The 57,671-nt window shown below is 50.0% G+C and carries 39 protein-coding genes and 1 tRNA gene (1 of these 40 running past the window's edge); 13 read left to right on the top strand and 27 right to left on the bottom strand.

All coding sequences use genetic code 11. From position 1 onward, the window contains the following. Positions 1-4,194 (bottom strand): SHIRT domain-containing protein (locus LRP57_RS05650; protein ID WP_231205567.1); only part of this gene is annotated, 4,194 nt, incomplete at its 3' end. Between the two features lie 622 nt (positions 4,195-4,816). Between LRP57_RS05650 and LRP57_RS05655 the strand changes: the two genes are divergently transcribed. Further along, positions 4,817-5,323, top strand: a complete 507-nt coding sequence (locus LRP57_RS05655; protein WP_231205568.1) for a DUF1440 domain-containing protein — start codon at positions 4,817-4,819, stop codon at positions 5,321-5,323. A gap of 112 nt (positions 5,324-5,435) precedes the next feature. Here the strand turns inward: LRP57_RS05655 and LRP57_RS05660 are convergent, their stop codons facing one another. After that, positions 5,436-6,512: a hypothetical protein gene (locus tag LRP57_RS05660; protein ID WP_231205569.1), complete on the bottom strand. Its 1,077-nt coding sequence runs from the start codon at positions 6,510-6,512 to the stop codon at positions 5,436-5,438. A gap of 366 nt (positions 6,513-6,878) precedes the next feature. On the opposite strand from LRP57_RS05660, the gene LRP57_RS05665 reads away from it, so the two are divergent. Next, positions 6,879-12,794 carry a S8 family serine peptidase gene (locus LRP57_RS05665; RefSeq protein ID WP_231205570.1) on the top strand — a complete coding sequence of 1,972 codons (5,916 nt, stop codon included), beginning with the start codon at positions 6,879-6,881 and terminating at the stop codon, positions 12,792-12,794. A 327-nt stretch (positions 12,795-13,121) separates the two neighbouring features. Here the strand turns inward: LRP57_RS05665 and LRP57_RS05670 are convergent, their stop codons facing one another. Continuing rightward, positions 13,122-14,117: an NADP-dependent oxidoreductase gene (locus LRP57_RS05670; RefSeq protein WP_231205571.1), complete on the bottom strand. Its 996-nt coding sequence runs from the start codon at positions 14,115-14,117 to the stop codon at positions 13,122-13,124. A gap of 65 nt (positions 14,118-14,182) precedes the next feature. Between LRP57_RS05670 and LRP57_RS05675 the strand changes: the two genes are divergently transcribed. Next, the gene (locus LRP57_RS05675; protein WP_231205572.1) at positions 14,183-14,671 is read left to right on the top strand and encodes a winged helix-turn-helix transcriptional regulator; all 489 of its coding nucleotides are present in this window, start codon (positions 14,183-14,185) and stop codon (positions 14,669-14,671) included. A 139-nt stretch (positions 14,672-14,810) separates the two neighbouring features. Here the strand turns inward: LRP57_RS05675 and LRP57_RS05680 are convergent, their stop codons facing one another. The 7 genes from LRP57_RS05680 to LRP57_RS05710 all read right to left on the bottom strand — a co-directional run bounded on the left by LRP57_RS05680 (position 14,811) and on the right by LRP57_RS05710 (position 22,523). Continuing rightward, positions 14,811-15,647 carry a DUF4190 domain-containing protein gene (locus LRP57_RS05680; RefSeq protein ID WP_231205573.1) on the bottom strand — a complete coding sequence of 279 codons (837 nt, stop codon included), beginning with the start codon at positions 15,645-15,647 and terminating at the stop codon, positions 14,811-14,813. Positions 15,648-15,939: 292 nt separating this feature from the next. Then, positions 15,940-17,526, bottom strand: a complete 1,587-nt coding sequence (locus LRP57_RS05685) for a lysine--tRNA ligase (protein WP_231205783.1) — start codon at positions 17,524-17,526, stop codon at positions 15,940-15,942. Positions 17,527-17,685: 159 nt separating this feature from the next. Next, positions 17,686-18,126, bottom strand: a complete 441-nt coding sequence (gene panD, locus LRP57_RS05690) for an aspartate 1-decarboxylase (protein ID WP_231205574.1) — start codon at positions 18,124-18,126, stop codon at positions 17,686-17,688. A 25-nt stretch (positions 18,127-18,151) separates the two neighbouring features. Next, entirely contained in the window at positions 18,152-19,093 is a 942-nt protein-coding gene (gene panC, locus LRP57_RS05695; RefSeq protein WP_231205575.1) for a pantoate--beta-alanine ligase, read from the bottom strand. A 214-nt stretch (positions 19,094-19,307) separates the two neighbouring features. Then, a complete protein-coding gene (locus LRP57_RS05700) occupies positions 19,308-20,258 on the bottom strand; it encodes a Rossmann-like and DUF2520 domain-containing protein (protein ID WP_231205576.1) in 951 nt (316 codons plus the stop codon). Between the two features lie 19 nt (positions 20,259-20,277). Beyond that, positions 20,278-21,975, bottom strand: coding sequence for a PH domain-containing protein (locus LRP57_RS05705; RefSeq protein ID WP_231205577.1), 1,698 nt, complete (start codon positions 21,973-21,975; stop codon positions 20,278-20,280). Positions 21,976-22,040: 65 nt separating this feature from the next. Beyond that, positions 22,041-22,523 carry a PH domain-containing protein gene (locus tag LRP57_RS05710; protein WP_231205578.1) on the bottom strand — a complete coding sequence of 161 codons (483 nt, stop codon included), beginning with the start codon at positions 22,521-22,523 and terminating at the stop codon, positions 22,041-22,043. A gap of 160 nt (positions 22,524-22,683) precedes the next feature. On the opposite strand from LRP57_RS05710, the gene LRP57_RS05715 reads away from it, so the two are divergent. The 5 genes from LRP57_RS05715 to LRP57_RS08285 all read left to right on the top strand — a co-directional run bounded on the left by LRP57_RS05715 (position 22,684) and on the right by LRP57_RS08285 (position 26,761). Further along, entirely contained in the window at positions 22,684-23,400 is a 717-nt protein-coding gene (locus tag LRP57_RS05715; RefSeq protein WP_231205579.1) for a response regulator transcription factor, read from the top strand. Between the two features lie 3 nt (positions 23,401-23,403). Continuing rightward, positions 23,404-24,981: a sensor histidine kinase gene (locus LRP57_RS05720; RefSeq protein ID WP_231205580.1), complete on the top strand. Its 1,578-nt coding sequence runs from the start codon at positions 23,404-23,406 to the stop codon at positions 24,979-24,981. An 83-nt stretch (positions 24,982-25,064) separates the two neighbouring features. Next, positions 25,065-26,042 (top strand): HD domain-containing protein, encoded by a 978-nt coding sequence (locus LRP57_RS05725; RefSeq protein WP_231205581.1) that lies wholly within the window; start codon positions 25,065-25,067, stop codon positions 26,040-26,042. A gap of 213 nt (positions 26,043-26,255) precedes the next feature. Then, positions 26,256-26,543: a WXG100 family type VII secretion target gene (locus LRP57_RS05730; RefSeq protein WP_231205582.1), complete on the top strand. Its 288-nt coding sequence runs from the start codon at positions 26,256-26,258 to the stop codon at positions 26,541-26,543. 95 nt (positions 26,544-26,638) lie between these two features. Next, complete coding sequence (locus tag LRP57_RS08285) at positions 26,639-26,761, top strand: hypothetical protein (protein WP_269213864.1); 123 nt, start codon at positions 26,639-26,641, stop codon at positions 26,759-26,761. 138 nt (positions 26,762-26,899) lie between these two features. On the opposite strand, the gene groL is transcribed toward LRP57_RS08285, so the two are convergent. Both groL and LRP57_RS05740 read right to left on the bottom strand, forming a co-directional pair. Then, positions 26,900-28,522, bottom strand: a complete 1,623-nt coding sequence (groL, locus tag LRP57_RS05735) for a chaperonin GroEL (RefSeq protein ID WP_231205583.1) — start codon at positions 28,520-28,522, stop codon at positions 26,900-26,902. A gap of 237 nt (positions 28,523-28,759) precedes the next feature. Continuing rightward, a complete protein-coding gene (locus LRP57_RS05740; RefSeq protein WP_231205584.1) occupies positions 28,760-29,398 on the bottom strand; it encodes a LytR C-terminal domain-containing protein in 639 nt (212 codons plus the stop codon). Positions 29,399-29,530: 132 nt separating this feature from the next. On the opposite strand from LRP57_RS05740, the gene LRP57_RS05745 reads away from it, so the two are divergent. Continuing rightward, positions 29,531-30,229 carry a uracil-DNA glycosylase gene (locus LRP57_RS05745; RefSeq protein WP_231205585.1) on the top strand — a complete coding sequence of 233 codons (699 nt, stop codon included), beginning with the start codon at positions 29,531-29,533 and terminating at the stop codon, positions 30,227-30,229. A 288-nt stretch (positions 30,230-30,517) separates the two neighbouring features. Here the strand turns inward: LRP57_RS05745 and LRP57_RS05750 are convergent, their stop codons facing one another. The 11 genes from LRP57_RS05750 to LRP57_RS05800 form a co-directional block, all read right to left on the bottom strand. Beyond that, entirely contained in the window at positions 30,518-30,673 is a 156-nt protein-coding gene (locus tag LRP57_RS05750; RefSeq protein ID WP_231205586.1) for a hypothetical protein, read from the bottom strand. After that, positions 30,673-31,455 (bottom strand): ABC transporter ATP-binding protein, encoded by a 783-nt coding sequence (locus LRP57_RS05755; protein ID WP_231205587.1) that lies wholly within the window; start codon positions 31,453-31,455, stop codon positions 30,673-30,675. Before LRP57_RS05755 ends, LRP57_RS05750 begins: the two co-directional genes overlap by 1 nt. Next, a complete protein-coding gene (locus LRP57_RS05760; RefSeq protein WP_231205588.1) occupies positions 31,452-32,567 on the bottom strand; it encodes a hypothetical protein in 1,116 nt (371 codons plus the stop codon). The genes LRP57_RS05755 and LRP57_RS05760 overlap by 4 nt, the downstream gene beginning before the upstream one ends. A gap of 1,168 nt (positions 32,568-33,735) precedes the next feature. Beyond that, entirely contained in the window at positions 33,736-34,941 is a 1,206-nt protein-coding gene (locus tag LRP57_RS05765; RefSeq protein WP_231205589.1) for a GIY-YIG nuclease family protein, read from the bottom strand. Between the two features lie 5 nt (positions 34,942-34,946). Further along, positions 34,947-36,932: a DEAD/DEAH box helicase gene (locus tag LRP57_RS05770; protein ID WP_231205590.1), complete on the bottom strand. Its 1,986-nt coding sequence runs from the start codon at positions 36,930-36,932 to the stop codon at positions 34,947-34,949. Next, the gene (locus LRP57_RS05775) at positions 36,929-39,679 is read right to left on the bottom strand and encodes a DNA methyltransferase (protein WP_231205591.1); all 2,751 of its coding nucleotides are present in this window, start codon (positions 39,677-39,679) and stop codon (positions 36,929-36,931) included. Before LRP57_RS05775 ends, LRP57_RS05770 begins: the two co-directional genes overlap by 4 nt. 44 nt (positions 39,680-39,723) lie before the next feature. Further along, positions 39,724-40,011 carry a helix-turn-helix domain-containing protein gene (locus LRP57_RS05780; RefSeq protein ID WP_231205592.1) on the bottom strand — a complete coding sequence of 96 codons (288 nt, stop codon included), beginning with the start codon at positions 40,009-40,011 and terminating at the stop codon, positions 39,724-39,726. Then, positions 40,008-40,586, bottom strand: a complete 579-nt coding sequence (locus LRP57_RS05785; RefSeq protein ID WP_231205593.1) for a hypothetical protein — start codon at positions 40,584-40,586, stop codon at positions 40,008-40,010. Before LRP57_RS05785 ends, LRP57_RS05780 begins: the two co-directional genes overlap by 4 nt. 455 nt (positions 40,587-41,041) lie before the next feature. Next, a tRNA-Thr gene (locus LRP57_RS05790) sits at positions 41,042-41,114 on the bottom strand. 68 nt (positions 41,115-41,182) lie between these two features. After that, entirely contained in the window at positions 41,183-42,004 is an 822-nt protein-coding gene (locus LRP57_RS05795) for a DsbA family protein (protein ID WP_231205594.1), read from the bottom strand. A gap of 74 nt (positions 42,005-42,078) precedes the next feature. Continuing rightward, positions 42,079-44,019 carry a serine/threonine-protein kinase gene (locus tag LRP57_RS05800; protein WP_231205595.1) on the bottom strand — a complete coding sequence of 647 codons (1,941 nt, stop codon included), beginning with the start codon at positions 44,017-44,019 and terminating at the stop codon, positions 42,079-42,081. Between the two features lie 449 nt (positions 44,020-44,468). Between LRP57_RS05800 and LRP57_RS05805 the strand changes: the two genes are divergently transcribed. The 3 genes from LRP57_RS05805 (at position 44,469) to LRP57_RS05815 (ending at position 47,986) form a co-directional block, all read left to right on the top strand. Then, positions 44,469-45,593 (top strand): ABC transporter ATP-binding protein, encoded by a 1,125-nt coding sequence (locus LRP57_RS05805; protein WP_231205784.1) that lies wholly within the window; start codon positions 44,469-44,471, stop codon positions 45,591-45,593. A 165-nt stretch (positions 45,594-45,758) separates the two neighbouring features. After that, positions 45,759-47,162 carry a DUF4032 domain-containing protein gene (locus tag LRP57_RS05810; protein ID WP_231205596.1) on the top strand — a complete coding sequence of 468 codons (1,404 nt, stop codon included), beginning with the start codon at positions 45,759-45,761 and terminating at the stop codon, positions 47,160-47,162. 74 nt (positions 47,163-47,236) lie between these two features. After that, positions 47,237-47,986 carry a glycerophosphodiester phosphodiesterase family protein gene (locus LRP57_RS05815; protein ID WP_231205597.1) on the top strand — a complete coding sequence of 250 codons (750 nt, stop codon included), beginning with the start codon at positions 47,237-47,239 and terminating at the stop codon, positions 47,984-47,986. 276 nt (positions 47,987-48,262) lie between these two features. Here LRP57_RS05815 and LRP57_RS05820 read toward each other — a convergent pair whose 3' ends face one another. The 4 genes from LRP57_RS05820 to LRP57_RS05835 all read right to left on the bottom strand — a co-directional run bounded on the left by LRP57_RS05820 (position 48,263) and on the right by LRP57_RS05835 (position 57,357). Continuing rightward, positions 48,263-53,785, bottom strand: a complete 5,523-nt coding sequence (locus tag LRP57_RS05820; RefSeq protein WP_231205598.1) for a MucBP domain-containing protein — start codon at positions 53,783-53,785, stop codon at positions 48,263-48,265. A 330-nt stretch (positions 53,786-54,115) separates the two neighbouring features. After that, on the bottom strand, positions 54,116-55,309 hold the full coding sequence (locus LRP57_RS05825) for a hypothetical protein (RefSeq protein ID WP_231205599.1): 1,194 nt from the start codon (positions 55,307-55,309) through the stop codon (positions 54,116-54,118). Between the two features lie 173 nt (positions 55,310-55,482). Continuing rightward, entirely contained in the window at positions 55,483-56,508 is a 1,026-nt protein-coding gene (gene fbaA, locus LRP57_RS05830; protein ID WP_231205600.1) for a class II fructose-bisphosphate aldolase, read from the bottom strand. A 180-nt stretch (positions 56,509-56,688) separates the two neighbouring features. Beyond that, positions 56,689-57,357: a TrmH family RNA methyltransferase gene (locus LRP57_RS05835; protein WP_442984710.1), complete on the bottom strand. Its 669-nt coding sequence runs from the start codon at positions 57,355-57,357 to the stop codon at positions 56,689-56,691. A gap of 118 nt (positions 57,358-57,475) precedes the next feature. Here LRP57_RS05835 and LRP57_RS05840 point away from each other — a divergent pair, with 118 nt between their 5' ends. Then, positions 57,476-57,671, top strand: the start of a protein-coding gene (locus LRP57_RS05840; protein ID WP_231205601.1) for an HAD-IIA family hydrolase. 626 nt of this gene lie beyond the right edge of the window; 196 of the gene's 822 nt are visible here — the first part of the coding sequence; its start codon is at positions 57,476-57,478; its stop codon lies off the right edge, out of view.

The following is a 57,671-nucleotide window of genomic DNA, read 5'->3' on the forward strand; positions in this document are numbered from 1 at the left end:
AACCACACGACCATCCATCCTGTACACAACACCCTCAGTCAACGGAATCGTCACAAAAGGCGCAACCACACACGAAGAAGGATCCGACGCAAAAGGAGCAACCGGAGCAACACCCACCACTGGCTCAGACGCGCCACCCGACTGCGGCACATCGCCAGACTGCGGAGAATCGCCAGACTGCGGTAAGTCGCCAGACTCAGGCATATCACCAGACTGCGGCATATCGCCGGACTGTGGCATATCACCCGGCTGCGGCTGAGGCTGCGGCTGAGGTTGAGGGGTTGGGGTTGGTTTCGCAGTGAAAACCCACGTACCAACAAAAGCCACATCCTCAACCCCAATAGTGCGAGCATTCTCATCCCAACCCTGGAAAGACCACACACCGTCAGCCACAGCAACCACGGCCTCAGCAGGAGCCGGAGCAGTCACCTGATCGCCCTTCACACCACTCACAGGCGCAGGCGCAGCAAGTGAAGCAGGCAAATCCATCCCCGCAGTAGCACTACGATACGTGAAGGTCGCGGCGTGCTGATTACTCGCGAAAGTCCACGTACCAACAAAAGCCACATCCTCGGTATCAATAGTCTGGCTCTCGTGATCCCAGCCGGTAAAGGTCCATACACCATCATTATCAGCATCAGCCACAGTAGCCGACTCAGGGGCCGGAGCATTCACCACGGTTCCTTGAGAACCACTCTGATTATGCTGTATGACCAAAGAAGCAGGAAGATCCTTGCCTTCTGTTCCTGAGCGGTAGGTGAAGGTAGCAACGTGAGCATTCAACAAGTACGTCCACGTGCCAACAAACGCTAGGTCCTCGCCAGCGAAAGTCTGACTCTCGTGATCCCATCCAGTAAAGGTCCATACACCGTCATCTTCAGCAATCTTGTTCTGCTCAGGCATCGGCGCGGTCACGACTTTACCCTTCGCGCCTGTCACAGGTGCAGGGGCGGTAAGTGAAGCAGGAAGATCTTTACCTTGCGTCCCACTACGGTAGGTGAAGGTCGCGGTGTGCTCATTGCTCACAAAAGTCCACGTGCCAACAAACGCTAGATCCTCGCTAGCGAAAGTCTGGGAATCGTGATCCCACCCGGTAAAAGACCACGTGCCATCAGCCACAGCCAGCACGGCCTCAGCAGGAGCAGGAGCAGCCACCTGATCGCCCTTCACACCACTCACAGGCGCAGGAGCAGTAAGTGAAGCAGGCAAATCCTTACCCTGCGTACCCGACCGGTAGGTGAAGGTCGCGGTGTGCTGATTACTCGTGAAAGTCCACGTGCCAACAAACGCTAGGTCCTCGCTAGCGAAAGTCTGGGAATCATGATCCCACCCGGTAAAAGACCACACACCGTCATTATCAGCATCAGCCACAGTGGAGTGTTCAGGGGCCGGGGCGTTCACCACGCTTCCTTGAGCACCAGTTTGATTTTGTGGATGAACCAAAGACGCAGGAAGATCCCTACCCTGTGTTCCTGACTGGTAAGTGAAGGTCGCGGTGTGCTGGTTTTCCGCATACGTCCACGTACCCGTGAATGTCAGGTCCCCGTCAGTGAAAGTCTGGGAATCGTGATCCCACCCAGTGAAAGACCACACGCCATCACCCTCAGCCACAGTATTTGGCACAGGAACAGGCGCACTCACCACGCTACCCTTCACACCAGTCACAGACACAGGCGCAGTAAGTGAAGCAGGAAGATCCTTACCCTGCGTCCCCGACCGGTAAGCGAAAGTCGCAGTATGCTGATTGCTCGCGAAAGTCCACGTACCAGCAAAAGCAAGATCCTCAACACCGAAAGTACGAGTGTTCTCATCCCACCCGGTAAAGGTCCACACACCATCAGCCTCAGCATCAGCAACCACGGTTTCAGCAGGAGCAGGAGCGCTCACCACGCCGCCCTTCACACCCATCACAGACACAGGCGCAACAAGTGAAGCAGGCAAAACCCTACCCTGCGTACCCGACCGGTAAGCAAAAGTCGCAGTATGCTCATTGCTCGCGAAAGTCCACGTACCAACAAAGGCTATATCCTCAGTACCAATAGTCTGGCTCTCGTGATCCCAGCCGGTAAAGGTCCATACACCATCATTATCAGCATCAGCCACAGTAGCCGACTCAGGGGCCGGAGCATTCACCACGGTTCCTTGAGAACCACTCTGATTATGCTGTATGACCAAAGAAGCAGGAAGATCCTTGCCTTCTGTTCCTGAGCGGTAGGTGAAGGTAGCAACGTGAGCATTCAACAAGTACGTCCACGTGCCAACAAACGCTAGGTCCTCGCCAGCGAAAGTCTGACTCTCGTGATCCCATCCAGTAAAGGTCCATACACCGTCATCTTCAGCAATCTTGTTCTGCTCAGGTGTCGGCGCGGTCACGACTTTACCCTTCTCGCCTGTCACAGACGCAGGGGCGGTAATTGAAGCAGGCAAGTCCCTACCTTGCGTCCCCGACCGGTAGGTGAAGGTCGCCTGATGAGTGGCTGGAGCAAAAACCCACGTACCTGTGAAAGTAACGTTGCTTTCCTCCACAGTCTTGGTGTTCTCATCCCATCCTCGGAAAGTCCACGTACCATCAGCCACAGCATCCTGTACGGACGTTGTCGAGAGTGCGGGAGCGTTGATTTCGTCGCCCGTGCGCTTACCGTTTTCGGTTTCCGGAAGAAGCTGAGTGATTTCCGCAGGAAGGGTGCGTCCTGCTGTCTGAGAAGCTGTGTCTGCTTCAAAAGCGTAGGAAACCGCGTAGGACGGACGAGCGTAACGCAGGGTAAGGGTGACAGGGTTTTCCCAATCGTAGGTTCCTGTCAGTTCCTTATTATCTTGAACGTTAACGAAGGAGTACCCTTCCTTTGCAGGTGGGGTGACCGTCCATGTAGCGGCGCGGTTTTGTTCACTTTCCGCTTGGGCCTTATTCAGGGCACGGCCGTACATGACGACGCTGCTCTCGCCGTTAATTTCCAAAGGCTGTGAAGTGTCAGCGTCCACGTAGTTCACCGTTACCTTACCGGTGGGGTGCAGGTGAGCGTACTGCGCAGGAGCTTCCTTATCCGTGGTACTCAGCCGAGTCAAATTTCCCACGATGCTAGCGAGCTTCGGGTTGTACCCCATACGAGCGACGCTAACTGAGGCATCAAAACGAATACCACCGGCAAAAGTGACAACAGGGTCAGATCCTGTGGCAATTTCGTTGTATTTATCGAGGCTGAGGTAGGAGTTCAGACCATTTCCACCCTCAGGCGTGTTCAGGGTCATTTCCGACATGAAATCGTCGTAGTTCATGGGAGCAATGACGGAAGCAGGCTGAAGAAGCAGAGGAAGGTTAAGTTCCTTGTAGGTTTTACCGCCGGCCTGAACATCAGTTAATCCTTCAGTATTAATAGTGAAGGTCCACTCACCGGGTTTGTTTTCCACTGGTGTTTCGGCAAAAAGGGGCGGGTTTGTCTGTGTGAGATCAGGTTTGAGCCAGCGAGACTTAAAGACAAGAGTGACTTGAGGTTCCAGTGTGAGACGCGAGTCGATGCGCGCTTTAACGTAACCGGAAGAACCATCAACCAGTCCAATACGTCCCCACAGAAGCGCAAGAGTATTGCGCAGCTTCTCGTAGTCGTAGCTCATTTTAAAAGCTGCTGGCTGCCCTTTATCAAGATTCAGAGGCTGCGATTCAGTGTAATCGTGAGAGTTGTTGAGCCACACCTTTGGCTCAACGGTTGCCAAAGCGGTGGCGGTAGAAGCGACAGAAGTCGGAGAAATCCACTGCTGGTACAGATCGAGTGTGGTGTTTCCTTCGGGAATATCGGTTTCACGTAGAACCTGGGTACCGCGATACCACTTACCACCGCCGGTGACGTAATTCTTCTGTGTGTACCAGGCGATGGCTTCTTTAGCACTCAGAACGTCAAGGGCTGCCATCCAACCGCCGTACCCGTAGGATCCTTGGTGTTTCCAAGCATTTCCTCCGGGAAGGCCAGAAGTAACCTGGTCATTCGCGTCGATACCTTCAAGGGAATCTCCGACGTGATACACCTTGGTGACAACAGTCGTGTCAGAAGCATTGTAGTTACGGTGGTAGTTCACCGTAAGAGTTCTTTCTTCATCCGCGAGGGCCGCAGCGACGGGAGGAAGGAATCCTGCGATGACGAGAGCCGCCACAGTAATAAGCGCAGAGCCACGCTTCAAAAGGGATTTTCCAGGTTTCTGCATGAATCTTTCCTTAGGAACACCTGCTTCAATACAGCGGGCGCAATGATACAAACACTCCTAAGTTACCCCCCCCCCAACCGATCCTACAAAAACAGGGAAAATACGCCGTTTTCCGGGAGCATCCAGGTCAGGCATAAAGAAATATCTCCGCAAAACAGCAGGTCACAGGCCATTAAGCCCCAAATCTGCTCAAGCGAGAAAAATACGCCCCCCCCCCGCTACAGAGCGTGATATTAGCTACAATTCCATAATTCCTGCGCGCCTAACCAATGGGATGCCCCACTTGGACCCTTGTGCCATGACTGGCGGGCTTGTACTTGCCGGGCGATAGCGGGCCGGGGCAAGTGATTAGCGCTTTGCTCGTTGCCCTTCCTCTGACATGTACCCACGCAAGCTAGGAACACAATTTTTCGGCATAATTTAGCCGGTCGGTGAAAATGTGTGCTCCACGCAAGCTAGGCACACAAAGTGGAGTGTCGTACCAGAGCAGTCAAACGCTTCACAATCCCCCGTAAGCCACGCATGTGGAGCGCTACTAAAATAAGGATTCTCCGAATGGTGCAGCACGGAATATTCTGCATATTCTCCGCGCGGCTCCAACAGTTCAGGAAAGAGGGGCGCAGTGTCATATTCACAGGGTAAGAAGGTGCGTGCAAAAACTTCAGGGACTTTTCGAAAGCTCGGGGTTGGCATTGTGGCGGGACTTGTCGGCGGGATGGTGAAAATTGGTTGGGAAGCCGCGCTGCCACCACGTACTCCCGCGCGCGATAACCCTAATCCGCCGATGCATCTGCTTGAACAAGTGGGGCTGTCGGAAAATCTGCGTCAGGCAACCCTTACCTATAACGAGAATAAGGTTCCCGTTACCGCACTCGCTATTCATCATGCGTTTTCTGTGGGCGCCGCTATTCCCTATTGCTTTGCCGCGCATCGTTACCCGTGGATAACAAAGTACGGTGGAGCTATTTTAGGTACAGGTGTTTGGGTAGGTTTTCACCTGTTCCTCCTCCCGGCGATAAAGACGATTCCAGCCGCTTACGACCAGCCAGCACAGGAGCATTTCTCTGAAGCACTCGGGCATCTTGTCTGGTCAGGGACTATTGAGGCCGTGCGACATTCGCTCAGCTAAAACACAAGTGCGCCCCCACATTCCACGCGTGGCGCGGATGTGAGGGCGACCTTAAGGTTAATGCCGGGAAGTGAACCCGGGCTTATTGTGCTGACATTTGTTCAGCGACTGCCTATTTTTGAATACGGCGACGAGTCAGAGTCAGTGCAGCTCCAGCTACAAGAGCCGTCATAACAGCACAGGCAGTTGCTCCGGTGGCAAAGCCAGTGTGAGCAAGTAAGTGACTTCCCTTGGGGTTGTGAGCTTTACCTGTTTCTTGATTATTCCCGCTCTGAGCTTTGTCGGAGCCAGCACCGGAATTGCCAGAAGCGCCACCAGTATTATCAGCAGCGTTCGTAGTAGCAGCATCATTATTCACAGCAGTCCCGCTGCCCGCATTACTAGCAGCACCGGTATTCGCAGCACCGGCATTGTTCGTACCTGCACCGGCATTGTTCGTACCTGCACCGGCATTGTTCGTACCTGCACCGGCATTGTTCGTGCCTGCACCTGCATCATTCACGCCCGCACCGGTATTGTTCGTGCCTGCACCAGCAGTATTATTAGCCGAACCTGCGGAATCCGAGGCAGTGCCATTATCAGTACTATCCGAAGCATTACCGTTATCCGCGCTACCCGACGCAGTGTCGTTATCAGTAGCACCTGAGGCGTTCTCCTCATCATGAGTATCTGCTGGTTCTGGATCTTTCAGAAGCAAGATATAGAAAGACCGGATAACGCGGGGATTACCCTCCGCTAAGTCAATAGTTTCACCGGGCTGACGATAAGGGTATCCTGAACCCGTAGCACCTTGCCCCACGTGATAACCCGCGATAGGCGCAAATTCTACCGTGTAGCTGCCAGCCGGTATTTCACTAAACTTTGGCCTAAAACCCTCCATAATTTCTGTTGGGCGATAAACCTTACCGGCTTTATTTTTCAGCACAAGGCCCATTGAAGCCGTTTGTTCCTCGGTAGGATACTCTTGCCGCGCATCACTGGACTCTTTGAGGTGCACATTAAACAGAGCAGTCACCTTAACGGTTGATTCAGGAGGATCTGCTTCTATGCTCTCTGCGGGCAAAGGTGCAGCAACCGTTTCAGCAGGAGCATCTGACTCATTGGATGCTGCCAGAGTAGGATAAGCAGCAATTGGCGCAGCGCATAAAGTAATTGTTGCTGCCAACGTGAATATTTTTAGCGATTTCAATGTTTCTCCTCACTGCGCGATGCGCAGACTGGGGGACTGAGGACTTTTACACGCTAGCAAATATTTTAATTTTTATATACAAGTATCTGCATACTGACATGAAGTAACGAGGCCGGAACGTATTTCAGCGATTCACACCTTCCACTTAAGAGTTCCCCCATTCCGGTGACACGCAAAGAAAAGGGGCATTAGGTCCCCCATTGGAATAGCGAATTGAAATAAATCCACATCTTATGCGCCATACGCACTCATGGGCCTTATAGAAGAAGGCAAAGGCCATTGATTTATAAGGTTAGGCAAAGCTAAGATAAAACTGCTCATGCTATTAACATGACGTATGTCAACGATACTACGGAGAAATCCCTAATGCATCAAACACATGCACGCGGCCCAGAAAAGCCGCTTCCCCCACCCCTACCCGACCAACAGCACAGGCGCGGTAACTCGGGTTCACGATACTCTCGCCCTCGCGCGAACACAATCATCATTTCATCACTCCTCACTGTTGGACTCGCATTACCAGCTCTGAGCGGACTCAATGGGCTGGTCAGCGCCACCCAGCACGCCCCACATACAGCAGACGCGCAAGCCGTTCCCGCTTCTATCCAACAAGAACCAGGTACAAGCCGCGTAATCGCACGTTTTGCACCAGAAGACCGCGAAAGCATAAAAACCGCAATCGAAGCTCTCGATGGCGCTCGTATCATCTACGAATACGACCTCGTATTCACTGGCCTGTCCCTAGACATTCCCACAGACAAAATCGAAGCACTCACACAGATCCCCCAGATCACAGCAGTTGAAGACGCTCCGATTTCACGAGCCCAAAGCGTATCCGCCTCACAACTACGCGCAGCTTTACCTGCCAGCAATAACTTCAGCGCTGACGGACGCGGAATGGTGATCGCAACAATCGACTCCGGCGTGGATATACGACACCACGACCTACGACTCGATGAAGGCTTCACACCGAAAATCACCGAAATCACCGCCACACAACCCAGCGATGACCAATTCACACTTAAAGTACCCCACGGCTACAACTACATTGACAATAACCATGTCCTCAAAGACGATGTTCCCGGCGAACAACACGGTATGCACATCGCGGGCATTTTAGCGGCCAATGCAACAGATGAAGCAATAGCTAAAGGCGAAGGAATCGACGGTGTAGCTCCAAACGCACAGCTACTTGCCTACAAAGTTTTTAGTGGGACCTCCCGTGCGGTACGCGAAGACGCGGCATACATGGCTATGGAAGATGCCATCAAACACGGGGCCGACGTTATCAGCCTCAGTATCGGCTCCAATGGAACCGGACGCCCCGGCGACACCTATCACACAGCTGTTGAAAACGCTAAAGCTCACGGCGTCATTGTCGTAGCAGCTATGGGCAACGGTGCCGCGTCCTCATCTTCAACAACATTCGACAACATCGCCGATAACGCTTTCGGACAAACAGACACCGCAACAACAGTGTCAGTTGCCGCAACAGATAACGCAATCGGCGTAGGCGCAGCCCAAACACCCACCCTCCGCAATAAGTCGCTTTCCATTGGCGGCAAGGAATACCGTTACCTGCGCTTCGGCGACAAACGCGACCTGCCCACCGAAGCCACCGAATACGAATTCGTTAACGTGGGATTTGGTTTTGAGGCAGACCTGCAAGACAAAGACCTCACCGGCAAAGTTGCCGTGGTCAAACGTGGCGGTGAAAACATCGTCAAAAAGATCACGCGCGTTTCAGAAAAGAAACCAGCCGGCATGGTGTTCATCAACAATATTTCACAGTCATCACGCGACACCTACCACGTGAAAATCCCCACCGAACTTGAACCATACGACAAACTCACGCACGGCTGGTCAGTAGCATTAGCCCACGACGAAGGCGACGAACTTCTGACACGCATTGCGCAAAACCCACGTATGACCATCAAGAAAAACACTAATAAACACATTGACCTGGATATTCGTCCAGCTCAAGAAATCGGCCCCGCCGGTTTCTCAAGCTGGGGGCCTACTGTCGATCTTGAACTCAAACCCGACCTCATTGCCCCGGGCGAAGAAATCTACTCCCTAGCAAATAATGACGATTACTCCGTCATGACTGGAACATCAATGGCTGCACCATACATCGCAGGCGCATCAACATTGCTGCTCCAAAAACTTGCCGGCACAGCACTTCCTCAAGACATTAATCGCGTTGATCTTGCACGTATTCTCCTCATGAACACGGCACTGCCCCTGCGCGACATCCACGCTGATGGAAGCAACCCAGAATATTCACCACGCCAGCAAGGGGCCGGTCTGGTTCAAGTCGAGCACGCACTAGCAAACCGTGTACTGCTCACACATAACGACAAGGGAGCCGCCGCCCTCAAAGAAATCAACGAACAACAGCGGACATTCACACTGACCGTCCGTAACTTCGGTACTCAGCCCGCATCCTACGACGTGACCACTTCTCGCGTACTGACCTCAACAACGAAACGAGTTGAAAAAGAGGACGGGACAGACACCAAACCCGTCGTCAACGAGATTCACTCAACTGCCGTCCCCGGCGCATCTGCGACAGCATCAACAACACGACTCACAGTTGCTCCCGGACAAACTGAAACTTTCGAGGTCACGTTAGATAAAGGTGAAGCCCACGAACAGTTTGTTGAAGGCTACGTTTACCTCACATCAGCTAACGACACGAATGCATCCCTATCCTTGCCTTTCTTTGGCTTCGCCGGAGACTGGGGGAAAGAAGCACTCGTTGATGCTCCTATGTGGGAAAAAAACTCAAAACTCAAGCTCACCACGCTTCTGGGTAACCGTAATCTTTCAACCCCTCAGTTCAAAGAATTAGGTCGCACAGACTTTGAGGAAGGCGTTAACCCTGACAAGATTGCTTTCACTCACCAGCGTGACCGTGAAGGTATTCTCGAAGTCGCACCTCGTTTAGCAGTGCTACGCGACATCCTCGATTACCGCATTGATATTGTCAACAAACGCGACGATAACGTTGAACCCATTAAGGGCTTAACAAATGCGAAGTACATGAAACGCCTCCTGTACGGCGAATACTCCTACTTTGACTGGGCGAAAGAAGAAGCCGGATACCCGCTCGAACAGTACAAGTGGGATGGGAAAGCCTTTAACCCACAAACCGGCGAATATGATTTCGTTGCCGACGGTCAGTATTACTACCGTATGAAATTCCGTAATAAAGCGGAAGGCCCCTGGCAAATCATCTACTTGCCAGTCAAGTTCGATAATCAGAAGCCCACTGCAACGGCAAAACTTGAAGAAACCCCTGATGGTAAACACCGTGTCGTGATTTCATCAAAGGATAATTTCTCGCTCAAGTCCGTCAAGGCAACCCTAGATGGTGAGCCTCTGAAGGTTTCTAAAGTGAGTGAGCGGGTCGAAGCAGATGGCACAGCCGAAGAATTTGTCATCGACGACATCACATTCAACCCATTAACAAATAATGAGTTGCGCGTACATGTCATCGACATTGCAGGCAATGACAATGAGGACATCAACGGTAAGCCTCTGGTGCAGTCACTCCATAACCCTGACGTGTCCATTTCTGGCATATCTGAGCTAACAAAGAAGAATGTCACCGAACTTCGTGGCACTGTCTCTGAGCAGGTTCAAGCACTCACCTTCCAGATCAATGGGCAGGACGTAAATGCCGCAATTGACCCGCAAGACCGCACTTTCCTTGCAGATCTGTCAAATGACCTGATCGAAGGTGATAACACGCTCGTTGTGAAAGTTTCATTCACTGATGGCCGTTCGCAAGAATTTACTCATGAATTTGTCCGTGACTTTACTGCGCCCTCGGTTGATTGGGATGTCACATGGGCTGATGAAGATGAGGAATATGTCAAGGTTGAAAATGACGGAACTGCACAAATCTCGGGCACAAATGTTCACGATAACGTGTCAGCGGCTTCGGATATCACTGTGCGTTACTGCACCTCGGACGAATATCCAAGGAAAGTCAGTGATTGCCCGATAGCTTCACTGGTTGATGGGGCTTTCCATGTCAGTGTTCGCGCCAAAGATTATCCTGATGGTATCTACTTTGTGGTAAGTGACGAGGCAGAACGTCAAACAGTGCGTTACTACGAGTTTGAGGAACGCGACGACACTGCTGAGGAAGATACTTCCTCACAGCCATCTGTTCCGTCTGCGCCTTCTGCCCCCTCTGTTCCTTTGTCTGTGCAACTTTTCGATTATCAGGTTTTCAACTCTGAATCAGCTGCACATGCGAGCCAGTCTCGGGCTTTCCTGCCGAATTACTTTGGCCCAGGAAAGCACGCTATCCAGTTCGAGGTGGTCGCGCCTGGAACCGGCTGGAAGATTTCACTCAACGACGGAAAACTTGAACCGTTGGCTCAGCGTGGAAGTAATTTCCCTATTGCGCCAATCAGTGAAGGCTACTCAGGTTTTAACGTCAAAATTTACAACAGTGAAGGCACGCTTGTTTTCAACCGCGGATATTCTGCCTATGTTGATATGAAAGAACCAACAACGGATGTCTTTGATTCACTTGACACCACAAATGAAGGGGCAGATGATTCTCGTGACATTGTTGGAACGATCTACGCAAATAAAGCAGGGAAAATCCGTTTGCGAGGCAAAGTCAGTGATGCCGGTACCGGTTGGAGTTTCTACGTTAATGGGAATGCCGTACTGTCACGTTCACTTGACGGTGAGATAGGAAAGAACGAAAGTTCTGTCGATCACACGGTAACTTTGTCTGAAGGAAGCTACCTCAACGTCAAGGTTGCGGATATTTCCGGTAACTCTAACGAGGAGCACGGCGAAAACTACATCGTTGCCTACGACAAGGAAGACCCTCAGGTTGCCGTTGAGAATCTTGACGAAAACCAGGCGTACCCGGCAGGGCACATCCCCGCTTTCCGTGTCACTGATAATCGTGAGGTAGGGCTTGTTGAAGCGTATCTGGACGGTAAGCCATTACCGTTGTCGCGCGCTGATGATGATGCGGCCCTTTTCCGCCCTGAGCAGCCTCTGAACGAAATTGGACATCATGCCCTGATGTTGCGCGCCCTAGATAAGGCGGGCAATGAGGTTATGGTCCGTCGTTCTTTCACAATCGGTGATCTCCCAGTTGCGCAAAACCTTGACGAAGCGATTGCGCAGCACCTCAAGATCGAAAGCGAAGTCACGAAAGCTGAAAATGATATTGCTGAGGCACGTGCGCTCGTAGAGGATCTTGAAGCGCAGATCGCTGCCGACGAGATGGACCACGATCATCGTCTTAAGGCCCTCAATGATCGTGATGAAGCTGTACGCGCTCTTGCAGCATTGGAGAACGCGCACGCTAAATTGCTGAAGGATCAAGAAAACGCGGCAGCTCGTGTAGAGGAATTGCGTGCAGCGAAGGCGCGTGCAGGGTACTTGTACACGCTTATTGACGGGAAGGTAGCGGATGTTACGTTCCAGTCAGATATGACAGGTTACGTTTTCCATGCTGTTCCTCATGAGGATTCTGAGATTGTGCAGGCTTTACGGGATCGTCATGGGGATGTCATCGTGGCCCTGTATGACCTGTACTTAACAAGGGATGGTCAGCGTGTATCAGCGGAAGGAACACGTACTGTCACTCTTCCCGTTCAGGGCTTGACTAATCCGCGTATTTTCAGCGTTGGTCAGGATAAAAAGGCGTATCCAGTGGAGGTGACGGTGGCTGATGGTCGAATCAGTTTCGACACGGATCACTTCTCTATCTGGGCGCTTGTGTCGGATCCTGAAAATCCGGATCCCTTGGTGAATGCGAAAGCTCAGGCTCTGACTGAGCTGGCGAATGTGGCTGAGGGAGCAAAAACACAGCTCGGGATGAATAGCGATTTAACGGAAAGCGAAAAGGCTGCTGCTATTGCAGCAGTTGAGGAAGCCGCACGTGTCGCAGCTGCGAAGATTTCTGCCGCTCCCAGTATTGAGGATGTCACGGCTGAGCTGAATGCAGGTAAAGCAGCGATTGAGCAGATTCTTGCTCATCCGCATACGCCTAGCGGTGACGTTTCCGTGCCGGAGGGAAGCCCTCAGCAGCCCCCCGCTGGGCAGGATCCTTCCGACGAGCAAGGTGCTCCGTTGTCTCAACAGAGCGGGCTTGAGCAGCCTATGAATCCGCAGACTTATGTGGGTAAGGGGCGTCAGCTTGCGACAACAGGTGCTCAGGTGTTGCCTTTGGCTTTGGCAAGTGTGCTTGTCATGGGAATTGGAGGTGTGTTGGCGCTACGTCGCCGCGAACAGTAGGCATGTGACGACGGTTTCATGCTGTTTACTTCCTGAGCGTCGCAGAGGGCATACTTCCGCGCGTCGCCTGTGAAGATCATTCAGGCGAGGGCTGGTGGAATTCCATCAGTCCTCGCCTGTTTTGTAAAGCAAAAAGCCTGAGCACACGTAGAGGACGGGCACTCGCCTAACACGACCTCATTTACCACACTAAAATCCTGACCGCGCATAGACACCTACCCTAGCGCGGCCAAGCCTAGGGCCTTCACTTATTGCCGGGTCAAGGCGTTTTGTCAATTGTGCTATTCCATATCGGTTTCAGCACGCATCATAGGGAAACCGCAACGGTTACACGAAAGTAGCGACTGTTTTCCCTGGGCCAGTTTTCTTCTTGCCAAGTTGAGGTAGTTCTTCAGTAAGTTTTTCGGCCGGGAAGCTCTGGGCTATAAGGGGGCGAATGGCTCCGCTTTCAATAGCGGGTGTGATGTCTGCGAGTTGTTGGCCGTTGGCGCGCATAAAAAGGAATTTGTATGTTATCCCCTGTTGGCGCGCGGCCTTTCGTTCTTTACGTCCAGCCCACCACATTAATGGTTTCATGATGGGTTTACCTAGTTGGTCAGCAAAATCAGTATCTGGCGACCCGATCACACTGACTAAAGTTCCGCCTGTTTTGAGTACTTTCATTGAGCGGAAGGTTTCGTTTCCTCCCAGTGTGTCAAGGACAACGTCAAAGTTTTGTACGTAGTCTTCATATTTTTGTGTGCGGTAGTCAATCACAATATCGGCACCTAATGTGCGAGCTATTTCAACATCGTGAGTGGAAACAGTGGTTGCAACGGTAGCGCCTAGATGTTTTGCCACTTGAATTGCGACTGAACCTAAACCGCCCGCTCCTCCTTGAATAAAGACTTTCATTCCGGGTTTCACGTGGGTTTTCTCAGTAAAAGCCTGAATTGCGGTTAAGGTGACTAAGGGAAGGGCCGCAGCCTCAACCATTGTGAGGTTTCGCGGCTTGTGGGCGACATCCTCAGCTGAAACTGCTACGTATGTGGCAAAGGCACCTAAATGGTGAATATCTGGTCGGGTAAATACTTCGTCCCCTACCTTAAATTTCTTCACTCCTGTTCCTATAGCTGTCACTACTCCTGCAAGCTCATTGCCCATAACTTGCGGCAGGCGGTATGGGAAAAGGAGTGCAAATTGTCCGCGAGCGATCATATTGTCGAGGGGGTTCAGCCCTGCAGCGTGGACTTGTATTACGATTTCGCCCGCGCGCGAGGTCGGTATTGGCATGTCATTCCAGACGAGTGGCTGATTGTATTTGCGAAGGGTTAAGGCTTTCATTTGCGTAACTTTCTTTTGAAGAATAAGCTGAGTTGAGAAAATAAACTTAACTTGTTGAGGTTACTATGTCAAAAGATGACAGCACCGCTTATGACACGACAGACCCATGCCCCATAGCCCGAACATTACAGATCGTCGGAGAAAAATGGACCCTGCTGATTTTGCGCGACATATTCCGCGGAAAACATCGTTTTAACGAAATCTACGAAAACCTCAGATGCCCCAAAAACCTACTCAGCAGCCGACTACACGCACTCGAAGAAACAGAAATTATTACACGCTACTCATACAAAGAACAGGGAAAACGCACCCGAGCAGCCTACCAACTCACTGAGCGGGGCCTTGCACTTGCTCCCGTATTGATTGCCTTAGGTAACTGGGGCACAACCTACCTACCTCACAACAGCGCAGAGGCTCCCACGCTTATACACAACGAATGTGGGGGCAAGCTCATCACACGTATCACCTGCGAAAACAGTCACGACATACCGTACCCGCTTCCAGCTCACCATGAGGAAAAGCCAGTATCACCTCTCACTGACATGAACCCGTAAAACACAGCCCCATACACCGGGACATTAAAGTAGGGCAACAAAAGAAAGATGGCAGCCACACATAACGTATGACTACCATCGGCATAGCACCAACCCCAACCAAGATTAGGAGCAGGGACAAGACCCGAAACAGATCACATTACTCACCAGAGGAAGCAATAACATTTCCCGCATCATCAAGCATACGAACCTGAATTTTCGCATCCTTTATTCGAGGAATCTCAGTCAGGTCAATACTGTCAGCCAGATGATTCAGATTCTCTTTCAGTTCAGCGCGCGCGCTTTCTGGCATTTCATCTGCCACCAAATCCGGGTTAATAAAGTCAATACGCAAGGTCGAATCACCCACAGCCGAAATGGTGACCTTATCAGCATTTTCGCCTGCCCCTTGCTTTACACCATCAACGAAAAGGTGACCTTCAGCGGTTTCAAGCCATTCATTCACATTCATATGTGCGGATTCCTCAGGATCTTCCTGCCATACCCGAGCAGCATCACCCAAAAGTTTTTCCGTATCATCATCAGAACGTAAAGCACTCTGCTCATTCATAAAAACATGAGGATTTGCTTCAAGCCCCTGCTGTAAGTGCGAAAACACTTTCAGCATCATCACGATCATCACAATTGACAAAATCATGGAGATAACGCTGACAACAATGCTTGAAATTGCAAGACCGCGACCTTTTTCACCGCTTGACTTTAACTTCACTAAAGCAATAATGCCGATAATTAAACCCACTGGCGGAACAAAGAAAGCCAAAATCAGCGCAACAATTGCCAGAGCACTTGTTTTTTGCACTGCGGCCTGCTGATACATGAATTGTTGCCCGTAATGGTCTGAAGCCGGTGGCATCTGTGAAGTAGTGTCAGCGGGATACGCGCCATTTTCTTCAGCTACCGGAACAAAAAATCCAGACTGCGACTGCTCACCATCAGAGTGGACTGGGGTATTTTCCAGATCATTCGGATTACTCATGTACTTACCTTTCATTGATTTGCAGGGCTAAGCTTAGCGAAACATAGTATTCAACGCCTTTTTACTCCACAAAAGAAATACATTCACTCACACAAAAGTTACTATCTGCACACAAAAACTGAGCTATAGGCCAAAAATAGCGCAAGAGAAGAACAGGCGCAGTGACAGGTGGAGGCGCAAGCTAGCAAAAACCCACACAGCACGAAGCATCCACTCAGCCAAAAAACTCAGGGTGCCTTTCACATTCCCGCAAAAGGCACCCCGTAAACGTTTGAAACCTGCGACCTGGTATTTACAGGCGCTTCACTAACGGGAAAGTAATAGTTTCACGGATCCCTTGACCTGTCAGGGCCATCAGCAAACGATCCAAGCCCATACCCATACCACCTGCCGGCGGCATACCGTATTCCATTGCCATCAAGAAATCTTCATCCAAAACCATGGCTTCAGGATCACCATTAGCCGCAGCCAACGCCTGAGATTCAAAACGCTCACGCTGAATCACAGGATCAACAAGCTCAGAATACGCCGTCGCTAACTCAAAGCCACGAACATACAAGTCCCATTTTTCCACCACACCGGGCTTTGAACGGTGACCACGAGTAAGCGGACTTGAATCCTCAGGGAAATCACGCACAAATGTCGGCTCCCACAAAGAATCCCCCACTGTGGCCTCAAAAATAACCTCAGCGATCTTGCCATTCACCCAGTGATCGGGAATATCTTCCCCTAAGCCCTCAGCGATCCGCACCAGATCTTCACGTGAAGTTTGCGGGCTAATCTGCTGACCTAAAGCCTGCGAAGTCGCTTCATATAGGCTGATTTCTTTCCATGAACCAGACAAATCATATGTGGACCCATCCGGTAAGGTCACAACCTCTGTTCCCAAAGCGTCACGAGCTGCTTTCTGAATAAATTCACGGGTGCGACGAGCCATCGTGTCATAGGAACCATATGCTTCATATGCTTCAAGCATTGTGAATTCAGGTGAGTGTGAGGAATCGGCACCCTCATTACGGAAATTCCGGTTAATCTCAAAGACCTTATCCACACCGCCCACAACAGCGCGCTTCAAGAATAATTCCGGAGCAATACGTAAGAATAATTCCGTATCATACGCATTCATATGCGTACTAAAAGGCCGCGCAGCCGCGCCACCATGCAAGTTCTGCAGCATAGGTGTTTCAATTTCAACGAAGCCTGCCTCGTCAAAATAATCACGCAAAGACTTCACCACGCGAGCGCGCATACGTACCATGTCACGTGCCGCCGGACGAATAATCATATCGAGGTAACGCCGACGTACCCGCATATCCTCCGAAAGAGAAACCTCGGTTCCATCCTGTGCGATATAAGTCTTTGGTAAAGGACGTAAAGATTTCGCAGCAAGTTGCCATGCCGGAACCGGCGAGCCAGGCTCAATACCTGGCGTAAATAAGCCCTCAGGAGCAGTCCCCGTGCAAGCCAGAACAGATAATTCACCTCTGCGGGACGAAATAACGCGACCGTGAACAAATAAATGATCGCCCAAATCAACATCTGCTTTGTATTGAGCTAAGGATTCTACGCCCACTTCCGCTGCTGACAGCATGACTTGGATACGTGTCCCTGCCCCATCCATGAGGGTTGCGAAACACAATTTTCCACTGTTACGTGCCAACACGACGCGGCCAGCGATACCCACATAGTCCTGCGTTTCGTCATTTGCAACAAGGTGCGCGTATTTTTCACGTATCTCAGCAATAGATGATGTAATCGGCAAGACAACCGGATAGGCTTCTTGCCCATCAGCCAACAGGCGTGCGCGTTTATCAGCACGAACACGGACTTGTTCCGGTGTTTCCTCACTATCGGGGGTAACAGCCAGCCCAGCCGTCACCGAATTTTCGTTTTCACTATGGGAATCAGATGTATGCGTCGCTTCAGTCACAGAGCAAGCCTACCAATGACAACGACCTCTGCCCTAGTCATATACAACCTGTGATACCGATAGCTATTCGATTATCACGACACGCATATGCATAAAACAGCGCAGAATCTAGCTCTCGCCCCCTGAGGATTGAATACCTAATTCTTGGGCGCGAGGATTTTCTTCAGGCACATACCCCGGGTGATTTCCTACCTCAATTATCCGATTGTTTGCATCCACGAAAACTACGCTGGGCTTCCAAGTGGCGACCTGTGACTGCGGAACATGGCAGTACGCCATGATAATGACCAGATCTCCCACATCCACCAAATGAGCTGCTGCCCCGTTCAGTTGGATGATACCCGACCCCCGAGGACCGGCTATTGTGTAGGTCGTTAAACGATTCCCGTTAGTAATATCAGCAATATCAACCTGCTGGCCTGCGACAATATCAGCGGCATCAAGTAAATCTGCGTCAACCGTAACAGAGCCTACATAGTGCAGGTCAGCAGCCGTTACTGTTGCACGATGAATTTTCCCCTGAATCATGGGGCGCATTACTTCACTCATTTTCATCCTGTTCACATGACGTACATCAGCCAAGCAGACAATTATCAATTAAACGTGTGCTGCCCACACGAGCCGCAACCAACAGTCGATATAGCCCATCAGCGCTATGAGCCCTATGACCTTCTAACTGATCGAAGCATACGCCCTCATGCGAATCTTTCACTACCGTCATATTTTCATCTGCTGATTCATTTCCTTGGACGCGGCAGAGCACGCGGAAAGTTGTTTCTTCCACCAGTGCTACATAATCAACGTCAACGCTTTCTTCAGCTAATAAAACCTGATGAGCAGCTTGAACAATTTCATGCACCCCAGCTCCCGTGCGTGCCTTTTGTTGTCCTACACGTAGGCTACGCGACAAAGCCCGCGCGTGGACGCGCTGTTCCTGCGTCAAATATTGATTCCGACTGGATAATGCTACTGCGTCTGTATCGCGCACAATCGGCACACCAATAATTTCAACCGGAATATCTAAATCAGCCACAACTGAACGAATCACAGCTAACTGTTGCGCGTCTTTTTCACCAAATAAAGCAACGCTTGGTCGAATAATATTCAAAGCCTTCGTGACAACTAAGGCGACTCCCGCAAAATGAGTGGGACGTGTAGAGCCCTCTAAAGAATGGGCGACCGGTCCTGGATCTATCGTGATATGCGGCGCGGTTATGTACATGTCCTCCACACGCGGTGCCCATACAAGGTCAGCGCCTACACCTGCGAGAGCCTGCATATCAGCTGCCAAAGTACGCGGATACGCTTCGTAATCCTCGCCCGGAGCAAATTGTGTAGGATTCACAAAAATCGTCACTATCACATGGTCAGCAACCTTATGCGCTTCACGTACAAGCTGAAGGTGCCCCTCATGTAAAGCGCCCATCGTCATCACTAAGGCCGTGCGTCCACTCAAGGCGGCGCGGGCTGTTGTGAACTCGTCACGTGTATGCGTCAGGAGCGGCTTTCGTGTCATAGGAATATTGTCTACCCCCACGGGCAACACAGGGGTGACAGTGCGCTATATATCACGGTTTCAGTTTCATTCAAGGACAGCAAAGCAGTCTGCGTTTATGAAACACTCAGGCGCTGACGCGGTTACATGACGAGGCCGGCTACTCCACTAAGCAAAATTCACGGTGTCACAGGTCAAGGCGTACCAAGCGCATACGAACGTCACCTGAGGCAGGTCACATAAGCTCAGGAGGCCCCTCAAGTAGATCATCTTCATGTAAGGCCGCAAGGATTTCATCGGCAGCAGTATCTGAGAGTCGCCCCGCATCATGAAGCATCTGAACGGTGTGACGGGTCATTGAAGTGTAGGTGTCGCGGGCACTGGAAATAACAGGATTTTCCTGATCGTCACAGTGAGCGCGCACAGCCTGCCCTAAAACACGTGTATGAGTGGTGATGGTCCCTGAATCAGCACGCGGAATGGGACCAGAAACCGCGCTCAACCCTTCACGTAGGGCACGATCCAGAGCAGCTGAAAATAAGGGCTGCACATACGAACCTGAGTTTTCAATTCCAGCCAGGCGTAAAAGTTCAACTGATTGCAGGGCGATCGTTGTTAAAAAATTTGCCCCATGTGTGAGTGCCGCATGGTACAAGGCACGGTCTTTTTCAGCCACATCAACAGGTTCACCGCCCATTTCTAAAACAAGCGCATGGCCGATAGGTCTGGCAAGCATCGAAGCTGTGACTGCAAATGGTGTTCCCACCAAACGGGATACGTCTATAGAGGTACCTGTAAAAGTCATAGCTGGGTGAATAGCTAATGTGATCGCACCGCAACGTGCTGCTGGTTCTAAAACTGATATGCCATGTGCGCCTGATAGGTGGACAACCATCTGTCCCGGATGCCACGCTTGAAGCTCTGCAAGGCCGCGAACAAGGGGACCTATAGCGTCATCAGGGACAGCAAGTATCACCACTTCACTGCGTTCAACGATGTCGGGGATTGCCAGAATCGGAATATTCGGCAGCATGTCCTGTGCTCGTTCACGTGAAGCCTCAGATGATGCTGAAACACCAATGATACTGTGGCCTGCTGCCCGTAAAGCTGAAGCAATGACCGGACCAACATGCCCCATGCCAATAACACCAACCCCTAAACGATTGGGGTTTTCTATGCGCGTCATGAGCTTATTCTCTGGTTTCTCAAGAACCTGAGGGCGCGGATACGGCAGGAGCACCACCCTGCTCGTCCTGTTGACTTTGCGTAGCCTGCCCTGTCACATCAGGGCCGCCAGCGGGCGTAGCGCACGTAGGGTCTTGCGTATTTTCCATCTCAGTGTGGAAAGGTGATACTGCAACTCGAAGCATCCATTTTTCTGGCGGTTCACTTGCACGGCGTTTTCGAGCGCGTTCAGTTAATTCGGGGATAATGGTGGCCGCAATTTCACGATCAACATGGTAAGCGTGAGCCTGAGCGATGCCTTGTACTGTATGTACGTGCACATTCACAATCCCTAAAGAGCGCAACCATGGCCCATGTTCAACTGTGATGGATTGAAGCCTTTCAATCGGCAGGAATGTTATCTCACGGTTCAGCCATCCGTCACGGATAACAAACATGCTGTCTGTTAAGGCGAAAGCGCGGCGCTTATATGAGAAAGGATCCAGACGTTTCACACATTCAGGAATGGCAGTGAAATAGTGTCCTTCGCGTTGCCCGTTGAATGCTTCTTCAAGGAATGCCTGCGGGTCATTCACGCCGAGGTCACGAATAATCAGCCATAAAGCCAGTTCTGCGTCTTGACGGTTGCCTGCGGGCAGCAACACTGTTGGATCACCCGTGTGGTTTTGCGAGTCGCCACCACCGTAACCTGCTTGACTGGAATTGACTCGATATAAGCCAAGGAAGCGCCACAGTAGCGGTTGCGAGATACGCACCGTGTGTACTCGTCGTGGAGGAATGGTTTGCGCTCGTGTTTCTGTGAGCCCACTCCGCACACGAATACCATCCGGTGATACTGCCGCGCGGAAGTTGAATTCCCCAGCAAAACGGGACCACAGGTACGTTGCGACAGCGGAAAATGGCACGATTATCGAGAATATGCTGGATAGGCCCGCCCATCCGTATGCGTAGATCAAAATACCTACCGCGATGAAGCCAGCAAGGATCATGAGGATCCCTACAATAAAAACACCGGAACATAGCAGCGACATCATCAGTGTTTTTGGTGAAAGGGCGTACAGTTCGCGTTCAGGTGCTTCAAGAGCAGGAGTCGTCATTTGAGGGCTGCGGGCAGGGATGCTACGTGTTTCCTGCAAGGCAACACCATTGTCAGCGAGCGTTCCCTGTTCTTGCTGTGAGTGCTGGTCTGGTGTCGCATTTTTTTGAGAGGGCAAAAGGACTCCTGCTGCTCGTGCGAGGATTTCTGCCCGTGCTTCTTCTAATTCATGTGTGCGGAGGAAACCGAATGTGAGGTTTGAATTAGCCCCACCAGCAACCTCAATATTGAGGCGGCCGAGGTCAAAAATCCGACCAAGCAGAGGATGAGTAATGTCAACTGCTTGGATACGGTCAAGACGCGCATGACGTTGTGAGCGCATAAGTATGCCACTGCGGAACCACACTGCCGTATCTGTGATCGCCCATGAGGTTGCTCGCCACGACAGCCACGAGACAAGAATAATGAGAAAGAGAATACCAAGCAGCGTCACTGCTACGATAATAATGAGCCGTGAAATATTGCCTTCGCGGATCGCAGAGCTTTCCATAATGTCCTGCAGGACTTCAGAGTTCTTGTATGTAACAAAAGCTATGAGGGCTGCAATTGCGCTCCACGCATTAAAAACTAAAGAAAACGGGTGAACCTTACGCCATTGTTCGGGCGGAACGCCTGCGTCCACTGCGTGCACGGTAGTGCGCGATTTTTTATCATCGCGCGTGGTCTCGTTGTTGTTTTCTGTCACGATCACAACCCCGCTAATTCGGCGCTGCCTCGCTCGGCTAAGAGGTCACGTAGTCGTGAGGCTTCCTTAGCTGGGACTCCATCTAAGGTTGCGCTTGTTTCAGGTGAGGCCGTGTGAAGGGTGATCGTTGTGATGCCGTAGTGCCGCGCAATCGGTCCTTCTTTCACATCGACGTATTGGATCCGACCGTAGGGTACGAGGGTGAGGGAACGGAACATGATTCCTTTACGAATCATGAATTCTTCCTTGCCTTCAGCCCAGCCCAGTGCGCGGACCTGGCGGCGAACAAGCCATATTTGCCAGGTAGCAAGGAAAAAGAAAATGCCTGTTGCAATAAAAATCCAATATGAAAACAGGAATCCAGTGGCAACTGATCCGCTTAACAGGATCATATATGTAATGAGGAGGGCAATCGATCGCACTTTGATGAGTTCGCGTGAAACAGGGGTAAAAACTACCCCTTCAGGGGCGAAGGGATCCGACATAATGCCTCCTGTGATGTACGTATTTATACGGAACGTAACATATACACTTTATATGATCTTTACTTATCCGTACCTTATTTCATTCACATCGAGCCACCCCGAAGAATACATGCGCTATTTTCTCAGGTAACTTTCAGGATCATGGAGAAGAATACATCTCATGGGAATCAATGGAACCGAATCCTCCGGCGAAGCAAAACTCCTCGTCGTTGACGACGAACCGAATATTCGTGACCTCCTCGCATCCTCATTACGTTTTGCAGGTTTCGATGTTGTTTCAGCCGAGGACGGCGCAAGCGCCTACCACTTAGCTGTGGAAGAACGACCCGACTTGATTGTTCTCGATGTCATGCTGCCGGATATGGATGGCTTCACTGTCACTCGACGTTTACGCGAAGCAGGTATCCGAATCCCCGTTCTTTTCCTCACTGCCCGCGACGATATGCGCGACAAAATCCAAGGCCTTACTGTCGGCGGCGATGACTATGTCACTAAACCATTCGGCTTAGAAGAAGTCGTTGCCCGTATTCGAGCTATTCTCCGTCGCACCATGATTGATAACGCAGATGATGGCAAACTGCGCGTATCTGATCTCGTGATTGACGAGGACGCTCATGAAGTGACTCGTGCCGGCCAACTCGTTGATCTTTCCCCTACAGAATTTAAGCTCCTACGCTACCTCGTTATTAATCAAGGGCGAGTGGTATCAAAAATGCAGATCCTCGATCACGTGTGGGAATACGACTGGGATGGTGATGTAGCTATTGTGGAATCATACGTGTCATATTTGCGGCGAAAACTCGCGGTCGATGGGGCTTGCGGTGAACTCATCCACACGAAACGAGGAGTCGGCTATATCTTACGTGAGGAAAACTAGGACGTGTTTCCTTCACGTATCCGGCAAATTTGGGAAGCTAAACCTCTAGCAACTCGACTCGTTACTCTCATAGTTGTTCTGTTAGCATCCGGGCTTTTGCTTACCGGAACAATCATGATTGGCTTACTCCAACGTCACCTTGTCAGCCAAATCGATGAACAATTGGTCACTTCCGCACGGAGCATGGCCGAACAAACCTCACGAATTAGCGACTCACATGACGCGATGTTGCCTTCTCTTTTCTACATTCGCCGTTCAATCGTAGGCCGTACGGATGAAGAACATTATTCACCTGACACTTTAGAGCACTCAGGAACCCCAATTATTCCCACCCTCCTACAACCTGGTGAAAGAGCGGAAACAGCAAATGGGTGGACCTCTCCTGTAACCGTTGAATCCACACATGAAGGAACACCGTGGCGAGCTATCGCTGTTCCTTTAGTTACCAGTGGAACCCATTCTCCCGTCGGAGTAATGACAATCGCCTTGCCTTTAGCTGATGTTCAACACACCTTGCGTAATACCGCGCTTTATATTATCTACACGTCGCTGGGGATCATCATATGCGGAGGCGCTTTGGGCCGTTACCTTGTGCGTCGCACTTTCCTTCCTCTGCGTGAAATTGAGTCCACTGCCGGGAAGATTGCAGCCGGTGATCTCACACAACGCATACGTTCACAACCTTCCACAACGGAAGTAGGGTCTTTAGCGCTTTCGCTCAACACCATGTTGTCCCAAGTTGAACAGTCATTTAGTGCGCGTAAAAGAACTGAACGAAAAATACGTCGATTCGTGTCCGATGCTTCACATGAGCTACGTACCCCTCTTGCTGCTATCAGTGGGTACTGTGAGCTTTACGCGATGGGTGGGGTCTCGCAAGAACGCACTCCTGAAGTGATGGGACGTATTCAGTCAGAATCAGCACGCATGGCTTCTCTGGTTGAAGATCTGCTGACTTTGGCACGTTTAGATGAAGGCCGCGCACTTGAGTTTACTTCTGTTGACCTGCGTAAAATGGCTGATAATGCGGCTTTTGACTTACAGGCTCTTGATCCTGAACGATCTGTTTCGCTCATATCATTCAAGTCAAAAAACCCGCCCATGTCATTAGTTGTTGAAGGTGACCGTGACCGCCTCCAGCAAGTATTTACAAATCTTGTCGGCAATATCATTCGTTACACGCCACAAGGTTCACCCGTTGAATTAGCTTTGGGATTACACGATGACTATGCGGTAGTGGAATTTCGAGATCACGGTCCAGGTATTGCCTCACAAGAACGCGACAAAGTTTTTGAACGTTTTTATCGGACAGAAAACTCACGTTCACGTTCATTAGGCGGCTCAGGTCTTGGCTTAGCTATTGTTTCAGGGATTCTGAATGCTCATCATGGAACGGCGGCCCTATCAAAAACGCAAGGCGGTGGCCTGACTGTGCGAATCACACTTCCTTTAAGGCAACCTGTGAAGCATGGGGTTTCTGCTGACAATGCGCGTACCCCTGCACAGGCTTCATCCATGCCTTCACTAAGCGTGCCCCCAGCGACCTCACGCGGACCTGACACAGACATGAAATTTACGTGACTCGCGCCACCTAACATGAAATGTCATCTTTTGTGGCTTAAAGTGGCTCGGTACGTACCTATCATCTCGACAGGAGCAATCACATGGGTGCTCAAGCACCTCAGTGGCTTTTCACTGCTTTCGTTGAAGCCATGACACAAATAGGCGCCACTGCACCTGCACCAACACTGTATGCAGAGGCTAGGGATCTCGTGTCACGCTGGAATGAACCAGGTCGTCATCTGCATAATTCTCAGCACCTCATCAATGTTCTTGCGCATATTGACGAGTTGTCGCTGGTTGCTCATGATCCTGATATTTTACGTATTGCTTTCTGGTATCACGGAGCTTTCCTCAATCGCGCACTTGAGGTACGTATTATTGGCGCAGATCCTGAACTCATTTGCCGCCCATGCATTGACCACACCACTGAGCGTTTAACGACTCTTGGTGTCAGTGACGATGTTGTTTCACGTATTCATGAGCTTCTTCACGCACTGGTGACGCATCGTGCTTCACGTTCAGATTCCGATGCTCAGGTTCTCATTGATTCAGATTGCGCACTTTTAGCTTCCCCGCCGCAGATTTATAAGAAGTACCGCGCCTCATTACGTGAGGAGTTTTCGGACTTAGATGACCTCACGTATTGGCGAGCACGTCGTCGCGCTATTTGTCGTTTGTTGTCTTTAGATTCCATTTACCGTTCACCGCTTGGCCGTGAATGGGAAGATCTTGCGCGTTCTAATCTTGAAGCCGAAAAAACGAAACTTGATTCTTTAATTGCCAATCAAGATCCGGATAATCCTGCTGAAGATGAAACTGACCCTGCTGATTCTGCTGTTGCTCTCCCTGTGTTTGAAGGGGAGCTGAGCGAAACAGGTACGTTAATTATTCGGCGCCGCCCATTAAAAAAGAACGCGTGTGTTACTTCATCGGATGAGCCGACGACCACGGGCACTTTACCTGTGATTCACCCTCATGAAAATAACCGGCGCAGCCACGATGAAAGCGAAGAAGATTCCGCTTCCTCTTTAGAAACTGCGATTGATACGATGGATATACCTCCGGCTCCTGCTGAATGATCTGTTCACTTACATGCTCATAGGCTTACGAACCGTATTGGATGTAGGTTTATAAGCTGATAGGCAGCTTTTGCGCACACTTTCCACAGCACTTTCTTCAGTGTCGCACTACGTCCACATGTGCGCTCAGAACTGGGTTTTCCGTTACTTTTTCGCTCTAATCTTCCTTTTACTGTGAGCCATAAAAAGTGGCTCTGACTTAGTGGAGGAAATATGGCAATTTTTACAGTAGATTCCGAACGAGTTGCTCAAGCAGCCGCACAAGTGAGTACAACCAGCGAACGCATACGCGCTGAAGTATCTGCAATGCTCGCACAGCTCATTGATTTACAGGCGTCCTGGTCAGGTATCGCTCAATCACAGTGCGCACAAGCGGTAGAGCAATGGCAGGGCACTCAAATACATGTGGAGCAAGTACTTGACACCATCAGTCAGCAATTACTGAGTGCTGCTCATGTGTACTCTGATGCCGAGTCGCGTTCTGCTGCGCTTTTTAGTTGAAGGTAGCGCTAAGGAAAAGTGGGCGTGTCATGGTAAGGCCACTGTGAAAGCCCGTTCATTTTGAAAGCACAGCAACACACAGTTCACAGCAACATATGCGTTCGTTCACTTCTTTTGAAGGCGCATATGAGGGTGCGGCGCGTATCGCCTATGAGCCTGCACGTAGGAGCCGGACAACTCTGGCGGCTGCGACATGTCAGCAGGCATACGGAAACTAACGCATGGCGCATACAGAGGCTGACACATGGCGCATACATAAGCTGTGGGACTGGCTTAATAGCCAGTCCCACAGCCCTCACTCAGTATTCCCGTAGCCACATTATTACATGCATATGCAGCTACAGGTTCGAGTTTTCTTAGTACATGCCGCCCATGTCAGCGCCTTCACCAGCGCCAGCAGCCGGCGGTTCAGGCTTGTCAGCAACAACAGCTTCAGTTGTCAGGAACATGCCCGCAATTGAAGCAGCATTCTGCAGAGCTGAACGAGTAACCTTCACAGGGTCAGAAATACCCTGAGCCATCAGATCACCGTACTCACCAGTTGCAGCATTCAAACCGAAGCCCGGTTCCATACCCGCCACACGATCAGCAACTACGCCACCTTCAAGGCCAGCGTTTTCAGCGATCTGCTTGAGGGGAGCTGAAATAGCGACGCGCACAATGTTGACACCTGTTGCTTCGTCACCGGTCAGCTCAATGCTGCCCAAAGCGGTATTCGCAGCCTGAATAAGAGCCACGCCGCCGCCTGCAACCAAGCCTTCTTCAGTTGCTGCACGAGCGTTACGAACAGCATCTTCAATGCGGTGCTTACGTTCCTTCAGTTCAACCTCAGTTGCCGCACCTGACTTAATCACAGCGACACCGCCAGCAAGTTTAGCCAAGCGTTCCTGCAGTTTCTCACGGTCGTAATCAGAATCGGTGCTCTCAATTTCTTGACGGATCTGACGAACACGTGCGTCAATGTCCTCACGATCGCCAGCGCCTTCAACGATTGTGGTTTCATCCTTAGACACAACCACAGAACGTGCGCGACCAAGCAGGTCAAGTTCAACATTTTCGAGTGTCAAACCAACAGTTTCAGAAATCACTTGGCCACCGGTAAGGATTGCCATGTCCTGCAACATGGCCTTACGACGATCACCAAAGCCAGGAGCTTTAACGGCCACGGACTTGAATGTGCCACGCATCTTGTTCAGGACCAGCGCGGTAAGTGCTTCGCCTTCAACATTTTCAGCAATCACGAGCAGTGGCTTGCCGGTTTGCATGACCTTTTCAAGGATCGGCAGCAGTTCCTTCAGGGAAGCAACTTTGGAGTCCACCAAAAGAATGTACGGATCTTCAAGAATAGCTTCCTGACGCTCTGGGTCAGTGACGAAGTAGGCGGAAATAAAGCCCTTATCGAAACGCATACCCTCGGTGGTTTCCAAGGTGGTTTCAAAAGAGTTGGTTTCTTCTACTGTGACAACACCTTCAGCGCCGACCTTCTCAAAAGCATCAGCAATGAGCTGACCGATTGCTGGATCGTTTGCTGAAATAGATGCTGTAGCTGCAATCTGCTCTTTTGTTTCAACAGACTTTGAGTCCTTGTGAAGCTGAGCAACGATTGCTTCCACAGCCTGATCGATACCGCGCTTGAGGGCGATAGGGTTGGAACCGGCAGCTACGTTACGCAGACCTTCGTGTACAAGTGCTTGAGCAAGGACTGTTGCTGTTGTTGTACCGTCGCCAGCAACGTCGTCAGTCTTTTTTGCTACTTCCTTTACCAGTTCAGCACCAATGCGCTCAAATGGATCTTCAAGGTCGATTTCTTTTGCAACGGACACACCGTCTTTTGTAATAACGGGAGCGCCCCACTTCTTGTCCAGAACCACGTTACGGCCTTTAGGTCCAAGAGTGACCTTGACAGTATCGGCCAAGAGGTTCAGACCGCGTTCCATGCCGCGACGAGCTTCCTCATCAAAATGAATGATCTTTGCCATCTTATTTTCCTTCCGCGATGCGGATTTAGGGGTGATGCCCGCGACGGACGATCCGCGTTTCTTTGTGCCTTTCACAAAGACTGCCAGACCTCACCACACCCGGATGTTTTGTCACTCAGCCGAGGCGAGTGCTAATGCAAGTTTGGCACTCTCACCCTGTGAGTGCAAGACGAAAGCGGGCTGCTGACCAAAGTCACGCAACCCGCTTCACATTCACAGAAAGAAAATAAGCGCGCCCTACCGCAAAAGCACAGCGATATCTGGCTCTCCAATATTGCCCGCGTGGACCTCAGTAATCCCCAACACATTGGCAATTTCACGCGCAGTTGATTCCATAGCGGAATCTTTGTAGTAAACCGTGGTGACTGTAGCAGCCCAGTTATCCGCGTTACCTGCAGACGTATTGGTAAAGCCTTCCCCACGCAATTGCTCTGCTTTGCCGGTAGCTAAACCATTACGTCCTGTCCCATTCAGCACTGAAATGCGTGCATCTTTACGAACAGGAGCAGGTGCCGACGCTGACTGTGATCCTGATGCTGGTTCAGATTGCTGAGTTTCAGCACGCGAAGCTACGCTTTGAGCCGATTGTGCAGATTGAGCTGCATTTGCGCTCTGCGCTGTTTGGCTTGTTTGCGTTGACTGGGCGGATTGTGTTTGCACAGGCTGTTCAACAGTAGCCGTAGTCCCATTATTTTGAGCAATGACTCCGCGAGAGGTCAGAAGTGTACTCACACCCCAGCCTAAAAGTGGGGCAAGAACGAGGATGGCAAGGAAAGGCCACACTGAGCGCCACTTTGAAGGCCGTGGACGATGGATTCCAACCGGCATGTCCTCGCCCGCATAGTCAAATTCGTCTTTAGGGTATTGTGAACTCACGTGGACAGACTAACTGTTCTCACGCTTTTCAGCATGGTTTCAGACGGGCGAGCCGAATTTCATTCGGGTTTTTCACCCTATTTTCCCCGTTTCTTTCCACGATGTGACACATTTTTCCGGCACACTTAAGCTATGACTTCTTCACCGCGCCCGCTAGCAGAACTTATTGATTCCGGTTGGGCTCAGGCTTTAGCGCCTGTTGAACCTCTCATCCATGATCTTGGCATTATGCTGCGTCAAGAAATAGCTGCAGGACGCGGTTACCTTCCCGCAGGTACAGATGTTTTACGTGCTTTTACTTTCCCATTTGACCAGGTCAAAGTTTTGATTGTGGGTCAAGATCCGTATCCCACGCCGGGTCATGCTATGGGGTTAAGTTTTTCTGTCACTCCAGGAACGCCTCTGCCGAAATCTTTAATCAATATTTTCACTGAATTACAGCAGGATTTGGGGGTGCCTGCGCCTTCCAGTGGTGATTTATCACCGTGGTGTCACCAAGGGGTGTGTTTACTCAACCGTGTTCTTACAGTTCAGCCGGGACAACCTGCTTCACACCGTGGTCGAGGGTGGGAAGAAGTCACTTCACGCGCAATCGACGCATTGGTGGCGCGTACAGATGAGGCTGGCCGTCCTGTTCCGCTGGTGGCAATCTTGTGGGGACGCGACGCACAATCGTTGAAATCTCAGCTTGGCGCTATTCCCACTATTGAATCAGCTCATCCGTCACCTTTGTCGGCTTATCGAGGTTTTTTTGGGTCACGACCTTTTAGCCGCGTCAATGAGCTGCTTCAGCAGCAGGGCGCCTCCCCTATTCACTGGCAGTTGCCGTAAAAACTGTGGCTTATAAAAACGAGATACTTTCTCGACAATTTGGATACAAGGAAACGCCCTGTTGAGCCCGCTCTTTAAGCCGCTTTTCGCTTGATAATGGGGGAAATGATACTCGGTTCGCCTGCCGCGAGTCGGTGGTTCCGGCCACTTCACAGTGACTCGATGGCGCCTGATGTGATGAGACGAACCCAACGATCCAGTTGGGCAGGTGGGTCACTGGCTGCGTTTCGGGGTTACTTTTGCGCTGAGTACATGTTTGCCAGCACAAAATAACTTCCGGGCCTTAATCTACTTTGGCCAAGCAAGCCAAATAGTACAAGCGAAGCTTAAAACCCCAGCCAGTAAAGCAAAAAGCCAGAGTTTGTTTTCTTTAGCCTTTAATGCACCTAAAAGAATCAAGGTCACTCCTACGATGGCAGAAAGCACCATGACTGCAAAACCCATCAGATTTCCTTTCGTTGAAGTGTAATGACACGATCATGCTGTTGAGCAACGTAAAGATCATGAGTAACCGTAATAATGGTCGCCCCATTTTCTTCATTAAGTTTGAAAATTAATTCCATTATTCTGTCTTGATTTTCAACGTCTAGGGAAGCAGTAGGCTCGTCAGCAAGAACAAGTTCTGGATTCATCACGATTGCCCGCGCGAATACAGCTCTCGCTTTCTCACCGCCTGAACAATCCAATGGTTTCTTTCCGAGAATTGAGTTGATCCTTAGAGCAGTTACTACTTCATCAAATCGCTCGGATAAATGCCGCTTAGATTCTCTGGCATAAAGGAAAGGTAATTTGATGTTGTCCGCTAAACTCAGTGAGTTTATGAGTGCTGATTCCTGCAGCACGAAACCAATTTTTTGGTTCCGCGCAGCCGCCAATTCTCGATCAGAAAGCCCCGCTACAAATCTGCTTGAGAGATGGTAAGTTCCAATATAGTCGCGGTCAATTAAGCCAAGGATGTTTAACAGCGTACTTTTTCCAGCACCAGACTTCCCTACGATCGCAATTTTTTCCCCTTCTTGGACATTCAATGAAAAATTTTGCAGTAGCGTAACACTTGAAGTGCGCTTTTTGTATATCTTCTGTTCGATATCTAGATTGATGATTTCGTTCATCACTGCAATACTCCCACTGAGATCGGCACGCGTTTTATACGCCGCATGAGTACTTGGACAATAATCAAAGAAAACAGTAAATTGCTTAATAAAGTGACTAGTAATGCGACTCAATCCATCATGATTAAACCGCCAGCAAAACCACAGGTGATAAACAAGGGATCTTTAGAAATCCAACTCTGATATCGATAGCATGTCGCTACCGCACAAATGCCCGCCAAAGAAATCGACGATAGCATCACATAATAGCCATAGAAAATTTTACGAATTCCACGATAACTCAAGCCCACTAACAAATTGATAGTGAAATCTTTTATCATCAATTTCACCGCTACAAGCGAGCTCCAGATGGATACAAGTACAATAATCGCCAGTAAAATAGCGGCTACGATAAACAAAAACCATAGTGACGAGACAAAATACTCATTATAGAAATCAATGTTTTCTTGTTGACTAAAGAAATTTAGTTTAATTCCTACCGTCTTGTAAATACAGTCAGCTAATTTGGATATGCCTTCCTTGTTCGTATCTGTCACTACAAGATCCATCAATCCATTAATTTTGAATGGAATACCAGCTTGTTTGATAAACGTTTCATTGACAGGTACAACTATCGAAAAATTGTAGTACTGCTTGGAATCAAGAGCATACAGATTAGAATGGGCTGAATTCTGTCTAAGTATCCCAGAAACTCTGAACTCAATATTTCGATCTAATACCGGATCATGAACACTAAATTGTGCGCCAACTGGATATTCCTCAGCTAATCCTTTTCCAACTAAAACCGGTAGCACTGTCTCAGTTTCTAGTGAATATTGAAATGTCAGTCCACTACCATCCACATACTCAAAAGGGTTGAGATCTGCATACTTTTCATTCATGTATGCCACTGGCACTTTGATGCCGTTACGATTCCTGAGATCAACAATATAACCATCCGTAAATAACCCATACTGGTAATTGTTATTCAGACGATCATATACATCCTGCATAGATTGCGCCGCGATGCTGTCGATATCAATATCTGATTTTGGGTCCAAATTAGCAATATAAACGCCCGCAGAATTTAGCCTGCTTACTTGACTGTATCCCTCGTTGGTAGAAACAATAGTGCGAGTCGTTGAAAACGCAATGTAGTTCGCCATTAACAACAATACAAGCATAGTCACTGCAACAATAGGTTTCTTGAAAAATATGCGAACTAGAAAAAATCTAAAAACTTTCATTTTGCCCTCAGTAATAATGAACTAAGCAAAATATAAGTAACTAAAACAGTCGATAAGTAGAAGCAGTTCTTTAGAGAATATGAAAATATATAGAATAAGAAACTACACATGACAAAACAGGCAGTCAGAACTACTGAGCATGCAATAGCATATCTTAACCTTATTAACCGCAATCTATCCCCCACGATTATTCTGCATTTCACCTCGTCCTTAGCTTCATTTACGAGCTGATAATGGAAAATCATGACAATTGCTGAAAAGGCTAGAATAAATACGACTTGGTGCTCTATTAAAAACCGTAAAAATCTCATCATCACATAGGAGTGATTTGATTTATGTTCAACAAAAAGCAGAAAACCTGACAGCGAAAAACATCCAATATACAAAAACCCCAGTTTCAGGAGCCTCATCATTCTTAGCGGAGATTTTGCGAATAGGCTTTTCATAAAGGCAACTCTCGTACCAAAGTTCGATATATGCTTTTAGCTCATGTGTAAGAAGCACTAGACTCGCGCCAAAACAATAAACATGGACTATTTAATTGGTTCTATTTACTGTGTCCCCAATTGAACTTCGTTGTTTGGTTCCTGCTCCAGTCCCAAAGGTTATCCCAAACGGAACCGGTAACACGGCCTCGATTTACAGTCTTGTACATTAGAGTTTTTCCGTTACGCGAGTACTTAAACCACGCGTTCTTATAGCCTGAATCAGCATAGTTCCAAGCCGCTCCATTGTACTTAACTTGCAATACCTCAACCGAAGATGCACCGTTCAGATTGTTCCCAAAGGTAACAGCGTGAGCAGTGCCCGCACCTCCCAAAACTAGAGTTGCAACGAGTGCTACGGAAGTAATCTTTTCTTTAAGCTTCATTGGTTCACCTCCTTTCCCGTCACCTATGACGCGAATATAGTGCTCCCGCTCGTAAATTAGCGAGCCTTAGTAAATATATCAAACAAAATTAAAGATTTCAAATAGGTAATCCATTCGCTTCAACTGAAGCTATGTAGGTATAGCAGGGTTCATAATAGGGGAAATATGTGTCGAGGATGACGTCTGGCAGGGCTGTCGTTAGTGGCATGAAGTGCCCGTGTTGGTGTGGAGTGTAGAAGCGTGGATACACATACCCCAAAACCGGCGCGCTAACTTTTCACACGCCGGGATAGTTAGTCACTCACTCGCAGTCTGGTTTCCTGTCCATTTGAAGGACTGCGTAACTTCGTCATAGATGAAATCTGTGATGTCGCCACTAATGATCATCTGCACGGCTTGGTCGATAACCTGTGCTGGAACGATGAACCATTCAGATGGGTTATAGGATTCACGGTCAGTGTTGATCTGTGTCATGTCTAAACGTACGTCTGCGAAGACTCGGTGTATAAGATTTTCCAGCCTTGAGGGGCGTACATTGTAGACACGGTAATCTGCAACAATTTCCACAGGTGCCATCAGATATGTGGGATCGTGTTGCGCGTTGGCAATGCGCTGTTCAACTGTTGTCGTACAAAATCCAATCTTATGCAGGTGCGGTATCCCTTTAATGGTTGGATCTTGGCTTAAGGATTTGAGTACGTAAATATGTCCAGTTTCAACGTCCGCATCACCCAGTTCTGTCATGTCGATGGTGTGGTTGGCCGGGGCTATGGCGCGCCCGTTTTGTTCTCCCATGCGGATCGAAAGAGATGTCTTGTACATGGCAGATTCTGTGCCGTTTTCAAAGATGACTCGCAGTCGTTCTTTAGGGCGCTCACGTCCACCGACGTGTTTGTATTCGACCTCGCCGATTTCCGCGATGAAGAGCATGACGCCACCGAGGATGAAAAACCTTCCTGGTTTTATTGTGGATACCCCTTTGAAGGGAAGGATGACGGCGTCACCAGCGGCTAGTTCTGCGTGTTTGGCTTTGAACAAGTGCTCAAATTTCTCGAAGTCCTTGGCTTTTTCTCGTACGGCAATTTCTACGTCATCGAGGTTGCGTTTGACCTCTGGCAGTGAGGAAACGTCGAAGATGTCCTCGTTATTATCGAGCAGATCAAGCTCGTCCGCTTCAAGCAGATCATCTAGGTTTTCTGGTGCGGCTGGTGGAGCAAGCAGACCGAAGTCATCTAGGTCAGCAACGGCTTCAGCTTTTGCTTCGTTCGCTCGGAAACCATCGAGTCTAGCGCCGAGCTTTCGTTCGCTGACGTCATGGGTCGTGGAACTGGGAACTCGTCCGCGATCACGGTAGAACTCCGCGATCTCCATGAAGGCCCGCTCTAAACGATCAGCAGAGGTGATAGGTTGAGGTTTTTCTGGAGCGTCCAGCAAACCCTCAGTGTCACTTTCGAGCAGTTTGGCAAAGGCTTCTTCAAAAGCATCGTTTCCTTGTTCGCTCATGCGTTTTACTCCTCCTTCGCTTTCTGCTGCGCCACAGCCTGTTGACGCTCACGCTTCAGCTTTTGCAATACCAGCAGCGCTTCTGCGTATTTGCGTTCGGTAGCATCTTCAGAGCGCCGGTCAGGACGTTTACCACCATGGGTCTTTGACCATAGCTGGATCTTGGGGAACAAAGCCAGTGCTTCATCCGGGGTGATCTGGATGCGAGTGGCAGCAATGCTGTCGGAAATGAGTCGTAGCACATTGGGAGTAACAGATTTCGACAGCACTTCAAAAGCACGTTGGAAGGGATTGACGCTATCAATCAGGTTGATGTGGATGTCGTCAATGTTGACGAATTTTTCACCCATACGCACGAAGCGTTTGTCCCCAACTTCGCGTACTTCACCATTTTTGATCACTGAGTCCACCACCACGTGTTGACGAACTTCTTCTACTTCTGTTTCGGTTAGGTCTGGGTAACGGTCACGAATAATCTTCGGGATGAGTACCTTGTTAGTGGTTTCGGCATCTAAGCTTCCGGCAGCAGCACGGACGAACATGTCGTCTTGAAGAATGTTTGCTTTCAAATCGTTCAAGTCAGCGGTGACGATTTGTCGCACACGGTCAGTGGAAGGCTCTTTGAACCCGCGAATCCGTAGCTTTCCTGGCTCATTCTCATCATCGTCGCTGCGTTTGGTTTTGAACTCAAAGTTTTGTGCCAATACTTGTTCCATAAGTAAAGACGCGGTAATGGCTTTGAGCATGTTGTTGACTGTTACCGTGACTTCAGCTTGTGAAGCGTCGGGTTCAGCGATAAGGTTCGTGAACTGTGCGCGGGGCTTGCCTTCGCAGTCACGGGTAACGCGCCCGATTATCTGAATGATTTCAGTTAGAGAAGCACGGTAGCCCACTGTCAGGGCATGCTCTGCGAAAGGCCAGTCGAAGCCTTCCTTGGCCATGCCCAGCGCAATGATGATGTCCACCCCATCACGCTCTTGAGAAGCCACTGTGGAAAGGTAATGCAGCGTTTCAGCACGAGCTTTCTGGTCAGTGTCATCCACCAAGTCGGCGACCCGCAGGATTTGCCCGTTGTCGCGGCGGCGAACCTCAATGATCCCCGTATTCGGGTCGGTGCGTTCGACAACCCCAATGGCGTCTAGAAGGAAGCCTACTTCTTCCAGCTTGTCCTTGGTGGATTCACCGGAGTTCACATTCGGAATGTGAATGATGGTTTTCTTATCCAGATCCAGCACTTCATTGATGGCTTCGGTGTAGCGTCCTTGGTAGAAGTGGTGGCCGATCCCTAGAGCTTTGAGGAAGCGGTAGCCGTTGAGCTGGTCGTAATAGTTGAAGGTTACGGGGGTGAACTTCGCTTCGTCTGCCGGGGACAGCACCGGTACTGAGTCGCCCCGGAAATATGAGCCGGTCATCGCGACGATATGAGCATCGGAGCCGGCCATAATGTCATGCAGCAGCGTCCCTAGCCGGCTGGCTTCCAGATCAGCTGACACATGGTGAAATTCGTCGATCGCCAGTACTGTGCCGTTGAATGCCTCTGGTGCTAGTTTTTCGAATGCAAAACGTAGGGTGGCGTGCGTGCAAATGAGCACCGGGTCACTGCTTTGAAGGAAGTCAACGAATGCGTTAACTTTTGATTGTGACGAGCCTGGTGTGCACAGATTATTCTTGTCTGGCACTTCCCAGTCAGCAAAAAATCCATGCTCGGTGAGTTTCGTGGGGGCAAAAGACGCACCGATGGAACGCTCTGGCACCGCCACAATCACCTTTTTTCGCCCCTGGTTGTACAACTTGTCCAGGCCCACAAACATCAGAGCACGTGATTTACCCGATGCCGGTGGCGCCTTCACCAAAAGATACTGGCGGGCACGTTGCTCAAAGACACGCCGCTGCATTTCACGCATGCCCATAGCGTCAGTATTTACCGAGGTACCGTCTTGGGCATACGACACATCAACAATATTCGTGAATTCTTCAATTTTGGGGCTCATGCCTGCACCTTCCTGCTACGACGAGGCTTTTTAGTCGGTTTTACGGCTTCCAACTGAATCCGCTCTTCTTCAATCAACTGCTCATACAAAGCAAAAAGCATACTGAGCCGTTCTTCATCAGATTCAAAGGGCTTCTGACGGTAAATACGATCGACTGCTACATCGATGGCCGCGTGTGCTTCCCTGAGATCAAGTGGCATCCTATCTGGATCGTAAAGTTCAGCCAGCGTGCACTCACAGTAATATTCGCGAACATCCAACACCCGAAAGGCCAGCTCTGTCAGGTTCTGCTTAACGTGTTCGCTCAGGGGCGGGACGGGGAAATTGTTGTACACAATCGTGTTCGAATAGCGGTAGTCAGTCTTCATTTTCCCGCCTACAGCGCGCGTCCACACCATGTGTATCCGAGACGTCAGCAAAGCAAATAGCCACGGCTGCGCGTCATAAACCGCATAAGCAGAATCCGAAATAACAGTGTCTGAACCCAAATAGCCTATCGGAATATACTCGCGCCGCTCAGACGATACCCTCGGTACAATAATCGAATCAGTTGGCTTGTAGCGAGGCTCTGCAAACCTATAAGGCACATCTTCCAGAGCTTGGGTTGCTTGTTTCTTGCTTGCTAGCCGCGATTCGGATACCAGTTTAAATCTTCTTTTGAGTTCAGCAATTCCAGCTGCAGCAGATACCTCATCATCCTGAACCCAAATACAATGACGTAATTTTCCATTGATAAACTCATTTGAGCCACAATATTTTTTTATAAAACGAGCAGCCTCAGGTTGCATGGCAAGCAAATCCCGACACTCTTGTTCCGAAAGTATTAGATGACCACCATCTGTTGGTTTTGAACCGAAAAGCATTTGAGGCATAAATCTAGCAATTGGTTTAGGACGAGAAGTCACAACAACATTAGAATTGTCAGACAAATACGGGCTAATGTTTTTAACCCTGACGCGCAAATCATCCTGGAATAGAAACTTTGCGGCGCTAGATGCGTTCCTTAAACTCATGACCACGACACTGACACCAGCATTGTGCTTGGCATTGTTTTGCCACTTAAATGACGTGTAGGCGTAGCCAATTTCAATTCCCATTTCAAAAATTGAAGGAAATAATAGTCCGACATGCTCACCTTGAGTGATGGAGTTAGTTGTTACAAACGCCAGTCGCGCCTCAGTACCCTTGATATATTGAGCACCTTTAATAATCCAAAGTGTTACATAGTCGAGCTTTTTTGAGAATGGCTGATCTTTGAATACGTGAATGAAGTCAGCTTTTTGAGTGGAATCCTGCATTGAACTTCCCACGTAGGGAGGATTGCCAATAAGGTAGAGCTCATCGCGTCCGTTGTTAGGGCAGACTTCACTCCACTCAATGCGGGCAGCGTTACCGGCACGGATATGGCCGGTTTCTTTCAAAGGAATCAGAGGGATGGAGGTACCAAATTTCTCCTTGAACTCTTGATTCATTTGATGCTTAGCAATCCACAAGGACAGAATTGCCACCTCAACAGCGAAATCATCAATTTCGATGCCGAAGAAGTTTTCAATGCTGATCTTAGAATCCGTGAACAATGTGGCGTATGCGGGGTTCAGGTCTGCTAATCGCTCTAAGATCGAATGCTCAAGTTTGCGAAGTTCCTTGTAGGCAATAACTAAAAAATTCCCAGATCCACACGCAGGATCGAAAACCTTGATTTGAGAAATGCGCTCTAATAGTTTTTCGAGTTGTTTTGCTTTGTCATAGTTTGCATCAAACTCTTCGCGTAATTCATCCAAGAAGAGGGGCTCTATGGTTTTGAGAATGTTTGGCACCGAGGTGTAGTGCTGTCCCAGGTCAGATCTTTTTCCCGGGGTAACGATTGCTTGAAACATAGAGCCGAAAATATCGGGGTTGATTTCCTGCCAAATCAACTTGCCAAGGTTAATAAGCATCGTGCGGGCCTGTTTCGTAAAAACAGGAACTGTAAGGGATTGATCTTTTGAAAACAAGCGCCCGTTGACGTAGGGGAAGGCTTGTAAATGTGAGGGCTTATCTTCGGGAGTTGCAGTATCAAGCGCTTCAAATAGATCGGTTAAAAACTCTTGGGTATCAGAGCCGTCTTCTAAAGTTTGCGAACCAACTGCGTTGGTGAATTGATTTGGCGCGAAAATCCCCGTGTCCTCAGCGAAGTAGCAAAACAACAATCGGGTGAAGAATACGTTGAGACCGTGGCGACGTTCCGGATGATCCAAAAGCTCTGGGTTTGCGTGCAGTAGTTCATCGAAGAGTTTGCCCATCTGCTCTGCTGCTTTGACATCAGCGTGCGCTTCGGCCACATACTGGGTTTTTTCCATACCCGCCCACGGCAGGAAGAACGTGAAATGCTTGGCGATATCTCGCAACGGAATAATCAAATTCTCGCCTGTTTTCATATCCCACGCGAGCATCTCGACATAATCGGTCACTATGATGAAACGCGGGGTATAACGCTTCACGTGCGCTGCTGTGCGCAAACGTTCAATCTCCAACAATAGGTCTACGGAATCATCTGGCGACTCCTTAAAGTAGACTACATTCTTCTGGGCAACCTCACAAACCGGGTCTTCAGCAACATTGATAGCTCCAGAACGAAGCCGCGTAATACTGCTCTTCGGCTTTCCATAAGCGAGCAAGAGATCATAGATGAACTCACGGTCATAATAGTCATGGTTACCCAAAGGTTTGACGCGTTCTTCAATCGCTTTAAGGTTTAGCCGAGCCATATTTCAAATCTCCACATGCTTATCTTCTACTGCTTTCCAAATCATCAGATTCCCGAAGGCATATCGTGGCTGCATTGGGACGTATCCAAGCAAGTGCCTCTCGCTAGCGAATCAGGAGACTTGATGTCGGATGTTTCAAAAAGGTCTTCGACGCCGCATTCGAGTGCTGTGGCGATGCGTAGCAGCACTTCGGTGGTGACATTGTCCCCACGTCCAAGTTTGGCGATGGTGGCGGCACTTACTCCGGCGGTTTCTTGGAGTTGTGTCTTGTTCATTCCCTTGTCTATGAGGAGTTTCCATAGGGGGTTGAAGTTAAGAATTTTTGTGCTCATTGTGCTTCCTGTTCTAGCTTGTCGCGGAAATCGTCGTCTGTCATTCCGGGGATGAATCCGTATCGGGTGTCGTCTTGACGTTCGGTGAAGTGGATAAGGGTAGCCCGATCTTTCCAGGGGACTTCTTGGGCTTCTGTCTCATCGGCCTGCTTGAAGGCGTCGCGCAGGTTTTCTGGCACTGTTTGCTCACACACTGGGCAAGTGGATAGCACCGGGTGCTGTCCGAACAGCATGCCGCCGTCACGAGCGAACTCTAGGCGCTCAAGTTTTACTGCCTCAATGCGGGTCTGGGCAAGTAGATCAGCAGGGAGGAACTCGTATTTATCAACTTGTTTTTTACGCTCCTCAAGGTTCTTGGCTGCATCCCGGTGCAGTTGCTGGTAGTAGTTTTGCAGGACCTTGTTTTGGGCTCGCTTGTTATCCGTGGCGGATTCTGCACGTTCTAAAACAGCAACCGTGTCATCTTTCAGACCCATGTCGAAGATCTCGCATGCGAACGTGCCCAGGTTTCGGGTGCCTTTCATGTTTTTCCTGAGCGCATCAAACACTTTTTTGAACCTTGCCTCGTAGGTCACAGCACCCTCCTTCCCGGCTGATCCATCGCAATCCATCGCTACTCATCGGCAGACCACCGCTCAGCGACACCCACTTTTCTACCGTGGATATCGAAGCAAACAGCACAGCTAAAACGAGAACCGTACTATCGGCCTCATTCTAGCTAAAATCTTCAGTTTCGCCGTGACTTTCTTCAGGAACACAAAACAGAACCAGGCGATGTCGAAAGGAGGTGTAAACGGGCTCTTCGGATTTGGGCGGGGTTTAGGGGTAGATAGTGTTGAGGATTCTCCAGAAGGAACTTGGCCTGGCGATAGTCCATCCGAGTTTGGATTGTCAATAGGTTGTCGTATTTCATGGCCTCGGCTCCTGTCTTTGCGTCACGTACATGCACGCTCTAATCAGGGCTAATAGCAAGTCGTAGACGGCGGAGTCTTTAGCAGTTGCCGTAAAAACTGTGGCTTATAAAAATGAGAGCCACCTGTGGGACTCGAACCCACGACCGTCCGCTTACAAGGCGGGTGCTCTACCAACTGAGCTAAGGTGGCGCGTCCCATAGTCTGTCATGAACAGACCACGGGAAACAAATTGAAACCCCTCTATGAGACGAGTTTCATTATTTTTTGACCTCAAGGGCAGCGCGAACAGAATCCAATAATTCCGCACCAGTCTTACCTTGCAGCTTCACAGCTTTTCCGTGAGCAACAAATTCTGGTGTACCTAAACCAGCGCGGCCTTCTACCGTTGCTTCACGCCATGCTTGCGAAGCCACATCCAGATAATGGTCAGCCACAGACCCATAGGGGAAGGTACCGATCACATCAGCGGAAATCCCTACTTGCTCAGCGATTTTTTTCACCTGCTGGTAGGAGGCATCAGCATCGTTTACTACATGCCCTTTACCGTTGTCATACTGCGACTTAAAGTAAGCCATTAAAGCATGGTGGAAATCAGCCCAACGCTCAGGAGCCTTTTGTGCAACTACTAACGAAGCAGCAGTTGCCGCATGTTGATAGGCCATATCGACTGTGCGAACTGAGCGATACTCAATGTTATATTCCCCTTTATCGGCGCCTTCAGTTAGTTCTTTACCGAAAAGAGCATCCACGTTAACGCAAACGTGGCAGGAATAGTCGAAATATTCCACAAGAGTAGGAATAGAATCATCCACCTGACCTACGCCTTTATGCGAGTAAAGGATAGGCTCACCCTCGGCAAAAGTACCGAAAACTGACACGGGGTCCACATTACGTGCCGCACGCTCAGCAGATACTTTCTGGCCGATGACAACAGCTACCGCAGCAGCGATACCTAAAACCACAACAAGCACAACGGAAATAATCGTTATCTTGATTCGGCGATCTTTACGTGCTTGTTCTGCGCGCATTTGTTGCGCCTTCAAACGCACGGAATCTTGTGAAGAAGTCTCTTTTGCCATGACAAACACCTTTAATCAGATGAGTGAAATATAGATAAACAGTAGCGGCCCTTGTAAGGAATCGCGCGATAACATCAGCCGCCTGTTATCACCATCCATAAAGCTCCTGTGGCAAGGATAACTAAAATAACAGCTATGGCTCTGGCCCACCATGCAGGTAGGAAAAACTGGAAAACGCAAGCTGATCCGCGTCGCAGGTGGCGTGAGGTAGGGAAAACCCACAGCAGGAAAAGGAAAAACCACACTAAGAAAACGATGATAAGGAACATCGGCGGTGCGCTCACCCACGAATCTGTCCCTAGGTTTCCTTGCGCCGATGTCACCACATCCCACGGCCACGTGATTTCAGGCACATGCAGGATTTTCCATTGTCCTATGTGGATAACTCCTATCCCGCGTGCATGTGTGCGCAGATATTCATAGATGAGGCGCCACAGCCCAGCTGTCACAATCCCCGATATTAAAGCTGCCGCACTTAAAGAGAGGACGACCTCCACCAATTTCAGCGGTGACATGAAAAAAAGTGCCCACATGTCATTCCAACGCAATACCCCGTGACGGGCGCGACGACGTTCTCGACCATCGTGGATGGCCCCCATCATTCCCAGGCACACAAGAGCGCAAACGACAACGAATAATCCTGCGGCCCCAGCTATGACAGGAACCGTCGCAATAAGCAGTAACGATGCCACGCTCAAGGCATGTGCTGGCCGTGGAGCACGGGGAGTATATGGTTGTTCGTTTTCCTGCGGTGTAAAAATACTTTCCTCGTAGGATCCCCCCATTGCCCTGTCATTGCTATACACGCCTTTGTTGTCGCTATGCGTATCCTGTAATAGTTCCTGAGGCGGATACGTTCCTTCCACCGGCAAGGCGGCTGTAGGCAGCAAGGGCCTCTCGTGCCTGTGCAGGGTTTCCGTGGCCCCCATGATACTTGCAGGGTCTGTGCCTTCCTTAGGGTTTGTGGCTCTTGATTCAGCTGTTTGTGACGCTCTGTAGTCCTCTTGGTGAGTTCTCTGGGGATTTTCGAGGAGCGGGGTTGTAGCCCCAGCAATCTCATAGGGCGATGATGAGTGAAGGGCAACGGTGGCTTCTGATCTTGAGTCCGGTTCTGGAATTTGCGTCCTATCATGAGGGTCAGGGGTACGTGTCTCATACGCATCTAAGGGGGCACTCATTGGTAATGCGAGCGTTTGAACGACAGAGGAAGGCGCAGGGTGCGGGCATGTACGCGCGTATTTTTCTATAGCTTCAACAAGGGCGTGCGGCGCTGGGCGTGTCCTCAGTTCTGGCGATAATGCTTCCATGAAATAAGGGACCAATTCCGTAGGTAGCCCCCGCACATCTGGTGTTCCTTTCATGACTTGAGCAAGGACGTGCGCTGAATTTCCGCGACCAAAAGGAGGTTGCCCTGATAATGCGTATAAAAGAGTGGCGGCGAAAGCCCACCAATCGCTTGCAGGGTTCGCAGGTTGCCCGCGCAGAAGCTCAGGGGCCGTAAAACCAGCCGTCCCTGAGATTAAACCTGTTTGTGTGAAGCGAGTATCGTCCTCACTCAATGCGATACCAAAATCAATAAGAACAGGTCCGTGTGGCGAATAAATAATATTTGAGGGCTTCACATCGCGGTGAACAATTTTGGCCGTGTGGATACGGCATAAAGTGTCATAGAGGCCCCGGCTCAGTGCAGCAACATCAGTGACAGGTAGCGGTCCTCGCGTCAATATTTCAGCAAGGGAAGGACCTTCGATCAGTTCAGAAACCACGAAAGGCTGGTAGTCATCCACCTCAATGTCGAGCACATGAGCAACCCCGCCACCGCGTACAGCATTGACCAGACGTGCTTCACGTACGAGGCGCGCCCGTGCTTCGTCCGTGGCTGCCAAAGCCGGATGCAGCATTTTGAGGGCGACTTTTTGGCCGCCTTCATCTTCGGCGCACCACACTGTACCTGCGCCGCCTATGCCTAGGCGATGCAACAGGCGATAGCCTCCTACATACTGCGAAACACTCACCTGAACAGACTAACGCAGGAAAAGCTTCCGGGCCGGTGACACGTGCATGAAAGGGTACTCCTTGTGTTTGCCCTGAGTGCTCCTATGCATATGGGCCGATGCATCGACGAAGCTGCTACAGCTAGAGCCAAAGATGACTGTTCCTATGCATATGGGTCGATGAGTCAGTATGCCCCCTTTCTGCGTCATTCTGTCTTGCGTCAAAATTTCACGATCTATTCCCGGCATCTTTTATTGACGCACCTCACCCCGTGCGGCACCGGCGACACCGGCAACACCGGATGTAGCACTCATTCCACGATTATGGGTGGCTTTTCAGGGAAACAAATGATAGATTCACTATGTACGTGTGCAGACAATATCGTTTACGCATGTTCCACATTGGTGAAGACGCTAATGTGTCCCCACTCGGATCGTCCGGCACGTACCTGCCGGTGGAGGAGAACGTTATGGCAACCGTAACTTTCGAGAAAGCAACCCGTATTTACCCGGGTTCTGACAAACCCGCTGTTGATAGCTTGGATCTTGAAATCGCCGATGGTGAATTCCTTGTCCTTGTTGGCCCATCTGGATGCGGCAAATCCACGTCTTTGCGCATGCTCGCAGGTTTAGAGGACGTGAACTCTGGTCGTATTTTGATTGGCGATCGTGATGTGACTGATGTTCAGCCAAAGAACCGTGACATCGCTATGGTTTTCCAGAACTACGCGCTGTACCCGCATATGACTGTCCGCGAAAACATGGGCTTCGCACTGAAAATTGCTGGTACTCCGAAAGACGAAATCAAGCGTCGCGTCGATGAAGCAGCAAAGATTCTTGACTTGGAACCCTATTTGGATCGTAAACCTAAGGCGCTTTCTGGCGGCCAGCGTCAGCGTGTCGCTATGGGACGCGCTATCGTGCGTAAGCCGCAAGTGTTCCTTATGGATGAGCCTTTATCGAACTTGGATGCGAAGCTTCGTGTGCAAACCCGTACTCAGATTGCTTCTTTGCAGCGTGAACTCGGTGTCACAACCGTGTATGTTACTCACGACCAAACGGAAGCTCTGACTATGGGTGACCGTATCGCGGTTCTTGCTGGCGGTATTTTGCAGCAGGTCGGCACGCCTCAGGAAATGTATGAACGTCCCGCTAATGAGTTCGTTGCAGGTTTCATTGGTTCGCCTGCGATGAATCTTGGGAAGTTCGATGTGGAAGGTAACGTCGCAAAGCTTGGTCCTGCTCGCATCCCGTTGTCAGAGGCCACTTTAGCCGCACTCACACCTGAAGATGGTGGGCAGATCACCATTGGTTTCCGCCCTGAAGGACTTGAAGTTGTTCCTGAGGGAACAGAGAACACCATTCCAATCGAAGTTGATTTCGTTGAGGAACTGGGGTCTGATGCCTACGTGTACGGTCACCTTGCAGGTTCTGCTGAGGGCTTAGGTTCTGGTAGCGAGGGGAGCGCTAAGCAGCTCATCGTGCGTGTTCCTCCGCGTACAGCTCCTGACCGTGGTGGCGTTATTCATACGCGTATTCGTGAGGGACAGCAGCACAACTTCAGTGCAGCTACCGGTGTGCGTTTACCTGAGTAAGTATTTCCAGTAACCTGCACGCATGTCGGGTTATACATATTCGCAGCGTCGGCTTTATCTACGGGTAGGGCCGACGCTCGTTATTTTCTGGTTGAGGGTGAGCTTTTCTTTTCTCCCACATACGCACATACTGTCCGCCGCCCTCAAAAATGAGAGAATAAGCCCATGCTTCACGCTTTGGAGATTACGGCTTCCACCGTTGATCCAGCACTCCTTGATCTTCCGTGGGAACTTCCATTAGAGGACTGGCCTGCTGATATCCTCGCAGCCTTGCCACGTGGATTATCACGACATGTGGTACGTTTTGTTCATTTATCTGACCGAGTGATCGCTGTCAAAGAAATCGGTGAAACGGTAGCTCATAAGGAGTATGAGCTCCTGCGTGATCTGTCGCGCCTACAAGCCCCCTCAGTCCTACCAACTGCGGTTATCACCGGGCGAACAGATGCGCAGAATGAGGAGCTTCCCGCAGTCCTAGTGACAGAGCATTTGCAGTTTTCTTTGCCTTATCGCGCTCTTTTTAGCAAGTACATGACTGAGGACACGGCGACACGTCTCATTGACGCGCTTGCGGTCCTATTGGTGCGTTTGCATCTGCTTGGCTTTTATTGGGGCGATGTTTCTTTGTCGAATACTTTGTTTCGTCGTGATGCGGGTTCTTTTTCTGCGTATCTTGTTGATGCGGAAACCGGGGAGCTTCACCCTGAAGGCCTCACAGAAGGCCAACGCACTTATGACGTTGATCTGGCGCGTATCAACATCATTGGGGAGCTTATGGATTTGCAAGCAGGGTCCTATTTTCCTTCAGAGGATGATCCCATTGAGGTCGGTGACCGCATCCGAACTCGTTACAATGAACTGTGGAATGAGCTTACCGCAGAAGAATCTATTTCTGTGGATCAGCGTTGGAAAGTTCAAGACCGCATTGAACGCTTGAATCGTTTAGGTTTTAATGTCGGTGAGTTGCAAATTAAGTCTGATCGCGATGGTCGCCATATCGTTATCCAGCCGAAAGTTGTGGATGCAGGTCATTATCATCGTCGCCTCATGCGTTTAACTGGTTTGGATGTGGAAGAACAGCAAGCTCGGCGCATGTTAAATGATTTAAAAACTTACCGCGCAGTCACTGAGCAATTGGATAGGCCTTTGGAACTGGTTGCGCATGAGTGGATGCGACATGTGTATGAGCCGGTTATTTCCGCTATCCCACCGCAGCTTGCCGCTAAGCTGTCGCCCGGCCAAATCTTTCACGAGTTCTTAGAGCACCGCTGGTTTCGCGCACAAAATGCCGGTCACGATTTACCTTTGGAAGATGTGATTTCCTCATATGTGAATTCTGTGCTCCCAATGAAACGTGACGAAGCTGTGCTGCTTGATTCTGGCGCTGATACGACTTTTGAGATGTCAGCTGTTCACCTTGAAGATGAACCGATTGATGGAATGCTTGGGCACGCTGATGCGTCAAACGATCCAGAGGCTTCACCTGATTCAGGTTCGTGGGCGCAGGAAGCCCCTCAACCGCGTATGCGTTTTGTTCCCGGTTTAGGCCTGTTACCCGTATATGAGTAAAGACCCAAAACCACTTACTTGACAGTTGCACCGCGTGTGACAATGATAATTTCCACTGTTGAAAAGGAGTTTTGATGACTAGCTATCCACGTATTTTTGCCCATAGAGGAGCTTCCTCCCTAGCCCCAGAAAACACTATTGCCTCCTTTGCGAAAGCTATGGAGATCGGTGCTCGCCGTTTTGAATTTGATGTTGACGTGATGGGTGATGGCACGTTGTTAGTCATTCACGATGACACGTTAGATCGGACAACAAGCGGCACAGGCGGATACTACGACAAGGGCTATTCTGATTTGCGTCGTTTAGATGCTGGCCGTTGGTTCTCTGACGTGTATCGTTTTGAGCGTGTCCCTGAGTTGGCTGATGTGCTCACTTTCGGGCAGCGCCAATCAATGATGATGAATATGGAGATTAAGCCCTGCTTTGGTGGTATGGCTTTGCGTGATAAGTTGCTGGAAAACTTAGTTGTTGCGGTTAAAGATGTTGATGTTGAGCATTTCCTTGTGTCCTCATTTGACCATGACATGCTCGCGCGTTTCCATCGTGAGCGTCCTGATATTGCTCTTGGCTGGCTTTTTGCTCGTGAAAATCAGCCTGGCCCTACGTGGCAAGAAGGTGCGGCAGAGCTGGAGTGCCGTGCTATTCATCCGGATGTGAATGGTTTAACGCAGGCTGAGGTGCATGAAATGCATGAGGCAGGTTTCCAAGTGAATGTGTGGACTGTGAATACTCTTGAGAAGGCTGCGGAGCTTGCCTCGTGGGGGGTTGATGGTATTTTCACTGATCGTCCGCAAGATTTTCCTGCTGAGGCACTTGCACGCTAGCTGCTGCGGTAAAGCAAGGGAACTTTACCTTTCAGCGTAACCCCGTGTTATTGGGGCGCGTCGTTGATTACACCTAGCTGATTGCGCATAGTTGGCTATATCTTGCTGGCTGCGCGCAATTCTTACGTGATAACAACCGCCTAGGTATCAATCTCACTGTTGCTCAGCAAATGTGGCATATATGCGAAAAAGCGGGTGGTTACCTTCCATGTGGAAGGTAACCACCCGCGGTATGCCTAGACAAGATCATGTATGACTTGTCAGAGCAGGGGCTTTTCAGCTATCAATGCGGCGACGTCGCACGATGCTGACACATGCCATTCCGAGCAGCGCAAGGCTCAGGCTGAGTAGTGTCGAGGCTGGTGATACACCTGTCCGAGCCAAAGACTTGCCGCCTTTACCATGAGTGCTTGGGGCAGGGGGTTCCGGTACGGGTGGTGTTGGCACCTGAGATTCTTCCACCAGCTTGTAGATGTACGTCACGTTAGTGTCGCCTTCTACAATCGTGCCGGTTTCCTTATCGCCTTCTTTGAGCCTGACCAGCTCGTACTTCTTACCGTTCTTCTCGATGATCTTCCGACGACGATCATTGGTGTCATAGGATTCGCCTACAGGCTTATCCATTTCGTCGGTGACATCCTCAGCAATCGGATTACCGTTCTCGTCAACGTAGTGAACGATTACGTTACCCGTTGGAACCAACTCGTAGATATAGGTGACCTCGGTAGTACCTTCAACAACTGTGCCGTTTTCTTTACCGACAGTTCGTTCAGGGATGAGCCTGTACAGCTTACCTTCGGAACGAATCGTACCCGGCTTGTGATCGTCAGTGTTGTAGGTCGTACCTGTGGAAACCAGAGGCATATCTTCCTCATCCTCAGCAATGGTTTTGCCGTCGGTGTCTTTGTAGTGAACGATAACGTTACCTTTGACTTCTTGATAGATGTAGACAACAGTCTGGAAGCCTTCTTTGACCATGCCGGTGGCAGGATCAGAGGATTCAAGGCGACCGTTTTTATCTACTGGGCCAACGGTGTAGTCGCTGCCAGCGGGCACGATCTTGTAGGTCTTGCCCTCAGGTGTGGTGATTTTCTCCAGACGATTATCAGTCAGGGTATCGTACTGCTTGCCAATCGGAGCATTCTTTTCATCGACAACTTCACGACTGATCTCATTGCCTTCAGTGTCCTTGTATTGGACGGTGACGAAACCAACTGGATCAGCAGGCTGAGGAGCGAGCTTGTACTCGTACGTTACCTCAGTGGTCCCTTCAGTGACGGTGCCTTCTTCCGGTTTACTGTCGGCTTTCAGGCCCACCAGCTCGTAGAGTGACTTTTCGCCGCTGACTGGATCGGTGTAGACGATCACCTCTGGCTTATGGTCTTTGGTGTCGTAGCCGGTACCAACGTCAGATTGTGGAGTGTCGATCACCTTGGCAGAGATAACCTTGCCAGTGCCTTGTTCAACGTAGTTGATGATGACGTCGCCTTGCGGTTTCACCTCACGGTAAATGTAGGTGACTGTCTGCTCGGTTTCCTTTACTTCACCAACGATCGGATCTGATTCCTTGAGGTGGTTGTTACTATCAACCCCACCTACCTTGTAGGTGCCTGCTGGAACCAGCTCGTACTTCTTGCCGCCCTTTTCAAGGGTTGCTGGCTTGAGTTCTTCCGTTGTGGCGTTGTAGGAATTACCTACCGGTTGTTCTTGAGCAGCAAACTTCGGATCAGCAATTTCATTACCGTCAATGTCCTTGTATGTGACCTTGACAGTTCCTTTTATTACTGGCTTTCTCAGCTTGTACACGTAGGTAACGGTTTGTTCATTTTCAGTGACTTTACCGGTTATCCCAGCGGAATCAACCTGATGACCGTCCTTATCGACCAAGCCAACAGTGTAATTACCGGCGGCAACCAGGTCGTAGGTGTTACCTTCCTTTTCAAGGGTTGCTGGCTTCAAAGTGTCGCCGGTTGCGTTGTAGTCGCTACCAATGGAGGCATCTGTGGCCGCGTTCTGTGGAGCGTGAATTTCAACGCCTTCCGTGTCCACGTAGGTGACCTTCACGTTGCCTTTGATTTCCTTGTAGACGTAGGTAACGGTCTGATCCTTTTCGGTCACTTTACCGGTTACCGCAGCGGATTCTTTCTTGTGACCGTTTTCTTCAACGTCACCTACTGCTGGGAAATTACTGGCTTCTGTAACGATCTTGTAGACCCTGCCATCGTCACCTGTGATTTTTTCTGGTTTCAAGGTGTCGCTGGTCGAGTTGTATTCGCTACCGATGGAGGCATCTGCAACTACGTCCTGTTTCGGTTTGATTGGAGTCCCCTCAGTACTGACGTAGGTGACTTCAACTTTGCCTTTGACTTCCTTGTAGACGTAGGTGATGACGGTTGTTCCTTCTTTCACCTTGCCGTCTTCAGGTCCGTCAGTTCGTGCTGAGACGAGTTCGTACACTTTGCCTTCAGCGGTGGTGATTTTATTTGGCTTGTTATCTGTGGTGTTGTATGCCGCACCTACCGAGGAAAGCGGCGTATTCATCACAGCTGCCGGATAATTCTGGTCTGCTGGGTCCGCGGTCTTATCGGCAGAAAGCTCACCGATCGTCAGGGTCCTCTCGGAACCGTCGAAGGTGCCGGTACCTGGGAGCGGATTGCCTTCAGTGTCGGTGTAGCGAACGATAACGTCGCCTTTCACTTCTTCGTACACGTAGGTAACGTCAAGAGTGCCTTCAGCTACGGTACCGGTTTCGTTGGCTGGTTTGGAAAGGAAACCAGTGGTGTTTGCCGGATCAGCAGTGGTCAGACGACCTGTTGCGTCGACAGTGCCAACGCCTGGGAGGTTACCCGCTTGTGCTACGCGCTTGTACACTTTACCGGTCTTGAGGTCGGTAATGGTGGGTTGCTTGTATTCGGTTGTGTCGTAATCGCTATCGAGTGCAGCGCCTGTGATGGCGGGGACCTCTTTGGCGATCACATTTCCTGCGGTGTCAACGTAGTGGACGACCACGTTACCTGTCTTTGCGGGTGTTTCTTTCACCTTGTAGTAGTAGGTGACAACGGTTGTGCCTTCAGCAACTTCACCGTTTGGCATACCAGCGGTGAGTGCTTCAACACGCTCATAAACTTTACCGTCTTTTTCAATGGTGGTTGGCCAGTTATCAGCGGTGTCATATGCTGTGCCGACAGATGAAGTTTCCGTGTTCTTTACTGCTGCCGGATAATCAGAATCTTTATCGGTGGTGCTGAGCGTATTGTCAGCCGATACTGTACCGATGGTGAGGGTCCTGTTTGATCCGTCGAATTTACCTACGCCGCCGCTGAGTGGGTTTCCGTTGTTGTCCATGTAGCGAACAACGACATCGCCTTTCACTTCTTTGTAGACATAGGTGACTTCTGTCAGAGGCTTTCCGACGGTACCGGATGGGGCGCCACCGGTAGCAGCGTCTGCACCAATCACGCCGTCTTTAAGGGAGGTTGTGAGGTTGTTGTCCGCGCCTACGGTACCCACAGTGTAGGTATCAGCTGGGGCGGGGCGGTAAACCTTCTTTTCCTTTGTGATTTTGTCTGACTTTGCTTCAGCAGTGTTGTATGGGGTTGTGTAAGACGCACCCGTGGTTGCTGTGAAGTCTTCGTTTATTTTGTTACCTTCAGTGTCAACGTAATGAACGATGACATCACCTGTCACCTCTGTATAAACATAGGTGACGACGCGATCGCCTGTGACAATGGCACCGTCAGGTGCAGCACCTGTTGGGTCGTTTTGGGCGATGATTTCTTTGATCCGCGAGATGGTGAGGTTGTGTTTTTCGCCGACTTCACCTACTGGCTGCGTGCCTTTTTCAACGAGCTTGTAGACTTTCCCGCCAGCGGTGATAGTAGCTGGACGCTTGTTGTCAGCGTCTGCGGTGGTGTCGTAGGCAGTGTCGATCGCTGCATTAACAGTGTCTTTGACAGGTTCTTTGATCTTATTGCCGTTGATGTCTACATAGTTGATTGTTACGGAGCCTTCAGCGCGTTCGTACACGTAGGTGACATGGTACGTGCCTTGAAGTACTTGACCTGTGGGGGTGGTGCCGTCGACGGCGTTGGCTGGCTTCAAAGTAGCTGCGTTCGCGTTGCTTTCTTTTACGGATAGCAAGTTGCTTTGCGCTAGAACGGTACCGAGGTTGTACTCACCTTCAGCAACACGTGTGTAGGTTTTGCCGTCTTTGGAACCGTTTGTGCCGTCGATTCTGGCGGGACGGTGCTGTGCGATAGTGTCGTAGGGTGAGCACACGTTACCTGCAGCGGCAGGAGTGCTCACGACTTCATCTTTGATGATGTTGCCGTCAGTATCGACGTAGTGAACAACAATTTCGCCCTGCTTGAGCACCTCAGGATTTCCAGCATTTGCCGGTGAAGCCTTGTATAGGTTGTTGGCCCCGTATTGCGCATTCCCACTGTTGGTGGGGTTTGGCATATTCAGTTTGTAACCGGTGTCAGATATTGTCGCAGTGGAGTTCTCGTTTGCATCCACAATGATGGCTTCATTGTATCCTTGGGCTCCTACATTCGTGCGGCTCCATTCTGTGACGCCACGATCGAAGTTGATGCCAAAGGTACCCATTTTTCCTTCAGGAACCTTAGAAGGGTTAAGTGTCCCCATGACAATGAAACCGGGTTGCGAGTAGTCACCGACGAATCGAACTGTCGCAGTTCGCTTATCGGCGCTGATGCGCTCGATGATGGCATACATATTGTCTGGGGTGACAAAGGCTGTGTGATCCGTTGAGTTACCGGTTTGTGCAGCATTGTTGAGGTCATAGGGCATGTAGTAAACCGGAAGCTTAGAGCCAACAATGTTGGAGTCAGCCCATGTCCATTGATTCGGGTTGGTTGTCTTCGGAGAAATCGTCGCAACAAAACCTTTGGGTAGGCCGCCGACTTCACCGTTGAACACGAGGACGCCATCAGAGTTGAAGTCCTTCATAAATTTGCGGTCGTTAATGTCTGTACTGAGCGTACGCGCATCGTATGAAAAGACATTCATACGAGCATAGGAACCGCTCCCATTGTTTCTGTCTGTGCGGGCGTAGCTCCTACTTGCTCCAACGCCGCTATTCCACGCTGGAACGTCGATGTTTTGCTCGGCCTGAGTCACTCCGTTAACCTGCACCAGGAATTTAATGGTTGTGTTCTTGGTATAGGCAATTGACTGCTGCGCATTAGCTAGAGTCGTCGTGATGTGTATATCTTTTAGGCCTTCAACGTTTTGGTTGAAGGTGATTTTGTATTTGAAGCCTTTGATTACTGGGTTATTGTCAGCAGAGATGTTAAAGCGTGTAGGATCGTCGGAATCCATTGCGCGGTAGTAATCACTGACATATTCTTCGCGTTCAACTGTTGCAATTGGAATCTGTTCACCGTTGACATCCACAGTAACAACGCGAGCGAATTCAATCGGTAGGTTCTGGCTGTAGACGTAAAGCCAGTCTCCAGGATGAATGGCATTCGCACCTTCTCCGGTGAATACCATTTCCATTGAGGCAGTTTTTGGCCTATTGACAGTAGGTGGCGTGTTCGTCGCTGTCGTTTCAAACCGCACTGTCGTTGTGGGTGTAATCTCTTTTGGCTGGTAAGCAGACAGGGGGTTACCTGCCGCGCAGGTCGCAGTAGGATCGCTATCGCTAGAGGCAGCAAATGTAACACTGCTTGCAGGTAGCACTAAAGAAGCGCCCAACAGCGAAGCTGTGAGCGCTGAAACTACGCCAACTCTAGCCGATCTATGCGAAGTATGGCGAGCTTTTTTGTTAACCATTACTTGCTCCATCTAACATGTACGTTTTCTGTCTGGGATTCAGCAGAAATACAATATTTGACTCTATAAGAACCACCCCCCCCCCCCGTCAAATTTTTTGGGGATTTTGTACAGAAAAATTCTTTTCTTTCAAGCGGAAAATACTATTCATTGTAAAAATCACATATTTTTATCAAAAGTAATTAAAGAATTATTCATAAATACAAAATATAAATATAAAATACCTGTGCCCCACCAACACTCCATCACACAAATAAACACACAACAGAAAAAACACCCTCACGCACCACAAACGGTGCGTGAGGGTGACGCTACATGCCCTCGCTTGAACTAGGAACGATCAACACGTTGTCGCACATACTTCGCTAAAAACAATTCAGCAACAGAATCCACCAACATAGCTGTTCCCGCTAAAGCTCCCACAACACTCCATACAGAACGCGGCTTACGGCTACGAGCAGCCCACGCAACCAAGCCAGCCCCTACAACAGCTTCCGCAGCCGCACCCGTCCGCACAATCCACGGGCGATCCAAATCTAAAGCACGATACGCAGCAAAACCTGGATGCACTACCGCTTCACGATCTTCCAACATCATGTCAACGCTACGACCAATTGCTTGCGAAATCCGCCGCGCCTCATAAACCCGCGCATCAGGCACCTCATCAAGAACAGACTCCCCTAAAAGGAAAGACGCAATCCCCCGCGGCAAGCCCAAAGCGCGCACCACCGCATACACAGATTCATCCCCACGCATACAAGCTGTCCTACGCAAAGCCTCAGCATCCGCATCTGGAACAAAAGCAGCAATCACATCAAGATCTAAACCATCACCGACCAGATCACGAATATCCACCGGAATAGAAGCAGCCTTACCTGCAGGAACACCTGTCAACACATGCTCCATACCCCACGTATAACTCACAGTACTTTCAAAATGGTCATCAAAGACGACGGAAGCATAAAGAGCGCCCTCACGTAAGGAAAGCGAAACAAGGGGCAGGGAACCAAAATTCCATCCAACTTTGTCCACAGGCATTTCCGTCAGCAAAGCACGACAATCCGAGCCCAGCTCAACAACACCCACATCACAGCCTTCAAGAGCCGCCAACACCGGAACAGAGGACAGCGGGGTACGCCCCACTTCGACAACACGAGTCCCCTCAGGCTCTATCCAGCCTTCATCATCCTCATCAAATAATTCAGGCATGTTGATTATCGGTTCGACTAAATAATCTGAACGGTAATCACCCGCGCGAACCTCAGCCTCAAAAAATTCAGCTAATTCATTCACGAACTGTTCGACAGGAGCACCAGCCTGCAAATCCTGCCCATCCGGTGTGACTACCGCGATCGCGCGATCTGAATTTTGAGCAAAACACACACCTAATAATTGCGGGGAAATCGGATACCACTCAATCTGTGAAAGGATGTGACGCTCATTAAGATACTCCACAACCATCTTCGGATCAGCGTGACGGCCGATCATGACACCTTCCACACGTTCCCAATTGTTCTCGGTCATCGTCGTCCTTTCAGAACATTCACTCATGCGACAACCCCAGCGTATCGGACTTGCCCCATGAATCACACTCTTATGCACAAGTGTTCACAGCCACATAACATAAGGCCCGCCGCATATGCGCGACAGGCCTTATGATACGTTGCATCACAACACGTCTAAATGACGTGCATAGATCACATCTTGGTGCCGGTGGAGCCCAAACGTTCACACGCTTCAACCACGCGAGCAGCCATACCAGCTTCAGCGGACTTACCCCATGAACGTGGGTCGTACATCTTCTTATTGCCGACCTCACCATCCACTTTGAGCACGCCATCGTAGTTACGCAGCATGTGCTCAACAACAGGACGAGTAAATGCGTACTGAGTATCCGTATCCACATTCATCTTGATGACACCGTTAGCAACAGCCAAAGCAATCTCCTCAGCAGTTGAACCGGAACCACCATGCATCACCAGATCGAATGGGCGATCATTGTGCCAACCAACCTTCGCCGCAACTTCTTCCTGAATGGTGCCAAGAATTTCAGGACGCAGCTTCACATGACCTGGCTTGTACACGCCATGAACGTTACCGAAAGTCAAAGCGGTCAAATAGCGGCCATTTTCACCAAGACCCAAAGCCTCAACGGTCTTCAAAGCATCTTCGGTGGTGGTGTAGAGCTTCTCATTAATTTCGCCGACAACACCATCTTCTTCGCCGCCAACAACACCGATCTCAACTTCAAGAATGGTGTTAGCTGCACGGGACAGAGCCAGCATTTCCTTTGCAATTTCCAGGTTCTCATCAAGTGGAACAGCAGAACCATCCCACATATGCGACTGGAAGATCGGTAAACGGCCGGCCTTTACTTCCTCAGCAGACAGCAGCAGCAAAGGACGCAGCCATGAATCAATATTCTGCTTTGCGCAGTGATCTGTATGCAAAGCAATGGTCACGTCATAGTTCTTCGCGACCTCGCGAGCATAAGCTGCAAGAGCCAGAGAACCAGTCACACGATTCTTAATGGTGGAACCTGATGCGTATTCAGCGCCACCAACAGAAACCTGAATAATGCCATCCGAACCTGCTTCAGCGAAGCCCTGAATAGCAGCGGTCACCGTCTGAGAAGACGTGATGTTAATGGCGGGGTATGCGAACTTGCCAGCTTTGGCGCGGTCAAGCATCTCAGCATAGGTTTCGGGGGTTGCGATGGGCACAATTGCCTCCTAATCGACACAACATACTGTCAGTACTCATTGTCCCACATTTACACGCAAAGGACGAGGTAAGAAGTCCCGATCATTAACTGCAACACACCACAACGAAAACACACAGCTCACAGATCAGCGGTTTTTCAGCACAACACACCAACCCCAGCTGCACTCATCATCCGGACCCTATTCTTCTGTACAAGTGTGCGCATCCACCCACGCCCACATCGCAATCGCCGCCGCATGTCCAACATTCATTGAACGTGTCGAACCCCTCTGCGGAATATAAAAAACACGCGAACACAACTCGATCATGCGTTCACTTAAACCATCCGATTCACCGCCGAAAACCATACACACAGGGTTAGGCATATCAGCCGCACGTAAAGGAACAGAACCGGGCACATTATCAATACCCACCAAAGTCACACCGCGCGCCGCACAATCATCAGCTAAAGCCTGAGCATCCTCCATATGGTCCACCCTCAAGTAGCGATCCGTCACCATAGCTCCACGCCGATTCCAGCGACGACGACCAACAATATGAACCCTGCTCACGCCTAACGCATTCGCGGTTCTCACAATCGAACCAATATTAAAGTCATGCTCTAAATTTTCAATCGCCACTTCAAAAGGCACACTACGTCGCGCAATATCCTCACGGATCGCCTCCATACGCCAGTAACGGTAACGATCCTCAACATTACGATGATCCCCATACTGCAATAAGTCGTGATCCCAGTGATCTCCCTCAGGAAAATCCCCTTGCCACGGTCCTACACCTGCTGGCACATCCTGCGGCAAAGGACCCACATCACTCACAGATTCACCAACACGCCCATCATTTTCATTCACGTCTTTACTTTAGCCTTTCCCCTCGCACACACAATTGCCACACAACACACGGCACGTCAATAGGATAAGGAACGCGCATAAAGAGAATTTCCTGCAACAGAACGACTACATTGGAGATATGACGCAAACACATGAAACACCTATTGCATTACATGAACTTCCACCAGTCACCGCGTGGCTTTCCGACATGGATGGCGTACTCGTCAAAGAAAACCGAGCATTACCAGGAGCACAGCAATTCCTGAACACACTTGAAGAAAACAACGTACCTTTCCTTGTCCTGACAAATAATTCAATTTTCACTAACCGTGATT

The organism is Schaalia sp. lx-260, from assembly GCF_021083645.1.
In the GTDB taxonomy this organism is placed as follows: domain Bacteria; phylum Actinomycetota; class Actinomycetes; order Actinomycetales; family Actinomycetaceae; genus Pauljensenia.

Coding starts and splice junctions, on each gene's coding strand:
- LRP57_RS05820 (WP_231205598.1), bottom strand. CDS start 53,785: ATGGTTAACAAAAAAGCTCGCCATACTTCGCATAGATCGGCTAGAGTT.
- LRP57_RS05795 (WP_231205594.1), bottom strand. CDS start 42,004: ATGGCAAAAGAGACTTCTTCACAAGATTCCGTGCGTTTGAAGGCGCAA.
- LRP57_RS08285 (WP_269213864.1), top strand. CDS start 26,639: ATGCGTTCGTTCACTTCTTTTGAAGGCGCATATGAGGGTGCGGCGCGT.
- groL (WP_231205583.1), bottom strand. CDS start 28,522: ATGGCAAAGATCATTCATTTTGATGAGGAAGCTCGTCGCGGCATGGAA.
- LRP57_RS05815 (WP_231205597.1), top strand. CDS start 47,237: ATGACTAGCTATCCACGTATTTTTGCCCATAGAGGAGCTTCCTCCCTA.
- LRP57_RS05805 (WP_231205784.1), top strand. CDS start 44,469: ATGGCAACCGTAACTTTCGAGAAAGCAACCCGTATTTACCCGGGTTCT.
- LRP57_RS05675 (WP_231205572.1), top strand. CDS start 14,183: ATGTCAAAAGATGACAGCACCGCTTATGACACGACAGACCCATGCCCC.
- LRP57_RS05825 (WP_231205599.1), bottom strand. CDS start 55,309: ATGACCGAGAACAATTGGGAACGTGTGGAAGGTGTCATGATCGGCCGT.
- LRP57_RS05765 (WP_231205589.1), bottom strand. CDS start 34,941: ATGAGCGAACAAGGAAACGATGCTTTTGAAGAAGCCTTTGCCAAACTG.
- panD (WP_231205574.1), bottom strand. CDS start 18,126: ATGAGTGAAGTAATGCGCCCCATGATTCAGGGGAAAATTCATCGTGCA.
- LRP57_RS05700 (WP_231205576.1), bottom strand. CDS start 20,258: ATGACGCGCATAGAAAACCCCAATCGTTTAGGGGTTGGTGTTATTGGC.
- panC (WP_231205575.1), bottom strand. CDS start 19,093: ATGACACGAAAGCCGCTCCTGACGCATACACGTGACGAGTTCACAACA.
- LRP57_RS05775 (WP_231205591.1), bottom strand. CDS start 39,679: ATGGCTCGGCTAAACCTTAAAGCGATTGAAGAACGCGTCAAACCTTTG.
- LRP57_RS05750 (WP_231205586.1), bottom strand. CDS start 30,673: ATGGGTTTTGCAGTCATGGTGCTTTCTGCCATCGTAGGAGTGACCTTG.
- LRP57_RS05725 (WP_231205581.1), top strand. CDS start 25,065: ATGGGTGCTCAAGCACCTCAGTGGCTTTTCACTGCTTTCGTTGAAGCC.
- LRP57_RS05770 (WP_231205590.1), bottom strand. CDS start 36,932: ATGAGCCCCAAAATTGAAGAATTCACGAATATTGTTGATGTGTCGTAT.
- LRP57_RS05810 (WP_231205596.1), top strand. CDS start 45,759: ATGCTTCACGCTTTGGAGATTACGGCTTCCACCGTTGATCCAGCACTC.
- LRP57_RS05745 (WP_231205585.1), top strand. CDS start 29,531: ATGACTTCTTCACCGCGCCCGCTAGCAGAACTTATTGATTCCGGTTGG.
- LRP57_RS05670 (WP_231205571.1), bottom strand. CDS start 14,117: ATGAAAGCCTTAACCCTTCGCAAATACAATCAGCCACTCGTCTGGAAT.
- LRP57_RS05730 (WP_231205582.1), top strand. CDS start 26,256: ATGGCAATTTTTACAGTAGATTCCGAACGAGTTGCTCAAGCAGCCGCA.
- LRP57_RS05680 (WP_231205573.1), bottom strand. CDS start 15,647: ATGAGTAATCCGAATGATCTGGAAAATACCCCAGTCCACTCTGATGGT.
- LRP57_RS05715 (WP_231205579.1), top strand. CDS start 22,684: ATGGGAATCAATGGAACCGAATCCTCCGGCGAAGCAAAACTCCTCGTC.
- LRP57_RS05665 (WP_231205570.1), top strand. CDS start 6,879: ATGCATCAAACACATGCACGCGGCCCAGAAAAGCCGCTTCCCCCACCC.
- LRP57_RS05760 (WP_231205588.1), bottom strand. CDS start 32,567: ATGAAAGTTTTTAGATTTTTTCTAGTTCGCATATTTTTCAAGAAACCT.
- LRP57_RS05710 (WP_231205578.1), bottom strand. CDS start 22,523: ATGTCGGATCCCTTCGCCCCTGAAGGGGTAGTTTTTACCCCTGTTTCA.
- LRP57_RS05780 (WP_231205592.1), bottom strand. CDS start 40,011: ATGAGCACAAAAATTCTTAACTTCAACCCCCTATGGAAACTCCTCATA.